The organism is uncultured Microscilla sp., assembly GCF_947493425.1.
Classification (GTDB): Bacteria; Bacteroidota; Bacteroidia; order Cytophagales; family Microscillaceae; genus Microscilla.
The window spans coordinates 1-57671 of sequence record NZ_CANLRP010000024.1 but is presented as its reverse complement, the minus strand read 5'-3'; the positions used below and the strand labels follow the sequence as shown (position 1 = coordinate 57671).

42 protein-coding genes (1 of these 42 running past the window's edge) are annotated in these 57671 nt (G+C 41.2%); 14 read left to right on the top strand and 28 right to left on the bottom strand.

What is annotated here, in order from left to right; translation table 11 throughout:
• Positions 1-1108, bottom strand: the start of a protein-coding gene (locus tag Q0954_RS09125; RefSeq protein WP_299456068.1) for an IPT/TIG domain-containing protein. The gene continues 3602 nt to the left of window position 1, outside the view; the window shows 1108 of its 4710 coding nt (coding positions 1-1108); it begins with the start codon at positions 1106-1108; its stop codon lies beyond the left edge, outside the window.
• A 921-nt stretch (positions 1109-2029) separates the two neighbouring features.
• Between Q0954_RS09125 and Q0954_RS09120 the strand changes: the two genes are divergently transcribed.
• From Q0954_RS09120 to Q0954_RS09110, 3 genes are all read left to right on the top strand, one after another.
• On the top strand, positions 2030-2905 hold the full coding sequence (locus Q0954_RS09120; RefSeq protein ID WP_299456066.1) for an MBL fold metallo-hydrolase: 876 nt from the start codon (positions 2030-2032) through the stop codon (positions 2903-2905).
• A 454-nt stretch (positions 2906-3359) separates the two neighbouring features.
• Positions 3360-3749, top strand: coding sequence for a carboxypeptidase-like regulatory domain-containing protein (locus tag Q0954_RS09115; RefSeq protein WP_299456064.1), 390 nt, complete (start codon positions 3360-3362; stop codon positions 3747-3749).
• 34 nt (positions 3750-3783) lie between these two features.
• Positions 3784-8424 carry an alpha-2-macroglobulin family protein gene (locus tag Q0954_RS09110; RefSeq protein WP_299456062.1) on the top strand — a complete coding sequence of 1547 codons (4641 nt, stop codon included), beginning with the start codon at positions 3784-3786 and terminating at the stop codon, positions 8422-8424.
• 193 nt (positions 8425-8617) lie between these two features.
• On the opposite strand, the gene Q0954_RS09105 is transcribed toward Q0954_RS09110, so the two are convergent.
• Positions 8618-9772 carry an FtsX-like permease family protein gene (locus tag Q0954_RS09105; protein WP_299456061.1) on the bottom strand — a complete coding sequence of 385 codons (1155 nt, stop codon included), beginning with the start codon at positions 9770-9772 and terminating at the stop codon, positions 8618-8620.
• A 326-nt stretch (positions 9773-10098) separates the two neighbouring features.
• Between Q0954_RS09105 and Q0954_RS09100 the strand changes: the two genes are divergently transcribed.
• Positions 10099-10578, top strand: a complete 480-nt coding sequence (locus Q0954_RS09100) for a hypothetical protein (RefSeq protein WP_299456059.1) — start codon at positions 10099-10101, stop codon at positions 10576-10578.
• 121 nt (positions 10579-10699) lie between these two features.
• On the top strand, positions 10700-13834 hold the full coding sequence (locus Q0954_RS09095; RefSeq protein ID WP_299456057.1) for a T9SS type A sorting domain-containing protein: 3135 nt from the start codon (positions 10700-10702) through the stop codon (positions 13832-13834).
• Between the two features lie 63 nt (positions 13835-13897).
• Here Q0954_RS09095 and Q0954_RS09090 read toward each other — a convergent pair whose 3' ends face one another.
• From Q0954_RS09090 to Q0954_RS09055, 8 genes are all read right to left on the bottom strand, one after another.
• Positions 13898-14830, bottom strand: coding sequence for a bifunctional riboflavin kinase/FAD synthetase (locus Q0954_RS09090; protein ID WP_299456055.1), 933 nt, complete (start codon positions 14828-14830; stop codon positions 13898-13900).
• A gap of 112 nt (positions 14831-14942) precedes the next feature.
• Positions 14943-15680: a tRNA pseudouridine(55) synthase TruB gene (gene truB, locus Q0954_RS09085; protein WP_299456053.1), complete on the bottom strand. Its 738-nt coding sequence runs from the start codon at positions 15678-15680 to the stop codon at positions 14943-14945.
• A gap of 49 nt (positions 15681-15729) precedes the next feature.
• Positions 15730-16524, bottom strand: coding sequence for an undecaprenyl-diphosphate phosphatase (locus Q0954_RS09080; RefSeq protein ID WP_299456051.1), 795 nt, complete (start codon positions 16522-16524; stop codon positions 15730-15732).
• A gap of 106 nt (positions 16525-16630) precedes the next feature.
• On the bottom strand, positions 16631-16900 hold the full coding sequence (locus tag Q0954_RS09075; protein WP_299456049.1) for a DUF3098 domain-containing protein: 270 nt from the start codon (positions 16898-16900) through the stop codon (positions 16631-16633).
• Positions 16901-17163: 263 nt separating this feature from the next.
• On the bottom strand, positions 17164-17607 hold the full coding sequence (locus Q0954_RS09070; protein WP_299456047.1) for a hypothetical protein: 444 nt from the start codon (positions 17605-17607) through the stop codon (positions 17164-17166).
• Between the two features lie 189 nt (positions 17608-17796).
• On the bottom strand, positions 17797-18705 hold the full coding sequence (locus Q0954_RS09065; RefSeq protein WP_299456078.1) for a permease-like cell division protein FtsX: 909 nt from the start codon (positions 18703-18705) through the stop codon (positions 17797-17799).
• 224 nt (positions 18706-18929) lie between these two features.
• Positions 18930-19772 (bottom strand): hypothetical protein, encoded by an 843-nt coding sequence (locus Q0954_RS09060; protein ID WP_299456045.1) that lies wholly within the window; start codon positions 19770-19772, stop codon positions 18930-18932.
• A 3-nt stretch (positions 19773-19775) separates the two neighbouring features.
• Positions 19776-20315, bottom strand: coding sequence for a sigma-70 family RNA polymerase sigma factor (locus tag Q0954_RS09055; protein WP_299456044.1), 540 nt, complete (start codon positions 20313-20315; stop codon positions 19776-19778).
• 362 nt (positions 20316-20677) lie between these two features.
• Here Q0954_RS09055 and Q0954_RS09050 point away from each other — a divergent pair, with 362 nt between their 5' ends.
• Together Q0954_RS09050 and Q0954_RS09045 are read left to right on the top strand one after the other, a co-directional pair.
• A complete protein-coding gene (locus Q0954_RS09050; protein WP_299456042.1) occupies positions 20678-21265 on the top strand; it encodes a phospholipid scramblase-related protein in 588 nt (195 codons plus the stop codon).
• Between the two features lie 125 nt (positions 21266-21390).
• Positions 21391-22008, top strand: coding sequence for a leucine-rich repeat domain-containing protein (locus tag Q0954_RS09045; RefSeq protein ID WP_299456041.1), 618 nt, complete (start codon positions 21391-21393; stop codon positions 22006-22008).
• A 301-nt stretch (positions 22009-22309) separates the two neighbouring features.
• On the opposite strand, the gene Q0954_RS09040 is transcribed toward Q0954_RS09045, so the two are convergent.
• Both Q0954_RS09040 and Q0954_RS09035 read right to left on the bottom strand, forming a co-directional pair.
• Entirely contained in the window at positions 22310-22696 is a 387-nt protein-coding gene (locus tag Q0954_RS09040; RefSeq protein WP_299456040.1) for a DUF1987 domain-containing protein, read from the bottom strand.
• 246 nt (positions 22697-22942) lie between these two features.
• The gene (locus tag Q0954_RS09035) at positions 22943-23566 is read right to left on the bottom strand and encodes a hypothetical protein (RefSeq protein WP_299456039.1); all 624 of its coding nucleotides are present in this window, start codon (positions 23564-23566) and stop codon (positions 22943-22945) included.
• Positions 23567-24027: 461 nt separating this feature from the next.
• Here Q0954_RS09035 and Q0954_RS09030 point away from each other — a divergent pair, with 461 nt between their 5' ends.
• The 4 genes from Q0954_RS09030 to Q0954_RS09015 all read left to right on the top strand — a co-directional run bounded on the left by Q0954_RS09030 (position 24028) and on the right by Q0954_RS09015 (position 26854).
• A complete protein-coding gene (locus Q0954_RS09030; protein ID WP_299456038.1) occupies positions 24028-24681 on the top strand; it encodes a hypothetical protein in 654 nt (217 codons plus the stop codon).
• A 236-nt stretch (positions 24682-24917) separates the two neighbouring features.
• Positions 24918-25850 carry a hypothetical protein gene (locus tag Q0954_RS09025; protein ID WP_299456037.1) on the top strand — a complete coding sequence of 311 codons (933 nt, stop codon included), beginning with the start codon at positions 24918-24920 and terminating at the stop codon, positions 25848-25850.
• Between the two features lie 7 nt (positions 25851-25857).
• Positions 25858-26199, top strand: coding sequence for a hypothetical protein (locus Q0954_RS09020; RefSeq protein WP_299456036.1), 342 nt, complete (start codon positions 25858-25860; stop codon positions 26197-26199).
• A gap of 115 nt (positions 26200-26314) precedes the next feature.
• Positions 26315-26854 (top strand): NUDIX hydrolase, encoded by a 540-nt coding sequence (locus Q0954_RS09015; protein ID WP_299456034.1) that lies wholly within the window; start codon positions 26315-26317, stop codon positions 26852-26854.
• A 51-nt stretch (positions 26855-26905) separates the two neighbouring features.
• Here Q0954_RS09015 and Q0954_RS09010 read toward each other — a convergent pair whose 3' ends face one another.
• The 5 genes from Q0954_RS09010 to Q0954_RS08990 form a co-directional block, all read right to left on the bottom strand.
• Positions 26906-28768, bottom strand: coding sequence for a T9SS type A sorting domain-containing protein (locus Q0954_RS09010; RefSeq protein WP_299456032.1), 1863 nt, complete (start codon positions 28766-28768; stop codon positions 26906-26908).
• Positions 28769-29114: 346 nt separating this feature from the next.
• Positions 29115-32090, bottom strand: a complete 2976-nt coding sequence (locus Q0954_RS09005) for a WD40 repeat domain-containing protein (RefSeq protein WP_299456030.1) — start codon at positions 32088-32090, stop codon at positions 29115-29117.
• 28 nt (positions 32091-32118) lie between these two features.
• Entirely contained in the window at positions 32119-33138 is a 1020-nt protein-coding gene (locus tag Q0954_RS09000; protein WP_299456028.1) for a hypothetical protein, read from the bottom strand.
• A gap of 261 nt (positions 33139-33399) precedes the next feature.
• Complete coding sequence (locus Q0954_RS08995; protein ID WP_299456026.1) at positions 33400-34068, bottom strand: hypothetical protein; 669 nt, start codon at positions 34066-34068, stop codon at positions 33400-33402.
• 445 nt (positions 34069-34513) lie between these two features.
• Positions 34514-35344 carry an acyl-CoA thioesterase II gene (locus Q0954_RS08990; RefSeq protein WP_299456025.1) on the bottom strand — a complete coding sequence of 277 codons (831 nt, stop codon included), beginning with the start codon at positions 35342-35344 and terminating at the stop codon, positions 34514-34516.
• A 245-nt stretch (positions 35345-35589) separates the two neighbouring features.
• Here Q0954_RS08990 and Q0954_RS08985 point away from each other — a divergent pair, with 245 nt between their 5' ends.
• From Q0954_RS08985 to Q0954_RS08975, 3 genes are all read left to right on the top strand, one after another.
• Positions 35590-38091: a COR domain-containing protein gene (locus tag Q0954_RS08985; protein ID WP_299456024.1), complete on the top strand. Its 2502-nt coding sequence runs from the start codon at positions 35590-35592 to the stop codon at positions 38089-38091.
• 828 nt (positions 38092-38919) lie between these two features.
• The gene (locus tag Q0954_RS08980; protein ID WP_299456023.1) at positions 38920-41259 is read left to right on the top strand and encodes a TonB-dependent receptor; all 2340 of its coding nucleotides are present in this window, start codon (positions 38920-38922) and stop codon (positions 41257-41259) included.
• Between the two features lie 21 nt (positions 41260-41280).
• Positions 41281-42759 carry a PepSY-associated TM helix domain-containing protein gene (locus Q0954_RS08975; RefSeq protein ID WP_299456022.1) on the top strand — a complete coding sequence of 493 codons (1479 nt, stop codon included), beginning with the start codon at positions 41281-41283 and terminating at the stop codon, positions 42757-42759.
• 590 nt (positions 42760-43349) lie between these two features.
• Here the strand turns inward: Q0954_RS08975 and Q0954_RS08970 are convergent.
• The 11 genes from Q0954_RS08970 to Q0954_RS08920 form a co-directional block, all read right to left on the bottom strand.
• Positions 43350-45857, bottom strand: a complete 2508-nt coding sequence (locus Q0954_RS08970; protein WP_299456021.1) for a TonB-dependent receptor plug domain-containing protein — start codon at positions 45855-45857, stop codon at positions 43350-43352.
• Positions 45858-46049: 192 nt separating this feature from the next.
• On the bottom strand, positions 46050-46940 hold the full coding sequence (locus Q0954_RS08965; RefSeq protein ID WP_299456019.1) for a FecR family protein: 891 nt from the start codon (positions 46938-46940) through the stop codon (positions 46050-46052).
• On the bottom strand, positions 46930-47436 hold the full coding sequence (locus Q0954_RS08960; RefSeq protein WP_299456017.1) for a sigma-70 family RNA polymerase sigma factor: 507 nt from the start codon (positions 47434-47436) through the stop codon (positions 46930-46932). Before Q0954_RS08960 ends, Q0954_RS08965 begins: the two co-directional genes overlap by 11 nt.
• A 303-nt stretch (positions 47437-47739) precedes the next feature.
• Entirely contained in the window at positions 47740-48615 is an 876-nt protein-coding gene (locus Q0954_RS08955; RefSeq protein WP_299456016.1) for a hypothetical protein, read from the bottom strand.
• 235 nt (positions 48616-48850) lie between these two features.
• Positions 48851-49207, bottom strand: a complete 357-nt coding sequence (locus tag Q0954_RS08950) for a hypothetical protein (RefSeq protein WP_299456015.1) — start codon at positions 49205-49207, stop codon at positions 48851-48853.
• 696 nt (positions 49208-49903) lie between these two features.
• Complete coding sequence (locus Q0954_RS08945; protein WP_299456013.1) at positions 49904-50449, bottom strand: hypothetical protein; 546 nt, start codon at positions 50447-50449, stop codon at positions 49904-49906.
• Between the two features lie 240 nt (positions 50450-50689).
• The gene (locus tag Q0954_RS08940) at positions 50690-51235 is read right to left on the bottom strand and encodes a hypothetical protein (protein WP_299456011.1); all 546 of its coding nucleotides are present in this window, start codon (positions 51233-51235) and stop codon (positions 50690-50692) included.
• A gap of 306 nt (positions 51236-51541) precedes the next feature.
• Positions 51542-53080 (bottom strand): acyl-CoA dehydrogenase family protein, encoded by a 1539-nt coding sequence (locus Q0954_RS08935; protein ID WP_299456009.1) that lies wholly within the window; start codon positions 53078-53080, stop codon positions 51542-51544.
• A gap of 201 nt (positions 53081-53281) precedes the next feature.
• Positions 53282-54460, bottom strand: a complete 1179-nt coding sequence (locus Q0954_RS08930; RefSeq protein ID WP_299456008.1) for an acyl-CoA dehydrogenase family protein — start codon at positions 54458-54460, stop codon at positions 53282-53284.
• A gap of 299 nt (positions 54461-54759) precedes the next feature.
• The gene (locus Q0954_RS08925; protein ID WP_299456007.1) at positions 54760-56436 is read right to left on the bottom strand and encodes an AMP-binding protein; all 1677 of its coding nucleotides are present in this window, start codon (positions 56434-56436) and stop codon (positions 54760-54762) included.
• A 341-nt stretch (positions 56437-56777) separates the two neighbouring features.
• Entirely contained in the window at positions 56778-57593 is an 816-nt protein-coding gene (locus Q0954_RS08920; RefSeq protein ID WP_299456005.1) for an SDR family oxidoreductase, read from the bottom strand.
• Positions 57594-57671: the final 78 nt, after the last annotated feature.

The following is a 57671-nucleotide window of genomic DNA, read 5'->3' as shown; positions in this document are numbered from 1 at the left end:
TTCCATCACCATTACCTACACCAGCAGTATAAGTATATTTAAAAAAGCTATGTCCGCTTACACCTGAACCAGGAGTAGCTGCAAAGAAATAAGCTACATCTGGGTTAGAAGGAGCAATATCTAATACTACACGTGCGTAAGAAACAGGCATATTGGCAGGAGTAATATCTGTCCAGTCGGTACCATTGGTAGAACGGTAAATACCTTTGAAAGTAGTAGTAGAAGAACTAGCAACTGTGGCATACATCAAGCCATTAGCAGCAATTTCTATATCAGTATATACTGCATTACCACCGTCTATTACTTTATTCCAGGTAGTACCACCATCAGTTGAGCGCCAGATAGCACCTGTACTTGTACTATAAGCACGTCCAGTAGCTAAATAAACATCACCAGTAGTAGGGTGTACTTTAATGTTCCAGGCAATACGGAAAGGGTTGTCATTTTCGGTTTCCAAAGAAGCGGTGCTTGCCAACTGAACCCAGGTCAAACCATTATCGGTAGACTTGTAAACTCCGCTACCTGCATAAATAGCAGAAAAAGAAGCACTGGCAGAGTTACCTCTACCCTCACCTGTAGCATAATACCAGGTATTAGGGTTCTGAGGGTCTTGGGCTACTGCTGTTACACTATGGTGTTGCGATGCACCTGTTACCTTTGTCCAGCTTGCGCCTCTGTCGTCTGAGCGCCACATACCGCCTGACACACCACCAGCCAAAATAAGGTTTTCGTTGTTGATGTCAATGGCTAAAGCACGTGTACGACCACCTACATTGTAAGGGCCGCGTTTTTGCCACTGTGCTGTACCAGGAAGCGCAGTAGCACTTTTTGCATATTTGTTACTGTTGTTGTTGTACTGTTGCTGTAATTTAGCCTTAGGAGAGTAAACATACTCTAGTTCCTTTCGGTGAATATCTTCAGGAATTCTACCCGTACGAGGGTCTTTCAACATATTTGTTTCGTACTTGAGTCTTCCGTTAGGATCATCTTTTACCTTCTGATAACCTTTTTTTCCAGGCTCTTGCTGGGCAGTAGCTAATTGAAAACTACCGATAAAAACAGCAAATGTTAGCAGAATTTTACCAATCGTAGTATATCGATTTCTCATATTTTGAATAATAGTGTAATAAATAATAAAAATAGTTGAATAATAACGCGGTATTGCTACCTAAGTAATGCAGTCAAAATAACTTCCCCATTTTAACTGTATATTTTAGTCACTATACATCGTTGAAAAATAGCCGAATAGCGCTGCTATTAGCCGATTTTTCGCCTTGTCTAGCGAAAAAATATTTACTTAAATTTGCTGACATTATTTCGGCAACATTACTAAGTAATACTTGGATTTATTGAGTGTAAAAAATTGAATTTATTTCAAAGTTTTCGCCGTTCCTGATTTCGCAACCGTAAACATTTAGACACCCTTTGCCGTTATGTATATGGCAGCTGTCAAATCTTAAAGTTTTGATAAAATAAATTTTTGATTGTATAAAAAGTGAGGCTTTACTTTAGCGATACTTTATTTTGATGGGGTATTGATAATGTTTCTATAGGTTTAACAATTGAGGTTTTGTGAAGACTTTGAAAATATGTTGCAAACCTACCTTAATATAAAAATATCGCCTAAAATTTGGGGTAAACAAAAAGTAAACAACCAATAAATGAGGGTGTCACTTTCCAATTATTTGGCTAAAAAAAGAAAACATAATTAAACCATATTTTCATAAAACACTCATTTTCAATCAATTATTTTTTTAAATAGGTAAACAAAAAAAACAATCAATATTAAAATAAATAACGAAACTATAGTAACGTAAAACTCGTTAAAGGTAGATATTTCTTATAACTATTTGAGTTTTGTCATATATTTTCGCCCCAACAATTAGAGGTTAGACAAAATAAACTTCTTCAACAAAGCAGTACACCATTTATAAACGACGCACATTCTCTACTCCAAGCTCTCCCATTATCTGCACACACAAACTACTTGAAGCAAATTTCTGAACTATCTGTATAAAAAAATAATCTAATGAATCTTACTATTACTGGATACTCTACTGCATTATTTGCTACTTGGTATTTTGTCGAAGAACTAGGCATTTTGTTTGACGCTGGTGAAGGCATTACTGCCAACCTATTGCAAAAGTCGAGAAAAATAAAACACGTTTTGATTTCTCATGCCGACCGTGACCACCTGACAGGGCTATTGCAATTTAACCAACTCAATGCCCGCTCAAGTTTACATATTCATTACCCCGCCGATTGTGGTTCTTTTCCAGCTTTGGCAGATTTTTGTCAGAAATTTGACCCACACATACAAGGCACTACTTGGCATCCTATTACTGACCAATCACGTATTGCCATCAAAGATGATTTTGTAGTAGAACCAGTGCAAAACGGACACGTAAAAGCGGTTGAAGGTGTAACCAAGAGTTTAAGCTATAAAGTAATGCAGATAAAGCGTAAGCTTAAACCTGAACTGGCAAACTTGAGTGGTTTGGAAATAAAAAAAATCAAAGAAGAAAAAGGCATCGAGGCAACCACCAATGAGATTCGTACCAATGTCATTAGCTATTCGGGCGATACTCCAGTAGAAGACTACGAACGGTTTAACCACTCCAAAATATTAATTCACGAAGCTACTTTTATAGACCAGGTAGCCAATAACAAAGAAAATCGTCATCCACATAGTTACCTTGAAGAAGTAATGGAGATGGTGGCAAGCATTGAGATAGAACAGTTAATTTTAGGGCATTTTTCATCTCGTTACTCCAGCGAACATATTGATACTGCCATTCGGGAATTACGCCACAAATACGCCATCAACATTCCGGTATACCGGGTATTACCAGGCCAGGTACACTGGGACATTTTACAAAACAAGGGGGTTAAAGTAAATAAATAACCCCTATTTATGCGCTAAGTTCAACCGAAAAATTGTGAGCTAAGCAGGTCTTATCAGATGCAAACATGCCCCTTAGACTCAAAACTCAAGGGGTTTGCTATAGTTTCCTTTCTCCCCTACTCCTTTATTTTTTTTCGTTTGTCTTCAAGTTACACTTGAACTTTTTTACTTGCTATTTATTACAAATAAGTGCGTAGGGGAAAACTACAATTTCGCTTAGGAATGGTGTAAAAATAAATTTCTATAGTTTAATAAAATATTTTGTTGCTAGACGCGGCACGGCAATATCCAGTGGATGTTGAGCGAGCTTGAGGGAAGGTTGGCTAATAGCAGCGCTATTCGGCTATTTTTTAACAAAGTATAGCCTCAAAAGATGAGGTTAAGAATGTAAATTTATTTTGGTACCATTCCTTATCTTTTACTTATGATTAACAATTGATTAATTAACATACCAATGAAAACAATATTACTTGTCATTGCTCTCTGTGGGCTGTTTTCTTTCCAGGCTTATACTCAAAACAACAAAACCATTTCAGGCAGAGTAACCGATACACAGGGCGATGGGCTCCCTGGTGTAAATGTATTGATCAAAGGGACTAACCGTGGAACTATTACCGATGTTGATGGCAAATATTCTCTTAGTGTTCCCAGTGGAGCCACACTTGTATTTTCTTTTATATCAATGAAAGCCAAGGAGTTAGAAGTAGATGGAATGATCCAGGTTAAAGACTTTGAACTCTATAGTGCGGGTAGTCACGAGCAAAAAGATGTGGTAAGAAAGTGGAAAAAAGTAAAACACAAATTATCACCAAAGGCAATAGGCATATTGAAGGATGACAATTAATTAAGAAAAAAACAAGAGTTAAAAACTAACTATAATGAAAACTAAACACTTTATTTTAAGCACAGCTTTGCTTTGTGTAACATTATTGGGCGCATTTGTTTTGCTTAATGATGACCAATTGCTAAAACAAATCAACTTTGAGGCAAAGGATGTAACCAAGCAAAAAGCAGCCCCCGAAAAGGTATACCTACACGCCGACAAAACGCTTTATTACCCTGGTGAAGAGGTCTGGTTTAGTGGCTACCTACAAGCAATGGGTAAGTCAGACAAGAGTAAGGTAAGTACAGTGGCGTATGTAGAACTGCTCAACCCCAAGGGCAGTGTGATAAAAAAACTCACTCGCCCAGTCCGAGGAGGAAAAATTGCCGGAAATTTTACTTTGAGTAAAAACTGGGCAGGTGGTGTATATACTTTACGAGCTTACACCCAATGGCTTCAAAACTTTGGCAAAGTGGCGTTCTATGAAAAGAAAATTCAACTGCAAAAAGTAATCAAACCACAGTTGCTGCTTCAGCTTGACTTTAAAAAAGAAGCATACGGGAGCAATGATGTCGTAGAAGCTACCTTAGAGGCCAAGGACTTGAAAGATAACTTTATTGCTTTTCAGACTATAGATTACCGAGTGCAGCTCTCAGGGCAAGCTTACCAAAAAGCCGAAGTGCTCACCAACGCCAAAGGCAAAGCATTGATAAAAATAAAATTACCTGCTTCGCTCAAAGACAACGATGGATTACTGAATGTAGTGGTAAGCCACGAAGGTAAAACAGAGTCTATCAGTCGCTCTATACCCATTGTACTGGGCAATATTGACGTGCAGTTTTTACCCGAAGGGGGCACTTGGGTTGGAGGTATTCCAGGCAAAATGGCTTTCAAGGCAATGAACGAATTTGGCAAACCTGCTGATATAGAGGGCATAATACTAGACAGCAAAGGCAATGAAGTACAGACATTTGCCAGTTTTCATCAAGGAATGGGAGCTTTTAAATTTACCCCCAAAGCCAAAGAAACCTACCAGGCACGCATTACCCGCCCTGCCGGAATAAAAACCACCTACTCTCTACCCGTTGCCACCCACAAAGGGGTAAGTATGCAAATAGAAAAAAATAAAAAAAATAGCCTCAAGGTGCATTACCAAAGCACTCGCCGCACTCCAGTTTTGCTGGTAGCCCAGAGCAATAGTCAAGTTTACTTTTCAAAAAAACTATTAGCAGAAACCAACGCTAATACCGAAATAATCAATACTGATAAAATGCCGGTAGGCATCAGCAAAATTATTCTGTATGACGCCAAGCAACAACCCATATGTGAGCGACTGTGGTTTGCCAACCCTGATAAAAATCTACGTGTGACGATTAAAACCCGTAAAAAAAGCTACCAACCCCGCGAAAAGGTAGTAGCAGACATTATTACAACCGACGAAAACGGTCAACCTGTGGTGGCTAACCTCTCGGTGGCAGTGGTAGATGACAAAATAATTAACCTGGCAGACGACAAACAAGACAACCTACTATCTTATATGCTGATGAGTGCCGAAATAAGCGGCAAAGTGTATGAGCCAAGTTTTTACTTCAATAGGCGTAAGCCCAAGGCAATTCCGGCGCTCGACTATGTAATGCTTACCCACGGCTGGCGCAGTTATGATTTGCCTGAAAAGAAATACAAAAAAGAACTGTACAATGTAATTACGGGTAAAATACTCGATGAAAAAACCCAACAAGCTACCAAAGCTCAAGTAAGCTTGTACGAATTGTCGGGCAAGCAACGCTCAGTAAAAGTAAGTACAGGTAAAGATGGACGCTTTATGTTTGCCAACATAGATCCTACTACTGAGGTACAGTTATTTGCCAAAGCCAATAATGGACAACCTGTAACTATCACGCTGGACAGCCGAAAGATTAAGAGAAATTCATACAATATAACACTAGAAGAAGCACCACAAATGTTACAAGAGGTAGTAGTTACCAGATACGCCACCAAAGTGAGTGCGAGAAGCGTTGGCTCAAGTGTGCAGGTGATTAAAAGAAACAATAACACCAGGGCTGCTGCCAGAAAAGCCAAACGTCGTCGCCGAAAGCAAAGGCGTAAGCAACAAAATAAAGTAAAAGTAGTCAATACAGTAAAAAAGAAAGCGCCTAAAAAACTACCTAAAATAAGTGCGGTTAACAATCAACAACCAATCTCTAGCAACAAGAACTTACCAGGTAGTAAAGACAGCATATTACCCAAGTATTACAAGGGCAATACACTAAGCTCTATGCATAATGCTACTTTGGTGATTAATGGAAAAATAATGAAAAACAAGGGGGTAATCAAAGCCATTGATCCGGACAATATTAAAACCCTCAAAACTGAAACAAACCAAATAGCACGGGCAAAATATGGTCACCACATAAGTCAAGGCAAAGTACTGGCGATTACCACCAAAAGACCATTACGCTGGTTGAAGCATGCTAATCAGGCAAATTATAAAATGAATCCTTATGTAGCCGTAATAGCAAGTACACATGTAAGTGCGGTTCAACTCAACTTTTCACGGGTAAAAAAGTATCAAGCCGTCAAGTATAACGCCCCAAAACCACGCAATGTGGTACGCACTGACTTCAGAAATACTATTTACTGGAACCCAGAGGTAATCACAGATAAAACAGGAAAAGCCACCCTTACTTTTTGGAACAATGACGCCATCACCTCTTTTAGAATAATAGCCGAAGGGGTAGGTGTGAACCAACAACTGGGGCGTGCCGAACATACTTATTTTACCAAATTACCTTTTGAGCTTACCGCAAAAATACCGATGTACTTTACCGTAAATGATGAAATCAGCATCCCGGTGTACCTCACCAATAATACTGACCGACCAATTGCGGGAAAAATAGTGGTGCAAACGCCCCAAGCTATCAGGTTTAGCAATGCTGGTATAACAACCGAAGTATTGCCCTACACTACTCGTACTGTGTATTTGTCTGGAGTAACAATGCGCACGCTTAAGACCAAAGAAAGCAATCAATTGCGTATTCGTTTTGCCAATGAACAATATCCAGAAAGTACCAGCGAAGCCATTGAGGTATTTGCCAAAGGCTTCCCTGTGGCTCAATCTTTTGGAGGAAATAGTCAAACCAATACTTTTAAGGTAAGCATTCCAGAGGTAGTCAATGGTACTTTTAAGGTAGAACTAAACGCGTATCCCAATGTATTAGGCGATTTGATGGATGGCGTGGCGAGCATCATACGTCGTCCTTATGGATGTTTTGAGCAAGTGTCTTCCAGCACTTACCCTAACATTATTGCGTTACAGTTGTTAGAACAAACCAATGGAACAGCTCCTGCACTGAAAGAAAAAGCCTTGAAATACATCGCTGATGGATACAAAAAACTTGCGGCTTATGAAACCAGTGAAAAAGGGTTTGATTGGTATGGCAAAACACCTCCCCACGAGGGTTTGACAGCTTATGGCTTGATGGAGTTTTTGGAAATGCAGAAAGTATATAACGGCGTAGACCCTGCCTTGATAAAAAGAACCAAGCAGTGGTTGTTATCGCGACGTGATGGCCAAGGTAATTTTAAACAAAACCGAGGTAAATATGGCTTTGCTGCCGCCAGTCAAACTGTAAACAATGCCTATGTAGTATACGCTTTGTCGTTTGCCGGGGTAACTAAAGAAATTGAAAAGGAGTACAGAAAAGCCTATAAAGAAGCCGTGAAAAATAAAGATGCCTACCGTATGGCACTGCTGGCACTTGCTTCAGTACAGTTAAACAAAACCCGTCAAACAACGCGTTTACAGCACTTGCTCAAGCAACAACTTGCCAACCAGGGGGTGGGCAAGCTCAACACTGAACAAACTATAGTACGGGCGGGAGGAATATCTCGCCAGATAGAAACCAGTGCTTTGATGATACTTGCCGAACTTCAGCAAAAATCGCCAGACTTGGGATATGTACAAAAGCTCAGCAACTTTATGCTCAGCAAACGAAGTGGAGGGTACTTTGGCTCTACTCAAGGAACTATACTTGCGCTCAAAGCTTTGACTACCTACGCAAAACACCAGCAGTCGGGGCAAGAAAATGGTAAGCTGATGGTGTATCGTGATAACCAACTGATTGGCAGTGCTACTTACACTAAAAAACAATTAGGAAAAATAAGTATCTCTGGTTTGGAAAAGTTCCTGCAAAAAGGAGCACAAAACCTTTCGGTAAAATTTGGGTCAAAACAACAGGTAATTCCATTTTCGCTCGATATCAAGTACCATGCTTATCAACCTGTATCTAACCCAGAATGTGCCCTTGCTCTAAAAACCACCCTGGCAACCAATACAGTAAATGTAAACGAAACTGTGCGACTCACCACTGTAGTAACCAACCAACGAACACAGGGAGTGCCTTCGCCCATGGCTTTGGTGGGCATACCTTCAGGCTTAAGTGCCCAACCTTGGCAACTGAAAAAACTTCAGGAAGAAGGCAAATTTGCTTACTATGAACTCAATAAAGGTTATGTGGTGTTTTATTTCAGAGGCATTGCTGCCAGGGCAAGTCGAAAAATACACCTTGACCTCAAGGCAGATGTGCCGGGAGTATACCGGGCGAAAGCAAGTAATGCCTACCTTTATTATACCAGTGAATACAAACACTGGCAACCTGGAGTACAGGTAGTGGTGAAAAATAAAGAGGTGAATTAACTGTAAAAATATGAGAGTTACGAGTCATTGCCTTTAACCATGTTTTTTTATAAGACACTGAAAATCAATACAATACAAAAGTGTAATTACTTGTAGAACAGGGTCTAGCTTGCGACTTGTCGCTTGAAGCTTGCCCCCTATGGGGGCTTTTAACAGCTCGTAATTCTCTTCTAAAATAACTAACCCACATCATTTAATCTTGCATTACCTCGGCAGGGTCGGTAATAGCCCCCCTCCAGGCAGGTACCAGGGTAGCAGTAAGGTATGGAATAACCGACAAGGAACATATTGCCAAAAAACTGCTCAGGTCAAATACTGGAAACAAATCATAAGAAGGGTACAACTCTGACCAACCAATAAGAAACGGCTTGAGCAAAGGTGCCTGAAATACAAATACATGTACATAGGCAATGATCATCCCACTCAGGGTGGCAGAAAGAGATATAATGACCCCTTCCCAGAACTTCATCCATAGCACATCTGATATTTGCCAACCTACCGCCTTTAGTACCCCCAACTCTTTGCGATCTTCGGCACTTAGCCCACTGGCACGCTCCCAGGCGAGAATCAAAAAGGCAAAAATTGCCAAAATAGTTCCATAAATAAAAATACCGCCTCTCCAGCTAAACAATGCCTCATAAGTAGCCCCCAGTTGATCTTTAGTAACTACTCGAATGCCCGAAAACCTTAGGTCGAGTTTTCTGCCAATATTTTCTATTTCGTTGCTGTTGCTAATGCTTAAACTTACGTCGGTTACCTCATTGGGCTGTAGCCCCAGTATTTCTTGGGCTGCCTTGGTAGGCAATACAATCAAGTCGCGGGTAAGTAAGTCAGATGCCGCCGTAAATGCCCCTACAATCTCAAAACTTTTTGCCTCTCCGGTATCATCGTATACAGTAAGTCTATCGCCTACTTTTAATTTTCTCAGTTCTAAAAAACCAGTGCCACACAAAGCCATCCCTGCCTGTAGTTTTCCTTGATGTGAGGTTTGCACCATAGAAAGCCCTTGCACCAACGAATCGGAGCCCACCACCGTAAATACAGCTCCAGTAGGCGAGTCATAGTTATACCCCCACACCCTGGGTATTACTGCTTGTACCCCACGAATATCTTGCAGTGAGTCTACAAAAGCTTTAGGCATGGGCACCAAACGCCCCCCAGCAAGTTTTTGCACCCACAGTTCAGGCACGTTTTTTAGTACTGCACGGGTTTCGTACTTGAGCGAAGTAGTAAAAAAAACAACCGAGGCATAAAAGGCTACTACCAAGGCATAAATAGCCACTAAAGCCACTTGTTTGCGCCAGCGCCGCAATAATGAATGTAAAGCGTAAGACAGTAAATTGAACATGATCAAGGTCAATGGTGCGAATAAGCGGACAAAGAAATGCTAATAAAGATTATGTTCAAAACCTATAGTGCGTTTTTTGTGAACACTCCCTGATATTATAAAAATAGCAGAAACATTTTGTATGCAAGGTTTAACCAAAAAAAACAAATTACGTTAGTAAGTATCATAATCAAACACCTGCGGCTCTACAAAAACCCATCTGCAATTTGGGTGATTTTTAAGGAACGTGATCGTAATAATTGTCCGATTTAGAACATGTTCCTAAACTAACTTTCAAAAAAGCATTTATTCGTCAATACAAACATAAATCACTTATTAAAGCAAATATGCATACATTAAAAAAACTAATTTTCGTGATGATAGTGATGAGTTGCTGGCAGTGTAAAACCAAAACGCCCACTACCAACACTACTACCAAAAATACCGAAACAACAGCTGTAGTTAGTCAAGAACGCCCAGTAGCAAGAGGCACCGTTAGAGTGATAGCCAAACTAATAAAGGTAAAACCCATCAACACATCAGACCGAAACACTGCTTGTAGCAAGAACCCTTGTGAGGCAACCATTACCGTAGAAAAAATAGTAGGCAAAGGTGCTTTTTTTGCGGGAGAAGTAAACCAAGGGCAGCAACTCGACACTTATTTTATAAAAACGCTAGGAGCAACCAAAGATGTGTTTCCTGAGCTCAAAAAGCATTTTCCTGGTTTAAAAAAGGGAGACCGCTTTGAAGCAGATATAATATACAGCCTCAAAGCAGCCAACAATCTTAATTATCAAGTAGTTTCTTATCAACCTCTTTCGAAATAACTTTTTATAATTATTTATTAGCAGCTATGCCAGAATCACCTATTCTTGCGAGTATTCATTCTCGCTCTTTCAGGACACATTATTTTTACAGTTACTTAGGCACAGTAAATATTTATATTTTATGAAAAAACATCGTATACTATTCAATACCCTGGTCATCTTCGTTGTTTTTGGGTGGGTTACTGCCCAGGCTCAACAGACAACCAAAGTCAAGAAGGTAAAAGAGAATCGCATAGAACGACTAAAGCACGAAACAATGATGTTGCGCGACCCTGCCACAGGTAAAATACCGCACAACATGAGAGAGAAAGAACTCAATTATGTATACAGTTCCAGAGCACGTTTATTGCCATCGCTCAACCCCAACGCCCGAACTACAGGTGGGGCTTTTAGTATCAGAGGGCCCTACAATGTAGGAGGACGTACCCGCGCCCTTGGGGTAGATACCCGTAATACAAACATTATAATGATAGGCGGAGCCTCAGGGGGACTTTACCGTTCTACCAATGGAGGTACCAGCTGGACAATGGTATCAAGCCCTAACACTAACCCATCTATTACCGACATAGCTCAAGACCCAATCAATCAAGATACTTGGTATTACACTACAGGTGAGTCTATAGGCACCGTGGCTACCAATATGGGTGGGGCTACTTATCTAGGTGATGGTGTATTCAAGTCCACTGATAACGGTGCCACCTGGTCGCAATTGTCAAGCACCAAACCTACCAACAGTGTTACCTTTGGGGGCGGCATCAGGGCAGAGTGGCAGTTTTGCCACGACATTGTAATAGACCCCATCAACAGTGCAGTATTGGTTGCTAATTTCAAAGGAATTTACCGCTCTACGGATGGGGGTACTTCATGGACTCAAGTATTAGACGCGACAGCTAGTTTTACCATAGATTTGACCCAAATGGACGTGCTCAAAACAGGAGCTTCTTCTAAGGTATACTATGCAGGCACCCACAGCTCAGGTACCAACAAAGGATTTTTTACATCTACTGATGGTATTACCTGGACTAAAATAAACTCTCCCGGCTCTATGCCCACTTCGTGGGAACGTATAGAGGTAGCCATTGCCCCTTCTAATTCCAACATAGTTTGGTTTTTTGTATCCAACCAAGCTAAAGCTTATAAGCTTTATAAATACGATGCAAGCGGTCCAAGTTGGACAGACCGTTCAGGAAACTTACCTGCTGTAGGAGGTAATGTGGGCAACCTCAATACCCAAGGATCTTATAACATGATCATGGCAGTAAAACCAGACAATGAAAACTATGTCTTTATTGGAGGTACCAGTCTTTATCGCTCTAGTGATGGTTTTGCCACTGCAGTAAACACCAACAATACGGGTAACTCTCGATGGATAGGTGGTTACTCCCCTGACAATAATATTAGCCGTTACCCCAACCACCACCCCGACATACACTCTTTTATATTTATGCCCAACAGTAATACTGAGGCATTGTGTGGACACGATGGAGGCGTAAGCAAAGGAGATATCACAGCCACTGATGGTACTCCTACCGGAAGAAACAAACCTCACCCTGTTACCTGGACAACCCTCAATAATGGATATTATACTACGCAGGCTTACTCTATAGCCATCGATCCTACTACCAGCGGCGACAACCGATTGATCATGGGCTTTCAAGACAACGGCAACTGGTCGGTAAACGCTACCGGAAGCACTTCTATATGGGGCGAAGAAGTAGGCGGGGGCGACGGATGCTATACTGCTATAGTTGCTGGAAAGAATATTCGTTACATCAGTACTCAGAATGGGTCGGTAGCACGTATCGAGGGAACCGATCCACAAAACCCCACCTCTAACAATCATGTACACCCTTCAAAAGAAAGTATTGCAAGTGGGGGCTACAATGTTTCAGGGCAGTTGTTTGTAAACCCTTTTATACTGGATAAAAATGATCAAAAAATCATGTATTATCCAGCGGGTACCGAGCTTTGGAGACATAAAGATGTAGAATCTATCAATACAGGATGGAATTTTAGCGGCACCAAAGCTACTGGCTGGGAAAAGCTCACATCTGCCACCATTGGCTCTGGAAAAATATCAGTGCTGGCAGTGTCTAAAAGTACTGCCAATGTATTGTATTATGGCACCACCGATGGGCAGTTATACAAACTAACCAATGCCAATACAGGCACTGCTCCTACCCGTACCAATATTTATACTGGTAAAGGGTTTCCATCTGGAGCACACGTGAGCTGTATAGCTGTAGACGAAGAGGATGCTAATAATGTGTTTGTAACTTTCTCAAACTACAAAGTAAAAAGTGTATTTCACTCTACCGATGGCGGCAGCAACTGGACAGATGTAAGTGGTAACCTGGAAGAAAATGCTGACGGAAGTGGTAATGGAGCCTCGGTACGTTGGCTTGCCATACATAAACCTGCTACCGGAAGTAAATTATACTATGCAGGTACCAGTACTGGGTTGTACTTTACCAAAGCGCTCAATGGTACCAGTACTTCGTGGACTCAGGTAAGCGCTGACGTAATAGGTAATGTACCCGTGTCTATGATCAAGACCAGGTCGGTAGATGGTTTGGTAGCAGTAGGCACGCACGGTAAAGGCGCTTTTAGTGCTACAGTGACCGATGGTGACAACACCAATGCTCCCATTGCCAACACTTTGTTGCCAGCAAATAATGGAACCAATATATCGGTGGCTACCAATCTGGTAATGACCTTCAACGAAAATGTAGTAAAAGGGACGGGCAACATTACTATCAAAAAAGACACAGACGATGCCGTAGTAGCTACCATTGATGTTACCAGCAGTCAGGTGAGTGTATCAAATGCTACAGTAACCATTAACCCTACCAACAACCTGGCTACCAGCACCAAGTTTTATGTTGAAGCAGCCCCAGGCACTTTCAAAAATGGAAGTGGAATCTCTTTTGCTGGAATCAGCGGCAAAAATAGCTGGGCTTTTACTACTTCCAGTTCTGCAGTAGGCATTAGTAGCGCATTACAACAACTGCTCAAAATATACCCTAATCCTACAAGTCGTCAGGTATCTATCCGTTTAGAAAAACTAAACGTCGAACTTGCCAAAGCCGAACTATACAATAGTAAAGGTAAATTGGTGGCTGAAAAATTACTCAGACAAGTACGCAGCAATGACTTAGAAGGCGGTTTAGATGTGAGCAAACTTCCCAAAGGCGCGTATGTGCTTAAGGTAATCACTCCTAAACAAATAATTTCACGCACTTTGATGGTGCAGTAATTGCGCTCATCAGTACAATATATAAAAAAGGGTAGCCATTGTGGTTACCCTTTTTTATATGTTTTATATTCCAAAAACTGCCCGTGATTTACGCTCATCGTCTTTCAGTTTAAGCTTAAGCGCTTCTAAGGAGTCCAATTTTTCGTCTCCCCTGATTTTAGCTACCAGGCAAAGCTTTAAAGACTCGTCGTATATGTCACGGTCAAAGTCAAATAGGTTTACTTCTATACGCCTCTGACTTCCCCCTGACAAAGTGGGACGATTGCCTATATACAACATGCCCTTAAGTTGCTCATTGCCCAATAGTGCCTCTACAGCATAAATGCCATCCGCCGGAATCAACTTAAAAGTTTCAGGAATATTCAGATTAGCCGTAGGAAAACCCATCGTTCGTCCAATCTTATCACCATGCATTACTTTACCTTCTATACTATAAGCATACCCCAGATATTGGTTGGCAATTTCAATATTTCCTTCTAAAAGCGCATTACGTATCTTGGTAGAGCTAATGACCACATCGTCTATGTCATGTCGCGAAATTTCTTCAATTTCAAAACCGTAGCTCGACGCGTGTTCTTTGAGGTAGTCAAACCCTCCTTCTCGGTTTTTGCCAAAACGATGGTCATAACCAATGACTAGTTTTTGAGTACCTACCCCCTGCACATATACCTGCTTGATAAAAGCATCAGGGCTCAGCTGAGAAAACTCTTTGGTAAAAGGTAATACTACCAAATGATCAATTCCATGCTTTTCAAGCAAGCGGGCTTTTTCGTTGATGGTAGATAGCAACTTAAGGTCGGTGTTGCCATCAGACAACACAATGCGGGGATGCGGCCAAAATGTAATAAGAACGGTTTCGCCGTTACTTTTGCTACTTATTTCTCTGATACGAGCAAGAATTTTCTGATGTCCTACATGCACACCATCAAAAGTACCACTGGTTACTATAGTATATTCTCCGGGAGTAAATGAGGCTAATCCCCTATGTATTTTCATATAAATTAAGATACGTCTTAAGGGTACTTTACACCCCTATTGGTTGCTTGTCAAAAAACTGCCACAAATATACATAATCTGACCATTAGTAAAAGTCGAGACCTGGACAGGTTTAGTTTTTGGCATCAGATGCTCCCTTTTCAGGGGTTTGCAAATGCTCAAATAAGGTCGCAAATTCCTCTACAGTATAGGCATTATTGACATCAAAATCGCCTATTTTGGTTCGTCTGAGTTCAGATAAATATGCTCCGGCATTCATTGCTTTACCAAAATCACGCGCCAGGCTTCTTATATATGTTCCTTTAGAACAAACTACCCGAAAGCGGAGTGTAGGCAAAGTAATATCAGTAATTTCAAATGCGTGAATGGTTATTTTTCGAGGATCTATTTCCACTACTTGTCCTTTGCGAGCGTGTTTGTACAGCCGTTTGCCGTCTACTTTTACTGCCGAAAACATAGGAGGAATCTGGTCAATATCTCCAACAAACCGCTGTACTGTTTCTTTTATCAGACTTTTGTCAATATGAGCAATATCAAAAGTTTGGTCTACTTCTGTCTCTGCATCAAACGAAGGGGTAGTAGCACCCAACGTAATTTCTCCAGTATACTCTTTTTGCTGGGCTTGATATGCCTCAATGGTTTTGGTTTTTTTGCCAGTACATAAAATCAACAAGCCAGTAGCAAGTGGGTCAAGCGTACCAGCGTGTCCAACCTTTACCTTTCCTTCTTTCTTGCGAATTAGATTTCTTACTTTTGCCACTACATCAAACGACGTCCACTCCAGAGGCTTGTCTAACAACAGCACCTCCCCTTCTTTGAAGAGCAACTCGTCAAGATTTGTTTTTTTCATGAACGAAATTCAATACTTAGAAATATACCATAATACCCAGGGGCATTTTTTATACCTGTAGCTTTACCCCCATTGCCCACATAATAAGAATAGCCAACCCTACTACAATACGGTAGTAACCAAATACTTTAAAACCGTACTTGGTCAAGAAACTAATAAAGAACTTGATAGCCAACATAGCGACTACAAAAGCCACCACATTGCCTATCACCAAGGCTTCTATATTTTCGGTAATGGCAGCAGGGCTTTCTTTGTAGGTTTTAAGCAGCTTATAACCCGCTGCGGCAAGCATAGTAGGCACCGCCAAAAAGAATGAAAACTCGGCTGCTTGCTTACGGTTAAGTTTTTGGGTCATGGCTCCTATAATAGTAGCCGCCGAACGAGAAGTGCCCGGAATCATAGCAATACATTGAAAAAAACCAATTTTAAGCGCCGTAGGATATTTTAACTCAACGTCGTGATCTTTGTCAGGATCATAAGTAAACCAACGGTCTACAAAGATCAGCAAAACACCTCCCAATACCAGCATTACCGCTACTACTATCACACTCTCAAGCAACATATCTATGTAGTCGTTTAAGAGTAAACCTATCACCGCGGCAGGCAGAAAAGCTACAAATAGTTTAAAGTAAAAATCCAGGCTTTGAAAAAACCGTCGCCAGTACAATACCACTACTGACAATATAGCTCCAAATTGGATAGAGACTTCATAAGTTTTTACAAAAGTGTTTTCATTAATTCCCATAACAGAAGATGCTATGATCATGTGCCCTGTGGAGGATACGGGCAAAAATTCGGTAATACCCTCAATAATTGCCAAAATGAGGTTTTGTACTATAGTCATATTATAGTATAAATCAGAAAAAAGTTTGTTGGAATAGAAGAAATGACTGACCTAAAACAAAGACAGTAAAAGTTGTTGTGTTTGATCAGGTTGCTAAAAATTGAGTCTAACGATTCGTTTTTTCTGCTTCTTTTTTCATTGCCATTTCGTCGCGCTGGTTTTTGCTCTTTTTCTTATTGAAAAATATAGCGACAAAAGGTGCCATAAACGCCAAAAAAACTAAAATAGGTCCAAAAGTAAGCCCCATAAAACCAAAGCCAAACTCTGTTTTATCAGCAGACATTACCAGGTAACCAATCACTAACAAAGCAATACCACCTAACATTAACAGATAGTTTTCGCGGGTAAACGGCATCTGATCTTTTTTCTCTCCCATAATCTCAATAAGCTAATTTATCGATACAATGTATATTTGTGTAAAAGGGTGTAAGACCCACCTTAAACCTGGTAGGTTTTGGTTTTTAAGCTTCCAACTCAAGTCTCACACCCAAAATTATCAATTGCAAATCTACTAAAAGAATTGAATTATGGCTTGTTAAAAAAACTTAAATTAAAAAAACAGTTAGACAAATATACAAAAAAGCCTGTGATCACTTATGGGTCACAGGCTTTTGTATAATTGATACAATACTATAAGTTTTATTTCAATCGGATATTTTGTACTACAAACACCTTACAGGAGAAAGATTCAGACTTTTTACCTGTGATGGGATTATAACTTACCGGACGTTGTGATATTTGATTGGGATCGGGTTTTATATTTTTGATTTTAATATATCCGTCAATTGCTACCTTTTTACCTGCAAAAGCAAGCATTTTCTTACCCTTGACATTTTTTCCATGTCCTTGCAACACGATCTCTTTACCCTTGTCAGTACGAATCACTAGATAGTCGGATTTGTGGGCGCAATAACTTTGGGTTGATTTTGTCCAATCTTTATGCAAAATCACGCCAGACATTTGTATCCGGGTGTGGCGCGACTGCTGTAGCTTTCGTTGCCCCAAGGTAGGTAATGCCATAAAAGAAACTAAGACTAATGTCAGGCTTAATTTCTGAGAAAAAACTGGGAATATTCGCTTCATAATATCTTAAAGGTTTGATGTCTTTAAACTCTCTGTCTGAATTATTAAACGCAAACCAGTCAATGATTGTTAAAGAAAACCAAGGCAACACAAACCATTGAACAAATATATAAGAGCAAACAATGTATCTTACTAAAACATTCAGCAATGATTCTTGATTTTTGCAGAATTTATTACAAAGCCTACTGATCAATACAATGCATCTAAAGGCATTTGCAAATACTTGTTGGTAGCCCGGTAAGTGCTCCAAACCCCTACCAATGCTCCCAAACTAATCAACCCCAGCGATAATACTACAAAGTGGCTCAAAGAATATAAACTTGCCAGCTCTTTGACCTGTAGTTGTAAGTATTGCAAAAATAACCACAAAAGTATACTTGCCAAGGCACCACTCACACCTCCTTGAACAGCAAACTGCTTAATGAAGGGCTGGCGAATAAAAGCATCGGTGGCTCCTACCAATTGCATACTTCTGATGACCAATCTTTGGGCAAACAATGAAATCTTGATAATATGATCAATCAACATAAACACTGTAAGCATAATAAACCCACCAAACACTAAAAAGAACAAGCCTATCTTGGCTACATTATCATTGATCTCTTTAATCATATTTTCTACAATGCTTACCTCGTACACTTCAGGGATACGCTCTAGCTCAGCCCTTATTTTTTTCAAGGCAGATTTTTCATACAACTCAGGCTTTATTTTTAGCAAAAAAGCATCATGCAATGGATTGTCATTGAGTAACTCCTGAAAATTTTCTTCTACTTTTTCAGTCAATTGTCGGGCAGCTTCTTCCTTTGACACAAAGGTAATGGCAGGTTGTTGATTATTTTTTGACACAAAACTTTTACTGGACAACTTCTCCTTTACTTGTTGTTGTTGAGCAGCGGTTGTACCTCTTTTCAAAAAAACCTGCACTTCCAGGTTTTCTTTGATCAAACGTCCCAATTGATGTGTCTGGAGCACCAATAGCCCACATAAGCCCAACATAAACAAAGCAGTAGTAATGCTTACTACTACATTGATAAGTTGTAGTCTGGAAGATTTATTTTTTGGTGGTTTTCGGTTATTTTTTTTGTTTTTGGCTGCCACTTTATCCAACTGTTTTTAAGGGTTAGTATACGAACTCATCTCATTTTTTGGTAAAACAACCAGAGGTTCTTTACTCAATTTAAAAACGTCAAGAAAGATGTTTATGAAGAGAGCCGCCAAAAATACATAAATATTATGCAATACAAAACAAAAAGCCTTTTGAGCTATTTCACTCAAAAGGCTTTATCGTTATATATAAATTTTAACTAAATGTGTGTGCGCTTTTAATCTCCACCAAAAAACATTTGTTTACGTTTTTTCACCTGATCAATAATTTTCTGGTCGGTTACTTGTTTTGGAGGAACAGGCTCTACCTGGTTAGGCTTTAATTCATATACCTTGCCCTGGTAATATAAATAGTGCTTGGTGATACCGTGTGACTCTAGAGGTATTTGATAGCCTTTAGACTCGCTATTGGTTAAAAATAAGCCGTCGTTGTAATACTGATAGAGCAACTCTTTGTTTTGAGGAACGGCAGCAGAACTCCCACTTGACTCTTCTTTTCGAGCTTCTATCTCACGTGGTGCATTTTTCTTTTTGAGTTGTTGTTCTTGTTTTATTTTTTTCAACAACGCATTTTGATAATTATTTTGAGGGGTTTGGGTGATTCGGGAAATAGAAGGTATAGTAGCAATGACTACTTTTTCTTTCTTGTGTTGTTCGGCTACTGGGGTATGCTTTAGTTTAATGTAAGGAACAAAGCTCAACTCATTGTAGTAGCTGGCAGGAGCTGCTTTTTCGGCGGAAATATCGCTTTTTGTTCCATAAAAAAGGGCAAATAAGGTAATGGTGGTGGCCACAATACTTACCAAAAGTACACTTTCGAGTAAATTGATGCGAGAAAGACTATAAGACACTGGTTCTACCTGAATATTATTCAAGCGATGTTTCAGCTGAGCCTTGCGTTGGTCTTGCAACGACTGAATCGTTTCTTGTTGCAGGTCGAGCTCATTTTTTAATACAGGGTCTTGCTCAATCAGTTCTTCGAAGGCAATTTTTTCACTTTCGGAAAGATTGCCTAAAATGTAGTTCTCTATCTTGTCTGAGTAAAAATATTTGTTCATCATTTGTCAGTCCAAAAAATCAGTAGCTTTGTATTTTGATTTTATCAATGCATCAAGTTCTTTTTTGCATTTGTATTTCTTGGTTTTGGCGGTGTCAGAGTTAGCAAAACCAAGTTTCTTTGCTATGTTACTCATTGACATACCATCAAAGTAATAGTACATCAATACCTTTCGGCAGGTGTCGCCCAAACTATTAATACATTTATGTATAATAAGTTCGCGTTCTTCCTTATCAAAAGTATTATATTCCTTGCCGTCTTTCACCTCATTGGAAAGCCTACTCTTGCGCTCTAATTCTTTGCGCCACAGGTTTTGGCAAATACTGTAAATAAAAGTACTTATTTTGGAAGTAAGCACAAAATCTTGTTTAGTGGCTTTTTGCCAAAAAATAATCACCGACTCCTGGTAAATATCCTTGGCTTCTTCCTCGGTTCCATTATTATTTAGAACCATGCGTGTCATCATCTTATAATTTTTCTTATAAAGATAATCTAAAGCACTTTCATCTCCCTGTTTAATCCTTTTTATTATTTCACTATCTCTCATTATGTAAAAGCAGCGCTTATGTTTAAATACTACGCGAGAAAAAATGGTAACCTGATATTGAGAAAAAAAATAAATAAATATTTTTATCAAATTTTCACGAAGCGACTTTTATTCTCATCAGGCACTATGTTGTGGTAAACTTATTAGAACTTCGCTCTACAGTAAACAAACGGCTACACAAGATAAAATGTTACTTTTTAAATAACAAGCCTTTAGACGGTTGAATAGTACATTATAGGCATACAAGTAATGATTTTGAGCAAAGTAAAGATTTATTTACTGGCATAAGACAGGCACAAAAGGGCTTGCTCTCGTCAAAATTATGTAATATTACCCCCTCAAAACAAAAGAAAGCCATAGAGATGCACGAAGTTTTAAATCAAAATTTGTTTTTTATTGAAGAGCAAGTGGGCTTGCTCAGAGCAGCCAATAATTATGATGTGTACAACCCCAGGACACAGGCGCTTATCCTGACCTGCCAGGAAGAAAACCTCAGTTTTTTGACTAAAATCACTCGTTTTACCCCCTTCAAAACCCGAAGTAGTTTTCACCTGAAAATAAACAACAACGCAGGAGAAACCTTGTTTTATATAAAACGCAAAGCCACTGTAAACCCTTATGTTACTCCCATTGAAGTATATAGTTCTGAAGATCAGTTGATTGGCAAGGTGCAGCCACAAAAAACACCGAAAAACAGCTTTGAGGTGCTGAACTCAGCCAATGAGGTAATCTATATGATTAACAAATCAAATGACCAGGAATTTGTGTTTTTAGAAGGCAGTCAAACCTTGGCAAACATTAGTAAAAAGTGGGCAGGAGCCAGCAAAGAGCTATTAACCAGTGCTGATAACTACCTGCTTCAGATAATGGTAACGGTGCCCCCTGATGCGCCAGTAAGGGTATTGATTCTTGCCGCAGTGTTATGCATAGATATGGTACTGTATGAATAGTAGCTAACAATAGCTAAACTAAACAAACCACAAAGTAAAAAAAACCAATTCAAACAGTTAGTATGCTATTTGTCGTTATAATGAAATATAATTTCATAGTAAGACATACAGGCACATATAAAATTATGATTTCTTTGAAAAACAATAGCAAAATATTGACTTTGCTAAAAAGTGATGCAAGCATAGAGCTTGCTTTTCAATTAATTTTAACTCAAAAAATAGGCTTTAACAAGGAGATAAGCCAGGAATTAAGAAAACATCCTTACTTATGCATAAAATATGGGCTGGAAACAGCTTATATCAGTCAGTTAAAAAAGTTATACCTTACCCGCCTTCAACTCAATAAATTTCCTTCCGAAATACTCCCTATTCAAGGTTTAACCCAGCTTAACCTGGCACACAATCAACTAGAAAAGCTCCCCCCTGATATTGCTCATTTTACGCAACTAGAGGTGCTTAATTTATCTGCTAATCAGTTTAGTGTGTTCCCAATGGAGGTACTCAAACTAAGTAAGCTAAAGGTACTGTACCTAGGTAATAACCAACTACAGTGCTTGCCTGCCGAAATTAAGCAATTGAGCAACTTGATAGCACTAGACTTGTCGCACAACCCTTTGGGTGGAATGCCCAAACTTGAGAGTTTACCTAAATTAAAAGAATTGGTATATCAAGGTAATTTGATGTCTAAGGGGGCGTTAGCAATGATTCGCCAATACTTGCCCAACTGTGAGGTATATACTTAGTAACGTGCTCAAAATAAGTTTTTGGTTTTTAGGACAAATACGCACGACTAACTGAGGCATTTAGCCTTTGGCAGCGCTATGGGCAATAAAAACTTACAGTCCCGGCGGAACTGCCGGGGTAACGAAAGACAGTAAAGCGAACCGCAGAACGAAGTTCAAGCTCTGCGAATCTAATTTATTCTGAATCGGACAGCTTCAGATTTCTTATCGGGGTTATTGTTGAGGGCTACGCCCGAAATCCCGTTTACGGGGCGAACACGTTACTTAACAGAAGGGTCATGAGTTATCAGGGTGTATGCTTTTACTCCCTGATAAACTTTATATTTATAGGAATAGTCTCAAAATATTCCTGAAAATCTTCTCCAATGGTCATTATATCAGCATCGTCAGTATGCACAAACCAATTCACCTCTGTCCACACTTTAGAGGATTTATAGTAGTCTTCCAATATACTAATGATCATCACAAACCTTTTAGAAGTACCAGTATTGAGATAGTTCATGCAAAAATTAAACTCAATAGGCTGGGTGTTTTTGGTCAAAAACTCTTGCAACCACTCCATGATTGGCTCAAAAAAAGCCACCGTATCATCACTGTATGACTCTCCTGATATTTCAAAAATATTAGTTTCTGTATCCAGCCATACCTTAGGGGTATAAGGAGTTGACTCGATGAATAAACTTTTCATAACACAAATATTATTAATAATCTTGCCCAATTAACCTAATTTATGAAGGGTTGTTGTATGTATACTTCTTCAACAGGAGTATTTTTTTTGCAAGATTACTTAAAAAATAATTGCCTTAAAAGTCAATCTTAAAAGTAAATGTAAGTTATCGCCAAACACAAAGCCCACTTAGGCTGTATGATATTAGTCAGGCTACGTTGCGGTAGCAAAACTACCCCAAGGCAACAAAGACTATTTAAGTTCACTTTATGCCCCTACTTTCTCAAATACCCAAAAAGGGTGGTCAGGATGACTTACCTGAATAAAACCTTCATGTGCAGGCTTAAGGTATTGCTCGTTGGGCTGGTACGCAACATCGACATAAGGTATCAGGTTTTCGGTTTGAGGCGGAATTTCGGTAGCAATTGGCAATACTTTGAAGAGAGTATCGGCTGTGACCCACTTTTTCCAGGCACCTTGTGCTACATAAAAGGCTTTAAACTCGTGACTAAACACAATGACATCCATTTTTTCCAGAAAATCGCGTTTAACCAAGTCTTGATCAAATTGGGTAATGATATTGACTGATGCGTGGTTGCGGTGGTATAAGTATTTCAAACCATGCTCTACCAAGTTATCATTTACTGCTATTATTTCTATAGGATATTGGTTAGTAGTTTGCGTACGAATGTTTTCAAAACTGGTCTCCTGGCATACTACTACGTCTATCTTGATGCCCCACTGAAGTACTTGATCAAGGGCTTGCTCTACCACTACCAGGGTGGGGCTCCACTCTAGCAACTGTTGGATAAACTCCAGATTGCTGGCTTCGGGCTCTATGATAAACAAGGCTGGCTCTTGCTCATCTCTCACTACATGATGGGAGGACATAATTTTATAGGGTTTGGTTTTTCAATCACTACAAAATAACAAAAAAGAAATGGTTATCCAACTACAAGTGAGCCCCCTTCTAGACAAAACAAGTGAAACAACAACAATAACATGGGTTTACGAACCAATTGCTCGCTTCGCTGGTGTTGGGCAAAAAATCAACTCACCACAAGCTCACAAAGGCCCCTACTCGCTTCGGTTAAAAAGCTGGCTTTTTTGAGCCATCTGCTTACCCATCAACGTATACACCATAAGGCAAATAAAACACCTGTTTTGTGTTGCCTTTCCCTCCTCTAAATCCTTTCGTATTGATCTACATAAAGCGGTAGGTTGTATATAGATGGGGTATGAATGTATAAGAAGATAAACCGTATACTGAAGGGAGCGTTGTTAGTAGTAAAAATCACATAACCGATTAAATCATTATGAAAAAATTAGCGCATCTATTCTCTATAATCTTTATGATGTCTTTGATAGCTTTTACGCATGAAGGACAAGCTCAGCGAGTGAAAAAACGTGAAGTGAAGGCCGGAAAAATGGCTCGAAGAGAGGCTCGTAAATTTAAAAAAGAAGGTTGGAGAGTTCTCCCAGGATCATTGCCTATGCAAAAACTGCTGGATCGCTCGTGGAGAAAACAACTAAGTGAAGATGATTACGGTAAAGCAAAATATATTTGGGCGGCAGGTAACGGGGTAGCAGGCTCACAGGCAGCTGCCAATATGCAAGCAATGGAGGTAGCCAAACTTCAACTTGCCGGACAACTGGAAAGTAACTTAACTGCTATTGCAAAAACGTCTATAGCCAATAACCAACGCACCAAAGCTAAAGCAGAAACTGTGACTAAAGTAGTAACTGCTGCCAAGAATACAATTATTACCCGTTTGCGTAATGTAGAACCTACTTACAAGATTTACCGTGAGGTAACCGAAATTGTCCGTCGTAAGAAAAGAAGACGCGGTATTAAAGTAGAAAACGGAAATATTGAAGTACAAGTAATGTTGTTTTACAACAAAAAAGAAGCCGCAGCGATTGTAGAAGAAGAGGTAAAGAAGGCTTTGAAGGAAGAAGTAGAAGATATTCATAAAGAAGTAAATGACTTGAAAAAGAAGAACTAAATAGATGGTTGGAATAGTTAAATGGTTTTATTGTGATAAGCTATTTAACTTACAGGGGACATTCCCCTTATACACTGGAAAACCAAGCCCATTTTATAAAAAAATAATGCAAATTTGAACCAACAATACACTTTTACACTATATTTTCACTAAATATTGAGGTTAGATACTTTTATAGATCTAACCTTTTTTTATTGGGTAATAAACAAGTTCATCATTAAAACAACTTACATACAATGAAAAACGATCACTTACATACTGCTTTTTTTACCCTGATACTGCTCACACTAGCCAGCAGTTTGCAGGCGCAACGCGTCATTGCGGTGGGCGGTAAATCACAAATCTTACTCAATGACTCTTACTGTATAGGCGAGGTAAAACGAATGGCGGTTGACCAAGCAAAAATAAACGCCCTTGAGAAAGCCTACGGGCGGGTAATTGTGCAAGGAACAAGTACCTATGTAGAAAATATTATCACAGGTGAAAAGGTAAAAACCAATACCAAAATGAACACCATTGCCAACTCTATGGTAAAGGGTGAATGGGTAAAAACAAAAAAAACAACCATGGAATGGGTAGTAAGAGAAAAACCCAAAGGAGGGCAAGAGCTGTGGCTAATGTGTGAAATAAAAGGAAGTGCCCGTGAGATTAAAGACAGTAAGGTTGACTTTGAGGTGTTTACAATGAATTGTAATAACAACCCTGACAAATGTAAAACCGAGCAGTTTAAAAACCGTGAGGAACTGTACATGCACTTTAAAACAGCCTCTAAAGGGTATTTAAGCGTATTTATGGAAGAGTCGGGCACGGTATATCGCTTACTGCCCTACCCCAACATGCACGAGTCTTACGAAAACGCTGTGCCTGTAAAAGCTGATCAGGCATATACCCTGTTTTCGGAGAAACATTACGACTATTTCAAAAACTCTACTCCCGATGAGATTATGGAGTATATAATGACTACCGGGGGCAAATCTCAATTGTTTAATCGTATATTTGTTGTGTTTTCTAAAAAGGCATTCAAGAAGCCCCTGTTATCTAACCATGCTACTGGGCTTAAAGTAACGACACCAGAGAAGTTTCAAAAATGGCTGGGTACCAACCGGGCTGTAGACCCTTTGTTTCAAGTAAAAACCCTGGATATAACAGTTACTCAATTTAAAAAATAAACATACGATGCGCTACAACTTAGACAATAAAAGATTTGTAACTACACACAATGAGTCGGGCTTATCGTCTGCTCACACTATTTTCCATTACTTTCAAGAGGGTGACACCATTCGCGGAAGCTATAAAGGTGGTGAGGTAAAAACAGGCGTATTGGTAGGCAAACAAACCGCTCCTAATCAAATAGTGTTGCGGTTTCAATGCATTACGCAGGCAGGCATACTAATGAGTGGGCAATCGGAGGGTACTATTGGACAAAATGGCGCAGGTTTGCTTACGCTGGAGTTTAGCTGGCGCTGGCTCGATGGTGACCAATCGGGGGGTATATCGCATTATATAGAGATTGTTTAATGTGTTGGCTTTTGATGGTCAATCAACCCTGTTTATTGCTGAGATACTCTGGAGGGCCGCCTGTTTTTTTCGCGGGGTTGGCGAAACGATAAACGCCTACTTTAAATTATACACTATGAACTTTTGCAGTAAATGTGGTTCAGATGATGTCCACCTTCGTTTAGAACAAGAAAGCTTTGTACGCTATGCTTGCCAAGCCTGTGATGCCATTCATTACCAAAATCCACTGCTGGTAGTAGGTTGTGTGCCGGTTTACCAACAACAGGTATTACTTTGTAAAAGAGGCATAGAACCACGCAAGGGCTACTGGAACTTGCCTGCGGGTTTTATGGAGCTCAACGAAAGTGTGACCGCTGGCGCTTTGCGTGAGCTTACAGAAGAAACGGGGCTAAGTGGTCAAATAATACGCCTGCATTCGGTGTATACTGCCCGGCAAAAAAACCAGGTCATGTTACATTTTTTAACACGCCTCGAAAATATTGATTTTAGTTTAAACGAAGAAAGTGTAGCAATTCAACTATTTGAGTTAAACGATATTCCTTGGGGCAAACTTGCTTTTAAGTCTAATGTGTTTGCCTTGAAAAGCTACCTCAAAACCCTTGAAAGTCCTACTAATGAGGTGTTTATCAGCGAAAGCGATGACAAAAACGGATAGGTAATATTTCCCCTGCAAAACGATTAAAGCCTACAAGGGAAAAAGGCGAGCTTACCTTGACAGTACTAACCTTTGCTGTATCACTTGCTTTTGGGAAATTATTCGACAAAGATACACGCCGTTTTTCCATTGGCTTAACCCACTGTTGAGCTGTTGGTTCAACGCCAACAAATCACCTTGGGCACTAAGCAATGCTACCCCATGTAGATTGTATACCATGAGTTTAAAACTTTTCCCTGGGAGGTTTACCCGTAGGCTTACCTTGCCTTGACAAGGGTTGGGCGATAACTGCATAATATAGGCGTAAGGAGTAGCAGTAAGCGTTTGCCATTGAGATACCTGCCCCCCTCCTTGTTGACTCATTTGTCTAATGCGGTAATACTTTCCTCTGGAAGTGGGTAATTGATACTGATAATAAGGCTGTCCATCCTGGCGAATAGGTACAAAACCTACTGCGTCGAAACTATGTCCATCATAGCTGGCTTCTATCATAAAACCCTTCAGGTAATGAGCAGCAGTCACTATCCAGCTTAGCGACACCATTTGTGCATTTGTTTGTTGTACTTTGAACGAGTGAAACGAAGTAGCTAAAGCCGGGTTCATCAATCTATACACCAGTAATGCTCCATTATTGAGCCCTATGTCATCGCTAAATGGTACCCCGGTAGTTACTATAGTGCCATCTGCCGACACTGCCACCGAATTGCCTAAAAAGTCTCCTGCGGTATCGCCATCAATATCGCCCGCTAGTTGCACCCAACCAGCCACGGTGTTGCTCCACTCATACACCCGCACTTGCCCGCTATCTTCTCCACTGCCATCGTTTTCGGGAGCACCCACAACCACCGTTAAGCCATTGGCCGATAAAGCCACTGCTGCTCCAGCATTGTCACGGGCAGCTTCTCCGGTAATAGGGCTGCCCAAAAGCTTCCATAAAGCACCGTTCCACTTGTAGATACGAGTATGCCCACTGTTGCTTCCTTGGTCATCGTTGGCAGGCGAACCAATGGCTACCACTGTTCCATCTGCCGAAAGGTCTACCGCATAGCCCGATAAATCGCCCCTGGCTGCACCATCTACGTCAGCACCCAATTGTCGCCAGTTGCTACTTGTTTTGTCCCATTCAAAAATACGGGTATGTCCACTATTGGTACCACCACCATCGTTGGCACTTACACCTATAGCCACCCTTTGCCCGTTGGCCGACAAGGCTATAGCATAATCAGATACGCCATCGCTTGCCGCTTCTCCGTCTATAGCAGTGCCAAGTAGTTGCCAGTTTTCCTTTGTTTCGTTCCATTCAAACAACCTGGTATGCCCACTATTGCTCCCGTTTTTGCCATTGTGGAGCCTTGCTGCCACTGCCACTACATTGCCATTGGCAGCTATGTCTACCGAATAGCCAGCTCTGTCGCCAAAGCGTATGCCTTCTATAGCAGCACCTAATTGTTGCCAGGCTTGCGTCAAATCATCCCATTGATACACCCTGGCGTGTCCGCTGCTCTCTCCATTGCCATCATTGCCTGGTGCTCCTACAATCAACCGTGTACCATTGCCCGATATAGCCAAGGTTCGCCCAGCCTGGTCTACTCTAGCCTCGCCAATGATAGGTTTGCCTTTTTGCTGCCAGTCGTTTTTACCCTTACTCCAGGCATACACCACTACCCTTCCCCGGTCATTGCCTTTTTGGTCGTAGTCGGGCGACCCCATGACTACAGTTAAACCATCGGCAGACATAGCCACCGTTTTGCCCGCATTTTCATTGCCTAGGCTTCCTTTAATTTTGTTGCCTAGCTTTTGCCAACCAATAGGGTTTTGTGCTACACCTAACGCTTGGGTAATCAGTAAAATACTTGCAATTAATTTTGTGGTGATGATGTAATCGATTCTTAAGTAAATAAAATGTAACTTCATTTAGTAATTATATTTTGTAACGTTAGCAGTAATATCAGTATAACTACCTATTTATCAAATATTTATAAAAAAATAGCCGGCAAATATAACAGAAGATTATTAAAAAACAATTGAACTTTTAAGGGTATTGAGTCAGATTGGATGTAAGCAAGAATAAGAATGAAAAATGCCAATGGTATAGTGCTATTTTAGGTATGAGAAGCCAAAATGTGGGCAATAAAAAAAACGGGCAGAAAGTCTGAAAGCTTCTGCCCGTTTTTGGTGAAGTGCTTGTTTAAAATGTATTCAAACAAGTACTCATTAAAATAGTATGGATTATATATAGTTTTAGTAAAAGTTTACAAATTTAGTTAAGCACAAAGTCCAGGTCTTGCTTAGACTGTATAGGACGTGGGTGCAATTTAAAAGTATAACTGCCTGCCTGATCTACCTTGTCGACATCTATATTGGCAAACTCCCTTTTTTCGATCACTGCCAGGCGGTCATTGGGTAATATAGCAATCAATTTATTTGCCATATTTGGATCAAACTGAAAACGATGCCAACTTCTTTGGGTATAAGGCACTACTGCTGTCCCTTGCTCACCTGTAATCAGGTATACTTTGATGTTTTCGTCTTGATGGTCTACCCCAGGCCCAAAGTCAAACTCGGCTTTACAAATGATGTTTTCTTCCATTTTGAACACTCGGTGGACACCATACACGCCAAATCGCCTGACTGTAAAGCGCCTCAACACTTTAGCCCTTACTTTAGGTTTTTTTGCCTTTAATTCGCGTTGTTTGTTGGCTTTTTGTTTGACGGCTTGCTCATACTTGGCAATCATATCTGACAAGTCTTTGTTTTGGGTAAATGACTTATGTACCAATCCTTTGGTTTGAAGTTCCTCAGGAATTTCGTCTGAAGTAGCTTTTCTTACAATAGTTACAAAGTTTTTACCCCTTATTTCTACCTTTCGGCCGTTGGTTTCTACTACCCTTCTTTCTTTGATCAATTCTAATTCGTAAATGTCTTTTTGAGAAGTCTCTACCCAAAGTTTTACGGTGTTGTCTGCCGAAGCAGTCGCTATATGCAAGCCATTGGGCGAAAACGTAGCGTGGTTTACCTTATTGGTATGCCCCCTTAGGTTGTAGCGAAAGTTACCACTTCCATCCCAAATTTTTGCCAGGTAATCGTCAGACGCTGTAACAATGGCATGCTGACTAGGTGAAAACTGAATATTATTGATCTTTTGCAGATGCCCTTTGCCTTTATAGCTTCCTCCCATGTTTTTAATCAACACGGTACGCACTCCTTTCTGATAAATAGAAAACAAGTGCGCAGTACGATGGGCAATGGTAATAAGATGGGTGCCATCGTTTGAAAATATAGCTTGATTAGCCGACCCTTTGATGCTATGTAATAGTTCTCCATTGCTTGACCAAACCCCTGAACCTGTCTCTGATATTACAGAAGTGGTTACTAAATATTTGCTATCTTTAGACACCCCTACAGAGTTATGATCTCCTTCTAATGTATGTAGCAGTTTGCCATCTATGTACCAAATCTTGACTGGGCCTTTTTTAGACACGCTCAGCACATTTTTGCTATTAGGTGTAAACCGGGCTTCTTTGAGCGCATATTTATGCTGCATTGTATGCAACAAACGCCCCTGGTTGTTCCATAATTTGATGGTATTGTCAGCTGCTGCGGTTAAAATCAGCTTGCCATTTGCCGAAAAGTCAATACTCAAGACTTTGCCTTTGTGCCCGCTGAGATTTGCCAGCAAACTGCCTTGTTTATTCCAAAGCTTTGCCGTAAAATCGTCGGAAGCAGTCAACACTTTTTGTCCATCTGGAGAAAACAACGCCTTAGTAACAGCTTTGCTATGCCCTATAAGGGTTTGCACAAGCATTCCTTGATTGTCCCATATTTTTGCAGTAGCATCGGCCGAAGCGGATACTACATACCTGCTATCAGGCGAGAAATTTACCGAAAACACCGCTGCTTTGTGCCCTGTAAGTGACACCGGAAGGTACTTAAGACTTGTCAATTTAATATCGTCCCATTTTTCGTTGAATACCCAACTGTTGCGTTTGGTAGGGCTTTGTTCTTTGTTTTCTCCTATGTATTGCCAAACTACATCTTTGAAAAACTCCAGGTGGGGGTTTTTTTCTATGTTAAAATCTAACTGGAAATAGTCTGCTTTTGCCTTCCATACTTGCGCTAAGTCTTTCTTTTGTTGTGCCAACAGTTTTTCAATGTATGCTATCGAGTCGGTATGGTGTTGCGACTTCATTTGAGCAATTACTTCTTTCAGAGAATCTATGCGTTGCTTGTCGGCTTTTTTATAAGTTTTTGCCTCTTGTATACGTTTTTCTACAATTATTTTGGAGGTAATTGCTGAGGCTCCAATCCATTGCCACTGGGGCGATACTCTGGCAGTGCTGCTTTGGGCAAAAGCCCCTGGAATAATGCCTGCCTGATTGGTACGCAAATAATTAAGGGTCAATGGTTGAGTACCATCTTCGAGGTAATAATGATTGAAGCCATCACCGTCGTGACGAGACGCAAACTGAATATCAATGTTTTTGCCTTGAGCTATGTATACAGACTCTTTGCCTTTTTTGCCTCTAATCTCAAACATTCCAGCAGTCTCAAGGTTGTTGGTAACCCCAAGACTATCTTGCTCTAGCGGTATACCACTGGCTATAATGTCTGCAGTATTGTGTAACTCCCTGTACTCAATTTTCACTTTACCCTTGATGGGTTTCCCTTTTTTATCGACAAAGCTATAGGCTGGAATATTTATAATGGTACCATCTTCTAGCTTAATGGTTTTAGCTTCTTCATTGCTTACCTCTAGTTCGTCAAACTGCACGTTGATTGATTGGTTGACAAAAGGCGTCTCTATTTTTGAAATCATCGATTGGTCAGCCTTTGACGGATTTTGTAACATGAACCAACCTATAGTTCCTAAAACTACTACAGCAGCAGCCATGTTTCTGATCCGTTTGCCTAACCCCCTACTTACCATGCTTGCAGGTTTAAGCGACTGTTTGTACTCATCAAGAAAAGCATGCACCGAAGAGTTACTCACCTCTTCGTCTTGCATAAATTGGTAAAACTCATATACTTCACGCTGACAAGCCGCACAATGAGCTACATGGTCTTGCATTACCTGTGGCAAATCTGAGCGACGATCAATAAGCATAGCCTCCACATACAGCGTGGTTCCGGCATCGTTGAGATGCTCACCATCAAAAAACTCCTCCTTGAGCTCTTTGTCAAGGGCTACAGGGTCGGGCTTTTTTGGTTTTTTATTTATGGCTAAATTGCGTTTCATTTTCAATGTTTTTGCTTTTTTCAATTAATCAGCTAATACCTATTCTTAATGCAGCAAGCGAAAATTTTCGTCCTATGATTTGCCGTTTTGCCGAAGCGCTTGTTCTGGGCTTGAGGGCAATCACCTTAGGCTCAGGTTCTTCTTCGACCGTATTGGCAGCTTGTGTCGAATGATCGCTAGAGGTACTAAAGTATTCATATAAAAAATCAGCAAAAAGTTTTTTATCGTTGATTCTAAACACCTGTTCACCATCTTTGATCTCCAGGTCATCTATTATTCCCTTTTTATACTTATCACCGCTTATGTGTTGGTTTACCCACCGTTGAATCGCCTGAGGCGACCCTTTTTCCTGGCGGTATTTCTGAAAATAAGGATGAATGATGTGAAACAAATCACGGTCTTCTTTGTGTCGGTAGTCGGTATCTTCACCCAAGGCTTCCTGCAACTTTTTCATGTCCTGACTTTTCATTCCAGGGAAGCAGTTCAACAAGTCAAATTCGGTAATGATAGCCCTTGCCTGAAGCTTTAACAGTAAAATAAGTTTGTAGCCAATTTTAGGAAAGGTTGCCAAAAATGAAGTAAGGAAGTCTCCAAACATTGTTTTAAGTTGTCCCAATAAATCTTGTGATTCGGTTTGGTTCTTATAACTTTTGTCGGGCATCAGGTTGTGGCTCCGGTCGTTGCGTTCTTCTTCTTCGCTTCCAAACAGGTTGTTAACTGAAACAATTTTTTCGCGTTTGTTTTTTTCCTGCGCCAATAGTGTATTGAGCTTGTTACGAACAGATTTTGCCAGATAAAACTTAAAGGAGATGCCTTTTTTACAGGCTTTTAAAAATGAAGGGCTGGGCAAAGAGCTGGAGTACAAATGTAGGTATACTTCCTGAAAAAAGTCATCCTTGAATTGATTATAATAAGGAAACCCCCTTAGGTAAGCTTCTACTTTCTCTCTGATGTAACCCTGATATTCCCTCAGTATTGCATCGTATTGCTTGCTTTCCAGCAGCTCTACGCAATATTCGTCAGAAATGGGTTCACTAAACTTACTCATAAATACACCTTATTAGTTTACTTGTTTGATTAGCTATACAAAGGTGGTGGTTTGCACTGGAGTATTTTTTACAATTTATTTTTCAACGTTCCCAAATATGAGTCTTAAATGCTTTAAAATGAGTGAATTAAATATACAAAAGTTTTTTCTAAAAAAATAAATTTACTTGATAGTTTTAAAGTTGATAGCTTCTATCGTTGTCCGTTGACAGTGGACAATGAATAGCTCCAAAACCCAGTTCCCAGAACTTGGCAACTCAACCTACATTTTTTTCACCTGTTGAATCAAGCTTTCGTATTGTGTCCAAAACTCTTCGGAGTCGTTCTTAGGCTCAGCATTTTTCCATAATTGATTGGCTTTTTTCTCAATAGAGTTCAAGGTGGGTTGCTTGGGTGGGGCTGCCCGTATAGTGGCTTTTCTTTTTAAAAAAAAGTTGAAATTGAAGTTGAACTTTAACAAGTATAAGGCACTGAAAATAAATATCAATATCGATACTATTGATATAGTATCGGTAGTATTCCAAAATGAATCAAGTAGTACAAGGGCAAGCCAGCCAATGCCTATAGCCAAAGCTAACCAAAAGAGCATTTTGGAAAAAACTTTGACAGATTGCACCAGTGTAGATACTGTGCTTGCCCAAACGTTGGCAAGACTCAATTTGCTCTGCTTGAACAAATACGCTACGCTGACAATTACAATAATGGCTATACTCACCATCAATGCATTGCCTGGTACCTGAGATAGTAGCCAAAGTAATCCCATTCCTCCTCCAACAAACATTGTTAGGGCAATTGGCAAGGAAATAATAAGCACTAAAATGCCTCCTCCATCTTCTAAGGATTTGAAGGCATTTAAAATAAAATAGATGCTTATCGCCACAGCCGCAATGCTGGACACCAATACAATGATTAAATTAAAAATATCTGCCATAAGTTTGATTGCTTATTTATTATTAGGAGTGTACGAAGTTTTTAAAATCCTTGATATACAAATATTTACATATAAATCAAGGTGTTAATTGTAGGGGCTACCCTTGTGGTCGCCCTAGCAAAGAGCAAAAATGAGCGTATAAAACACCTTTTAAAAGTGAAAACAACCTTGTTTTTGTTCGCTTTAACCTTGCAAAATACTTATTATCAGATGATTACAAGACTTCGTACACTCCTAATTTATTATCAATACTCCACAGTAATTTTAGTCAAAGTTCTTGAGGTTGTAGAAGCGATCGAGTGAATGCTGCGGGCTATTGTATTATAAAAGAAAACGAAAAAAAAGAGGGAAAGGTTAGTGTTGTAGGAGAGGTAGTTTTTATGAGCTTTAGGAAGATTGGCATAGCAAGGTGCCAACTCTAGAGTTTGGCACCTTGCAAAACATATTACTCCATTACCCGCATGAGGTTTTCTTGAGTAAGCGAAGCTACCAAAGTACCATCTTGGGCATAGATATGTCCTTGGTTGAATCCTCTTGCGCCATACGCATTGTGGCTTTCGTGGCTAAACAAAAGCCATTCGTCTACCCGAAAAGGGCGATGCAACCAAACCGAATGGTCAATGGTGGCAAGGCGAAACTTAAGCTTGGGGTTTTGCTTAAGGTGAGGCTCTAGCGAAGAACTCAAAAAAGTATAGTCAGAGGCGCACGCCAATACTGTTTGATGCAACAACAAATCGTCGCCTAAGGCTTGATCTGCCTTAAACCATACGTGTTTTTTTATTGGAAACTGTTCACGGTCGATGGGTTGTACAATTCTAAAATCAAGTGGACGAATTTGTTGGGTAATATAATTGACCCAAAAACGGGCAGGAGAGTCATCTTTAGCAGCCAGTTCGTAAGTAGGTCGAAAGTTTTCGGGAGTGGGCACTTCTGGTTTGCTCACTTGGTGGCTTAGGCCTTCTTCTTTGATTTGAAACGATGCCGATAGGTTAAAAATAGGTCTGCCGTGCTGAATGGCTACCACCCGACGCGTAGTAAAGCTCCTACCATCACGGATACGGTCAATATCGTATACTATAGGAGCGGTCGCATCGCCCGGTAAAATAAAGTAGGAATGGAGCGAGTGCAACGAACGGTCTTCGGGCACGGTCATTCCGCAGGCATACAAGGCTTGCGCCAAAGCAAAACCACCAAAAACGGTTCCTTTTTCTGTGCCAAAAGCTGCCCCTCTATAAATATTTTGTTCGATCTTTTCAGGCTTCAGTTTATCTATCATATTTCTTTATTTTTTACAGGCGATATACGGTCACTACTTGCCTGGCTATAATATTACCAAGGGCGTAAAAGTAAGCTAAAGTTAGGCTTTTTCATACCCTAATGGGTGTAAACTGGTTTGTCTACCCCAAAAGTGTCTGCCACACCCATTGCCTACTATCTTTTCCTGGTATTTTTTTTACCGAACTTGTTTAAGGTTTATATTGCCTCTCTAAATGCTTGAACCAATTGAATAAAACCACGTTTATGGGCACACTTGCTGAGCAACTCATCCTTGAAAGTATCGAACTTAAAAAACCAGTGCTTGACTTGGGCAACTGTGGGCTGAGGGGTAACGAGCCTGAACTAAAGTTGTTGGCAAAATGTATCCATACAAGGGTATTGAATTTTTCGAGCAATTGGATAAATGATGTTGTAGAAGAAAGGTTGCCCTTGGTTTTTTCCAGCAATACTCAAGCCCCCAATCACCTTACCCAACTACCTGCTTATTTACCTCCTCACTTGCATACATTCATTGCTCAAGGCAACAGCGAAGCTCCCTGGAGCATCAAAAGCCTACAACCTTTGTTGCAACTGAAAGCGCTCAAACGCCTGGATATAGGGCACAACCAACTTATGAGTCTTAAGGCATTAGAAAACCTGCCCCAGCTCACCTACTTGTTTGCAAGCCACAATCAAATTACTGAAATAGAACCCATTGCCGCCCTTACTCAACTAGAGGAGTTGTTTTTAGACACCAACCAGCTCAACAATGTAGAAGCTCTGACGGGGCTGCACCAGCTTAAGCGACTAAGTATCATGAACAATAAAATTGCTCAGGCATTTGTCCTTCCCAAGTGCCATCGTTTGCGTACAATTTGGCTCTCTTACAATCAAATCACTGAAATAATACCCAATAGTACAGCAGAACAACTCACTTACCTAGATCTTAGGTTCAACCAAATCGAGCAGGTTTCTTTGCCCTGGCTGAAGGCTTTGCCTGCTTTAAAAACCTTGAACCTGGGTGGCAATATGCTTAACAATATACCCGCTGAAATACTTAAGCAAGGCTTAGAAGGTATAAAAAACTACTTGGTGTCGGTGAACAAAAAAATCAAACAACGTGAACTCAATGAAGCCAAGCTTATTTTTGTGGGAGTAGGCGAAGTAGGCAAAACCGAACTTGCTGAAGCGCTCAGCCAACCCAACTATGAATTTCGGGAAGGCAGAGAAAGCACCAAGGGCATCCAAATCAAGCATTGGAAGCTGCCCAACGCAAAACGTGAAGACAAGGCAGTAGATTTTGTGGCAAATATTTGGGATTTTGCCGGGCAGGAGATCAACTATGGCACCCACCAATTTTTTCTGACCAAAAACTCGGTGTATGTGTTCGTATGGGACGCCCGCAAAGACGAAGCCCAATCTAAATTTAATTATTGGCTCCATATTGTTACGCTGTTATCAGACAAAGCGCCCATTATTGTAGTGCAAAATAAGATAGATGAGTACCGCACTGACATTAACCGCCAAAACTGGCGCAAAGCTTTTCCTAACATTATAGATTTTGTCAAAACCTCGTGTAAAACAGGGGAAGGCATCGATACTTTGCGTCAAATGGTGATAGATGAACTGCTTAAATTGCCCAACACCCGTGAAATATGGAACAAAGATCGTTTTGCGGTACGCGAAACCCTGGAAAACCACCCAGATGATTACATAGGGCATAAAGACTATATGCGCGTTTGCTACGAACAAGGGCTGAGCCGCGAAGATGCGCGTTTTTTAGCGCAGCAACTCCACGACATTGGAGTAATTTTACACTTCAAAAACGCTCCCGAACTCAAAGATACAGTGGTGCTTAAGCCCGAATGGGCTACTAAAGCCGCTTATCAACTGCTTGACCACTATTTGGTTCTCGAACAGGGCAAGTTTACTGACAAGCGATTAGACGAGGTTTGGAACGAGGCTTGTTTCGACGATAAACATCATTTTTTGTTAGGCATTATGGAGCGGTTCGAGCTGGTCTTTCGCCTGAACAACACCAATGAATACATTGTGCCTGAACGCCTTCCGGTATTGGCGCCTGCCCCCGTTGTGTTGCCCGACAACACCCCACCTTTGTCAAAGGTTTTGCGGTTTGAATACCATTATGAGTTTATGCCTAAAGGTATATTCAGTCGGTTTATTTGCCGAATACATTACCTGATCAAAGAAGAACTTTTTTGGAAAAATGGGGTCATACTCAAGGCTGATCAAAGTCAGGCTTTGATCAGCTTAAACGATGTGCCTGCCATTAAAACCATTCAGATAGCTATTTGGGGCAAGCAAACCAGCGAACTATTGAGCACTGTTCGTCATCATTTTGATTACCTCCACCAACAATTGCATTTGGGCAAAGACTTGCTACATGAGAAGATTCCCTGCTCTTGTGAAGTTTGTACTACAGGCAAAACGGACAACTTTGACTACCAACACCTGCAAAACTGTTTGCAAGACGGCGACACGCACATTCGTTGCCTCAATCGTACCCACATGGCTATTGCCGATCTGCTACATGGTATAGCAAGCCAACCTGCTTCGCTCAAGCACTTATTGTATTTGATTGACACAGGTCAAATTTCTGAATTTTTTGCCGCAGCAGATCAATTGGGCAAACAAGACCGCGATTTGAATGCACTCCGTAATCAATTCATCCACGAAGGAACAAGGGACTACCAATATACCGATCGGCTCAAGGTTTGGGTAAGCAGGGTTTATGGGGGGGACTAGTACCTTAAACATTAAGTAAATGCGCTATTATTTGGGATGAGTTTTGTTTTCTGACGAACTTCAAAAATCGCGCATAGCCTTAGCTACGCAAGTTTTTTTAAGTAAAGTCAGTGGGCAAAAATCGCCGAAATAATGGGTTAGGTATTTAGTATTTAAGGTACTAGGGACTGAACTTTAAATCACTTCATCTGTTTAGGTCTTTTTGATAAAATCGACCATCCATATCTACTAGAAAAGCACAATACTGCTACCTTTTCACACCAAATAAATGATGGCAAACTAAATATCATTAAAAATGCAACAATATTGTATATACAACACTGTTGCATTTAGTATATTATTTAGCTAGTTTTGCATCCTGAAAAATGCTACAAACATATATTTCAGGCTTGGTGAATTGCAGCTAAAGCAATGTTTTAGCACACTACTGCTACTCTCTGCCCTGGCTTCATTACACAAGAAGAGTAAGTACCCAATGTCAAATTGAAAATACCGTGAGGCTATTTGCTTTTGGGCGATTAAGAGCTTGTTTAAAATTAGCCAAAAGGCAGAGCTCGCCTTCGGCTCGGTTCATTGATTAGGTCTTTTACGCGACTTTTATAATTATATATTGTCAAATTTAGCCGTTGGCAGAGCCCCGAAACAAGTTCGGGATTTATAAACTCGGCACAGCATAGCTCTAGCCATCGGTTCTTCAAAATTTGACGCACCTAATCCAAAAATTCATCATAAAACCTCCTGTAAACGACCGCTTTAAACAAGCTCTAACTGATGAATAATACTATCAAAATGCAAACATATTTTATACAACATAAACATATAACTCAAATGATGAATAGCCTGCGCTACCTTTTGATTTTAATTCTTTTAACCTCATTTTCCGCTTATTCCCAGCAAAATACAGGAACCATTTCGGGCACCGTTAAGACGAAAGAAGGCAACAACCTTCACTATGTGAGTTTGCTTCTGGAGGGTGCCAACCTGGGCAGCACTACCAATAGTTTAGGAGTGTTTACTATTGACAATGTTCCAACGGGTACTTACAAGCTGATTGTTTCCAGAATTGGCTACCAAACCATTAAGCAAGAAGTCACAGTCACCGCTGGAGCTACAAGTGAAGTAAACTTGAACCTGAGCGAAAAAAACACGCGCTTGAATGAAATACAAGTACGTGGTAAACGAGAGTGGGTAAGTGAAAGCCTTAACAAAATAGATGTTCCGCTCAAATATTTGCCAATTACAGCCAATACTGTGTCTAAGCAACTGATGGTACAACGTGGAGTAGATGATTTGGGCGAAGCGGTCAAAAGTACTCCTGGAGTTCGCCCAATCAATCGCTATGGGGGCTTTCAGACTTTTCACATCCGTGGATTCAACAATTTTGTCTTACTTACTGATGGGGTAAGGGATGAACGACATAATATATCTACAAGTGCCCCCAGTACCAACCTGGCTAATGTAGAACGTATAGAAGTATTGAAAGGTCCGGCCTCTGTACTTTTCGGACATTCGGCCTTGGGAGGAGTCATCAACATCGTAAGAAATCAGCCTAGTCCTGTGTTTACAGCCGATTTCTCAGCTGCTTATGGTAGCTTCAATACCCGAAGGTTACAAGCTGGGGCGGGAGGTCCCATTAATTCTAAGTGGTCATATCGTGTTGATTTTGGGCTTTCAGAGTCGGATGGTTTTCGCGACTATGGCACCAATACTAATAATTTTTATGCCGCTGTCCAATACCGCCCTCGCGATGGTGAAATATTAGACATCAGAATGGGTTTAAATAAAGATACCTATGATACTGATACTGGTTTGCCTGTATTGGAAAATGGCTCACTGGTGCCTGGTATGAACATTAATAATCGATATAATGACCCACAGGATTTCCTTAATCATACCCGTTATGATTTTCAAGTACGTTATGTAAAGCAATTGTCTAAAAGCACCAAAATTTCTAACCAACTTTCATACTATTGGGATGACATAGATTACTTCTCTACCGAGGAACTCACTTTCAATGCCACCCAGGATTCGCTTACGCGTTCTTTCCCATTTTATTTCAATCACCGCACCAAGCCACTACAAAACCAATTGGAGCTTACCCATGATTTTAGTATTGGTAACATAGAGCAGAAGCTATTGGTAGGTTATTCAATTAGCCTCATGGATCGAAAAACGTACCGAGGTGATATATTTGGTGAAGGTAAATTTACCACAGTTGCCGTACAAAATCCGATATTGAATCAGGGCTATATTGATCATCGAGATACCCGCTACCAGGCAAAGTTAGAAAACGTACATGGAATTTACGTGCAAGATTGGCTCAACATCGGTAATCACCTGAAAGCATTGATTGGTTTAAGGTATGACATTTTTAACGGGACTTACTTTGATGATGAGGTAGATGTCAGCCGCAATGTAATTTCTGAGGGTGAAAAAACCAACATTCCTTCACAAGCACTTACGTATCGTGCAGGGTTGGTTTATGAGCCCATTGAACAATTTTCCATATTCAGCGGATACTCTACTTATTTTAAGCCTTCCCGTAGAATCACTGGCGATGGGCAGGTCTTTGATCCTGAGACAGGTTTTCAGGCCGAAATAGGGAGCCGTTACTACCTCAGTACTTACCTTACAATGACCCTTTCGGGCTTTTACCTGCGTAAAAACAATATTGTAGAAAATCTGGGGGGTGGTGTGTTTCGCCAGGTAGGTTCAGCTGATTCTAAAGGAGTAGAAATAGAAGTGAATGCTTCTCCTCTGGATGGTTTTACCATTAATGCAGGGTATGCCTATACTGATATTAGTATCAGGGAGTTTGAAGGAGATGCAACGAATCCTTTGGCAGGCAATCGCATTGCTTATGCTCCAGATCACTTGGCCAATTTCTGGGCAAACTACGAGATACCCAAGGGTTTACTACGAGGATTTGGGATAAGCGCAGGGCTTTACCATACGGGTAAAAACTTCACCGCTGCCAACAACACTTATGCACTACCTGCTTATACCATATTGGATGGTAGCATCTTTTATAATTTTGGGAAAGGAGAAATAAGGTTAAATATAAACAATATTACCGACCAAATCTATTTCCGAGATGCTATTTATGGTAATCAGTTTTTCCCAGGGCTTACCAGAAATTATTTACTGACCATCCGATACAGACTATAAGTGGTGATGGCTAAAAACAGGATGAAAAAACTGACCAAAAAAATACTCTGGGTACACCGCTATACTGGTTTTGCCCTGAGCTTATTGTTTCTTTTTTGGTTTCTTTCGGGCTTTGTAATGATGTATAAGGGTTTTCCTTATCTCAACAAAACAGAAGCTTTAGCACGCGCCGAAGGCATCGCACCATCAAAGGACTGGGTGACTCCTCAGGAGTTATACCTGAAACACAACCTCGTAAACCATAGCTGGGAGTCTATCAGCGTAGTCTCGATAGGAGGCAGACCAATTTATAGATTGCAGGATAAGCAAGGGAAGTTTTACTGCTTCTTTGCCAATACAGGTAAAAAAGTGCCAGCTTTTAGCAAAAACGAGGCGAAAAACATTGTCAGTCGCTTTATGGGGAATAAAGTCAAGATAGCTCATGTTGAAAAAATGACTACATTAGATCAGTGGACACCCCGTACCCGTTTTTTACCTTATCTACCTGCTTATCGGGTGTATTTAGACGATGATAAAGGTACTGTATGTTATGTGTCTTCTATTACTGGGCAACTTTTTCAAAAACTCAACACTGCTGATAAAATATGGGCTTGGCTTGGCCCTATTCCGCATTGGATTTATTTCAAAAGCTTACGAATTCATGCCCAATTGTGGCGTGATGTGATAGTGGCTCTTAGTCTTGTGGGTGTGGTGATGTGTTTGACAGGGTTGTACATGGGTATTATCCGAGTAAGACGAAAAAAGGGGAATAAGTGGGCGTTTAGTCCTTACAAAAAGGTTTGGTTTAAGTGGCATCATTATACTGGATTTGTGTTTGGCTTGTTTACCTTTACCTGGATATTGAGCGGTCTTTTTTCTATGAACCCCTGGAAATGGAGTCCATCGAATAGCCTGAGTAGTGAAGCAAAGGAAGTGTGGCAAGGTGGGAAACTGAGCCCTGAACTGTTTAGCGTAAGCCCAAATAAGGCTATAGCCAACATAGAGGAAAAGGTCAGTGAGTTAACACTGACCTGTTTTGCCGGAAAGCCTTACTATCAGCTAAAGATGGCAGATGGCACGAGCAAATTACTGCCTTGTGATGGCACGTATACACTGCTTGAACATTTAGATAATCGGTCTTACGTCCAGCAAGTACAAGCCCTTCATCCTAAAGTAAAAATCTTGCGAGTTCGAGAGTTGACTGATTATGATGCTTACTATTATAACAAGCAGCGCACTAAGCCTCTGCCAGTGCTAAAAGTAGACCTTGCTGATCGCTCTAATACTACTTACTATATCAACCCTAAAACTGCGAAGGTGGCCATGAAATATGAAAATACCAGCCGCATAAATCGGTGGGTATATCATGGATTACATAGCCTGGATTTTCCTTCCTTGTTTTTTAGGAGGCCTCTTTGGGACATTGTCATGATGATACTGCTATTAGGTGGAACTAGTTTAAGCATTACTGGGTTGGCGCTTACCTGGAAGTGGTTCAAAAGAAAGGTTAATTTTAGGTAGGGACAGTTTTAGAGCTTGTTTTAAGTTAGACGTTGGCAGAGCCTTAACTTTTCACTTGAAGGCTTTAAATTACTTACTGGTAAATAACACCTATTGATCTTGATGTTTTAGGAACACACGCGAGGACGCGTGCGCCAGCCGTTGAAAAAATAACACTCAGCAAAATATGCTTATAAAAAGCAATGATTCGAGTATCTATGAGCCGTTACTTCCCCGAATCAAGTTCGGGATCATGGATTTTCTATAGGTAAAAAAGTAACCAAAAACCCCACAGCTGTAGTTTGTTTCGCCTAAATCTGTTGCACTACGCCGAAACAGCTCAAACTCGCCTGCGGCTCAAACAGTGATCTGTTTAGCCGAAAAGGCAGAGCTCGGCGCAGCAAAGCTGCAGCCTCGGTTTTACGGCTTCGTTTCACAGATTCTTAACGGCAACAAACTAAGGCTGAATCTAGCTGACGCATTCATAAACCAACATTGTAATTCTTGTCAATTAAAACAAAAAAATCACTGCGAAAGGTCAGATTTTAGGTAGGGACAGTTTTTGGCTCAATGATGCCAACAAATGTATTGTACCTAAACGTTTACTTCTCTTAAAACTTTGCATTCAAATACACTGTGGGCGTAAAGGGTATGCCTACGGTATTGACAATGGTGTTGTCGTTGGGCACATTGACCGATTGGTTGAGACGGACGTTGATTTGATTGAAAAAATTAAGTATTGAACAACCTGCCTCAAAGTAGGTATGCTGCCATTGAAAACGGTATTGAAAGGCTATGTCGGTGCGGTGGTACGGCTGAAATACTGATTGGGCACGTTCCAGGGGGCTATTAGAAAAACCCGAACCGTTGACATTGGTCAATGATAAATAAAAGGGGCTGAAGTTGAGCACCACTGCTGCCTTCAATTCGTGTTGCTGGCTTTGAGGGGCAAGCCTGTAGTCAGACGTTTGACCACCTCTATTGAAGCGTTCTTCTACCCGCGCCCACGAATAAGCAAGCCATAGCTCGTGCCGTCGAAAACGTTTTTTAATGTATACATCCAGCCCCAGGCTGCGTGCCTCCAGGGGAAGTTGGGTGGGCGACGCGTTGCGCCGAATCACAAAACGCCTAAAGCCTGAAGACGTTTTGTAGTATCCCTCCAGGCTTGCCTCAAAACCCTTGGTAAGGTAAGCGCCCCCCAGCACATGGTGCACTGCCTCGGTAACAGGTGCATTGACTCCATCGCTTACTTGCCAAATATCGGTTTGGTTGCCAAAAGCATCTATGATGGTGTTTTTTGCCACAAACTGGTAGTATTTGCCCCAACCAAAATGAATATTATAGTGTGCCCCCAGGTCATACCGGGCATTGATGCGCGGCTGCCAATATACCTGGTTGCCAGTAAGTGGCACATCGGCTTTGATGCCTAACTGTAGGTGTAGCCGGGTACTCAGCCGTAGTTGGTCGTGGGCATAAAAAGTAAGGCGAGTTTGCAAGGCACTGGTGTCTTGCAATACCTTGTCTTGATTTTGAGACTTAAGCACTGTTTCGTTGGCTACTACTCCGGCATTGAGCTCTAGCTGATGGATACGCCCCAATGCCCATTGATGGGTGAGCCTGCCCGAATATTCGGCGACTTGGTTGCTCCAGGTAAATGACTTGACTACTTTGGGCTCGGTAGAAAGGTTGGTTTGTAAACTGTGGTTAGAGGTAAGCTCAGGGCTATAGTTGCTTTGCGCAAGTACCAATGTAGAAACGCCCCCTCCCTTGCCCCAATTTTTAATGTACTTGAGCGAGCTACCTATTTGTTCAGAGTGAACATTTACGTCTTCTACCAGGTCTTTTCTTGCCGCCAGGTTGCTTTTAAAAATTCCTTCGGAGTTGTCGCGGCTGGCAATCAAACTGATCTCTAGTTGGTCTTGGTTGGCAAACGATGAGGAAAACTTTAGATGAAGATCGCTATAATCATAATTTGGAATAATGACTTCTTTGTTTTCTACGGGGCTCACCGACAAATCGAGCAATTGGTAGTAAGATTTACGCCCGGCAATTTGTAGAGAGGCGCTGTGGTTGAACAAGGGCACGCTGAGGTAAAGGTTTGCCAGGCGATTGTTGAGGCTAATGTCAGCTGTGGCTTTGTCGCGGTTGCCTGCTTTGGTGTTGATCAGGACTACCCCACCTACCCTATCGCCGTAAGGCACATTATAGCCTCCTTTGTATACCTCTAGGTTTTTTATCATAAAGGGGTTTACTCTGCCAATGTCGTCGTTTACGCCCCAACTGTTAAACATGGTGATGCCATCGTACAACACGTGGTTTTGCCCTGGGTAGGCGCCCCAAATCACAAAATCGCTGGTAGATTCGCCCGAAGCCATAATGCCAGGATAAAGTCTTAAATTGTTGAAAATAAGATCGTTGCTTGCCCCTGGCACCAGCGAATTGCTTAAATCGTTGAACTTGATGCGCCCTGCGTTTTTACCCAAACGTGCCACACATGTTTCGCTGGTGCTGTGGATGGTTACCTCTTGCAAAAGGTCTATTTGGGGCTTAAGCACCAATCGAAGTCGTCCTCCTGGTAACAATAGGGTATCAGCGACTTTATAGCCCAGGTGTTGGCATTTCACGGCTTGGGTTTGCTGGAGGGTTTTGAATGAGAAACGACCGTTTTGGTCGGCTACTACATAGCCTTTATTTAATTGTACAACGCTAAAGGGCAGAGGTTCGAGCGATGTTTGCTCCACCACCTGCCCTTGGTACATGTATTTTTTGGGAGGGTGTTTTTTCTTTGCTATGTGCTTTTTTTGGGGAGGAGGTTTTACCTCGGTTTTGTCTTTTCTGAAAGTATAAACGTCGCTTATTTTGATGAGTTTAAGCCTGCACTTTTTAGCCAATTGCCGCAAAGCTGCCTCCATCGTAGGGAAGCTTTGCTTGATGCTGATGACACAGTTTGCCGAAAGGTGAGCGTTGATAGAAACTTGTACTTTGTAACGGTCGTTGAGGTCGAGCAATACCTCGTTGAGGGGTTGTTGGCTGTAGTTAAGTACCACTGTCTGACCTTGGGCTTTGGCGGCAGCCCATAAAAAAAGCCAACAAATCGGGACGACGATCCTTTTTCTCATATTTGCAAATTAGGCAAGAGCCTTTACCAGGTTCTAGGCTCTAGGTACTAGTTTTTGGGGTTTTACACCTTGCTCTACAAGCAGTTACGGCTTATAAACTTGTTAGTTATTGGTAGTATAGAGTGTAGCATCGGTATCTAAGGACTTACGACTTGTCGCACTAATATGTATCAGTATCCAAGGACTTGCCCCTTACTCCCTATCAAAAACTACATACTCTCCTTTGGATTGCTTTTTAAAGTTTAGCTCAAAGCTATAACATATAATTTGTAGGGCCTCGTCAATGGTTACACTGCGTTTAAAAAGCCCAGTATAATGATATTCATTTACTTTGGCGAATTTGAGGGCAATTTTCACCTTATAATGTCGCTCCAGATCTTCAAATACTTTTGCTAATGGGGTGGTATTGTACACAAATTTTTTGAGACGCCAGGCAAACATTGCTTCTTGCGACTTGGCGTCGTTGGCTTTTTTCAAACCACTGGTTTGCAGCTTGGTATATTCGCCGGGGGTTAATATTACTTGGTTATTCTGGCGATTGCTCACTCTTACTTTGCCGGTTTTGCACAATACCTCATAGGCATTGCCTCGTGCCAATATATTAAAACTGGTGCCTAATACCTGGGTAGTGCCCAAACGGGAGTGTACACTGAATTTTTTTCCTTTTTGCACTTCAAAAAATGCTTCGCCTTCCAGGTTTACTTTACGGCCAAACCGCCACCAATAAGGGGCATACGCTATAGTAGACGCGGCGTTGAGGTGTATTATCGAGCCATCGGGCAAGGTGTGGCTCACAAACTCACCTGCTGCTACCGATACCTGGGTAGTATAAAAGCGGGCGAATAAGCCTAACCCTAATACAAGCAACAAAGATGCTGCTGCACTCAAATATACTAATCGCTGACGCTTGCCTATGCTTCTATTTTTGACAGGTTGGATTGTAGAGGGTGGTTGGGCGTCTATTTTGTCTTGCAGGGCATCCCACACATCGCTTTTAGACCTTGAATAGGACAGTTCTAAGTTAGAAAAAAGTTCTTTTTCCTGCTCTGGAGTCAAATTATGTTCGTTGTTCTTATCTGTCATGATTCAAAATTTTTCTAAGGTCTTTTAATGCCAGATTCATCCGTTTCTCTACAGCTTTGGCACTTACCTCCAGGCGTTGGGCAATCTCTTTGTAGGTAAGGTTTTCCATTCGACTTAGTAAAAAAACTACCCTTTGCTTTTCGGGCAATTGACTCACTGCTTGTTCGTACTTTGTTTTTAGCTCTTCGTAATACATCTGGTCTTCAGTATCGTTTCGCTGACTGGCGCTTACATTTACTTTCAACGAAAACGAGAGTTTGTATTTCTTCTCCGACTTTGATTTTCGGTATTGCGAAATCCACAGCTCGTTGGCTATTTTGTACAGCAAGCCTTTGGTTTGGTTTTGCTGAAAAGCCACTCCCTTTTCCCATACTTTCATAAAAGCTTCCTGGGCAATGTCGGTGGCAAGTTCTCCGTCGCAACACCGGTAGGTAATGTAGTTGCGGACTTCGTCGAACCAACGGTCAAAACAAATTTTAAATTCTTCTTTTGTCAAAGTTAGGAAAGTTTTTAGTTGGGAGCTTATATAGCTTTAAGGAACAAGCAACAAGTTGACGCTGATCTTCCAGTTTCTAAGGTTTTATATCACCCTGATTTTTAGCAGTTTATTAAACCAATAAATGGTAGTTGGTGGTTGAAAGTGTTTAATTCTCTTTTTTTGCATATATGATAGTTTTTGACTGGAGGTTGAAAATTTTTAGTTTAAAAAAGCAAGTCTGGGCATACACCCAGACAAGCTTTGAGGAATTTAGGAATTTTCAAACTATATCACACTATTTGAACTGACTAAATTCGCCACTTATTTGCACGATTGTTTGGCAGCACGCAGTTCTTCTTCATTGTTGATGGTAGCTGTAGTACCGTCGGTGTAGGTAATGTTTACTGGAAAAACCAATGTACCACGTCCTTCAACATCAGGGTTTGCTTCGTGCCAGGCTTTGATCAAGCTGCGATCGCCTTTGCTATTGAGGGTAATGGTAGAGTTGTCGGGCATGGTCACATTTACTGGAAAACTAAATTCAAAACATTTGGTGATTCCACCGCCACAAGTAGCTTTGGCGGCTTGCATTTCGTCTTGGTTGCTAATGGTTTGGGTGGTACCATCTTCAAAGGCAATGTCTACAGGAAACACCAATGTACCACGTTCTTTTAGGTCAGGATTTGCCTCGTGCCAAGCCTTAACCGCGCTCCATCCTTCTTTGTCGGCTACTGTAATATTGCTACCGTCGGGCATAGTAAACGACACTGGGTATACCAATTCAAAGCAGTCTTTGCTACGTGGTTTTTTTCTTCCTTTTTTACCCTTTTTTCCCATTTTGCCTGTCGTTCCGTTCCCTGCTTCCAGTCTTCTTCCGTTGAGGTCAAAATAAGCTTCCGACTCTTCGCCCGCATCGGCTCCTCTTGAGCGTCGCATAGTTACCTGGTAACCCAAATCAGGCGCCAATTGAGCCGTGGCTACGTAACTCTCGCTCTGAGAACAATCGTGGCTTACTTCTGATTGCGAACTGGTGGGCAGTGCCTCGGTGCTGATGGTTTGTTTGTCTACAGCCAATTGGATAGAGCTAATCAACTCATCATCGCCTGAAGTATTAGGGGTCACACTGTCTTGCTGTTTACAAGAATAAAAAAAGCTTACGACTAATAAGAAAGTAAATACTGATTTTAATGTCTTCATGTTTTTTCTTTATTGATTTTCAATGTTTACTTCTACACCGCATAAACCTTCCGACACCCTACTTTTTTTTCAAAAAAACTTTTACTTTTTCATTAAAACAGCTTTTACAAAAACATAACTCACTGAAAAACAACACATTATCAATCAATTTTTTTTACAAAAAAATCGGCAACGTAGTCACGTTGCCGATGATAAAATCATTGTGGGCTGGCTAGGTACACCCTACCAACCAATACTAACGCACAATAATGGTTTTGGTAATAAAAGCGCCCCCAGCAAAAAAACGTATGGTATACGTTCCCGAATCGGGTGGAGTAAACTCATATATTTTGTCAAGGGGGGTAATCACTTGGGTACAAACAGTATTGGGGTCTGATGGGTAACGCACGTATACTTTTACATCTAAAGTAGTTTTGTTTTCGCTCCAGGTCTCTTCAAATCGGCTAAATTCGCCACAACCATTATTTGCCACAAAACGCAGCTTTACCGATGCTTTATCGCCTTGGTTGATTGTACTAAACGCTACTTGGGCTGATTGTACTCCAGAAATTTTTTCAATATAACTGTCTTCCTCTTTTTTCTTACAACTCATGCATGAGATCGTTACTAAAAGTAGAATTATTAAGGGTTTGAACATCATTTGTTTGTGTTTGGTTAAGGTTCACTAAGTATTTGACAGCCCCTACGCATACTCACCCTAGGTTTGTGACATTGTTTTTGTAGCAAAGGAATTGAAAAAAATCATCAAAAATTGTATAAAAATGGAGACAGAAAGGCACTTTTTATTCGTACTGAAAACAAGCCATTTCCAACGGTTTCTTCTTGATTTTGCATTGGCAAAATCAAGAAGAAATTATGTACAAGTGATGATCAATTGATGATGAATTAAGACAGGATACCACGCCTAAAAATTGTACTTTGATAAGAAACAATTTTAGCTCATTTTTTTAGTATTTTTTGTATCGGGGATGGGTAAGCATTCTAAGTAGGATTGTAAAGTTGGGCGAAACACTTTTTTTATACCATAATCCACGAGGTTTTGTGTTTTATCTAGCAGTTGCTCATACTCTCTCCAAAACTCATCACTGCTACTTGGTAAGTATGTTTTCCATCACCGATTGGCTTGTTGTTCTTGTGAGGTAAGTGGTTCCATTTGATCTTTATTAATTTGGTTTAAACAACAATAAATATTTTAAAGAGGAGGTATACGCTATAAAGGAGTCAGCCGAAGAAAAACCTACCTTAGCCCACAGCTGCTCAGCTGGTGGTTGTTCGTGCACAAGTTCTTTTAATTTTTATAACGGGAATGGCTGTTATTGTTTACTATCAACGGAATAGCCTGTTGATCCAACCAAGTAGAAAGATGTTGATGGGCTCGTTTTGAAATGCTATAGCTTATATCATAATTTTTATGATCCAGGGTTTTTACTACTAATAGATGACTCCCCAAACCATCATATTTTCTAATGCTTACCGAAACCACCTTACTCCAAGCTATATAATGAGTGGTTGCCAAAAAGGATTTGCTTAAATAAACGCCTGAAGGTTTGAGCGAAAATATAGGCAGCCTAAACAACAAGCTTATTGGCAAAAACACAAATAAAAAAATACCACATACAAGCATTACCTGATAGCCCAATTGGTCGGCATTGGGAGCAGGCTTTTCCAGTATACTAAAAACGAGGGTAAAAATGCCCCCCAGTATAACGAAAAGTATTCTAAATAAATGAATCTCTAAACGAGGGTAAAAGTTGTATGCTTTTTTATTAATGCCAGCATTGGAGACTTTTTTCGCTGTTTTAGCAAGGGTCTTGTTTGCATTGTTTTTTACCAAGGCAACGGGTTGTTACAACAACGCCTCATACTTTGCCCAAAAATTCTCTTCGTTTGCCTTGCCCGGTTGGTAGCTTGCCCATAGCTGCTCAGCTGATGGTTTTTGAGGGGTAGCATTCTTCATATTTATACAGTGTTTTAAATATACACTCCACCACCCATAAACAATAGGTTAAATTGGTATTTGATGGTCGTTCGTGCACAAGTGCTTTCTTGGTACAATCAGTCGAATCAATTATTTCTATTCTTTTGGCGCATTCTTATTCATACATTGCTTTATGTCTTTCCACAAATGGGTGCGTTGGGTTCGCGACAAAGCAGCCCTGATATTTGCCCTTCCTTGATCAGTGACCACTCTCAAATAATAGCCTTTTCCTTCCTCCGATAACTCTATTGATTGTATGGCTGTCCAAGCAATTTTCTGATACGCTACTTTTGCTTTGTATACCATTATCCCTTCATCATCAAGTTGAAAAACATGGTCGTTCCAACGTACGTATAGCCAAGCCCAAAACAGGTATGTCACCAATAACAACAGCCCTGTAAGTGTGAGCAAAGAAACCAGGCATATAATAGACAATACTAAAAAAAATCCTAAAACCCTGGGAAACCATAAAAGTTTTAAAGAGGAGGTGTACAGCCTGAAGGGGCGAGTCGTGTTCTTTGCTTTTTGGTTTGCCAACAATTGCTCATATTTTAGCCAAAACTTCTGGGAGTGCTTGTGCGAATAAGTGCTCCAGAGTTGTTGGGCTTCTTTTTCTATCAAAGGTGGGGGTAAGTTTTGCATACAATGGGTATGTTAGAGGGTAAAACATTAGGGGTATTTGTCCAATATTTGAAAGGTAGGCTATTTTCATCTTATTTTATTATTTGATCACTACTGGTTTGTATACGGTATTTTGCCCCAAAAAGTGACAGTCTACAAATACTTTTGGCTTGTAACAACAGGAGGGGCTTTGCTCACCCTCATTCATCGGGTTGCTTGAATATTTATTTTTTATAAAAACAAAAAACCGCTGCCTCAAAAAAGGCAACGGCTCATATCATCAATTAGCTTTGCTAACCATAAAACCATTAAGCAATTATTAATTCCCTACCCAAACAAAGACTGCAGCTTCATTGCCACACCCATGTCTCCATCTATTTGCATTTGCCCGCTCATGACGGCATTCATTGGGTTGAGCTTGCCCTGCATCAACGCCTGAAAATCGGCAAAAGACACACTCACGGTACAATCTGCATCGCTGTCGTCTGTTGATACGGTATTAGCAGCCCCAGTGCCGTCAATAAATAATTGTTCGGCACCAAAGTTAAATTTGACCGTGTTGCCCAACGCCGACACTTTTTCTACTTGGCTCTGAATCACTGGCAGCATCTCGGCAGCAGAGCCTACGCTCTCTTCTTTGGCAGGAGCAGCTGGTGCACTGCCATTGCTTGCTTTTTTGGCTTTGGGTGGGGCATAATCGGTTTGTGCCGACTTGTAGCCCACGCTGTCTATCACTATTTTGGCAATGATCTCACGCATAATTTCTGACGAACCACCTCCAATGGTGCCCACGCGTACGTCGCGGTACATACGCGCCAAGGGATAGTCTTCCATAAAACCATACCCACCAAAAAACTGCAAACACTTGGTAGCCACTTCTTCTGCCTTTTCGGTCACCAATAGTTTAGCCATCGAACACTGTTTTACGTCGTACACCCCATCGGCATATAGCTGGCAACAGTAGTAACTAAAGGCTTTTAGTGCGGTTACTTCTGCCGACATTTGGGCAATGCGGTGGCGTAATACCTGAAACTTGTTGATGGGGCGGCCAAATGCCTGACGCTCTGACATATACTGCAGTGATACTTCTATGGCGTTTTCCATGGCCGAAACCGCCGCAGGCACTGCACACAAACGCTCAAGCTGCAGCCCATTCATCAGATAATAAAAACCTTGTCCTTCTTGCCCAATCAGGTTGCTGGCGGGCACTTTTACATCGGCAAAGCTCAACTCGGCAGTATCGGAACAATGCCAGCCTAGTTTTTTGAGTTTGGTAGCGGTTACTCCTTCAGCGTTGCGGTCTATGACCAACATGCTCACCCCGGCAGAGCCAGCTTCGGGGTTAGTTTTTACCACAGTAACAAGAAAATCGCCGTATACTCCGTTGGTAATAAAGGTTTTAGACCCATTGACAATGTAATGGTCACCTTCACGCACGGCACGGGTTTGAATGTTGGCGGCATCAGACCCTGCTCCTGGTTCGGAGATAGCAATGCAAGACACCAAGTCGCCAGAGATAATGCCAGGCAAGTATTTTTTCTTGAGTTCATCGGAGCCATACTTGAGTATATAGGGTGACGACATATATTGGGTTACCTGTTGGGTAATGGCAAAGCCGCCCGAATTGAGCCTGCCTATTTCTTCGTTGAAAACCACATCATAGAAAAAGTCTAGCCCTGAACCTCCGTATTCTTCGGGGTAACCCAAGCCCAGGTAGCCTTGTTCGCCCATTTTTTTCCAGATGTCGCGTGGAGTACGCCGTTCTTCTTCCCACTGATCTATATAAGGGCGTGCTTCTTTATCTAAAAATGCCCGGAGGCTTTCGCGAAACATTTCGTGTTCTTCGGTAAAGTGATTTGATTTCATATTTCTATTTTTTTTAGCAACAAGAAGCAAGCAACAAGCTTCAAGTTCTTATTGCGATTGATTTTAATTTATATATTATTAGGATTAGGAAACAACCAGTCATAGGCTATCCCTTGATCACTAATTGCGTTTTTATAGCATCTGCGTTAAAGATTTGCTACTACTTATTCAGGCAAAATCAGCATACTTGTAGCCTGTAGCTCATACCTTGAGACTAGTTGCCTTCTCATAAGCCTTGTCATCTATCATCATTTTAGAGATAATTTCGCACATAATTTCAGAGGTACCTCCACCTATAGTACCCAGGCGGCTATCGCGGTACATACGCGCCAGTGGGTAGTCTTCCATAAAACCATAGCCCCCAAACATTTGCAAGCAATCGTATACCACCCGGTCGCTTAGTTGAGTACCCAACAGTTTTGCCATTGCCGCCTCTTTTACTACATAGTCGCCCTGTTGGTAGCGGTCAGCAATGGCGTATATAAACATCCGGTTCATTTCTATCTCGCTTGCCATTTGAGCAACACGATGACGCAACGCTTGAAAACGGTTAATTTTTCGCCCAAAAGCTTCACGCTCGTTCATATACTGAAGGGTAACCTCTAGAGCATAGTCTGCGGTAGCCATTCCACCAATAGCCAACATCAATCGCTCCAAGGCAAAGTGCTGCATAATGTAGTAAAAGCCTTGGTTTTCGCCCCCCAACAAATTGGTCACAGGCACTTTTACATCACTAAACGCAATCTCGCCGGTGTCAGATGCTCTCCAGCCCAGTTTGTTGAGCTTGGTGGCGGTTACGCCTGGCGTATCGCGGTCTATTACCATCATGCTAATGCCCCCCGATTTTGCGTCAGGATTGGTTTTTACTGCTGCTACAATAAAGTCGCTGCTTACCCCATTTGTTATAAAAGTTTTAGAGCCATTGATGATATAATGGTCACCTTCACGCACCGCAGTAGTACGCATGCCTGCCACATCCGACCCTCCAAAAGGTTCGCTAATGGCTAGACAACCAATCAGTTCACCTTTGATGCCAGGCTCCAGGTACTTTTGCTTTTGGGCTTCGTTGCCTTCAGCGTTCATGTGTACCAGGGCAAGCGAGGCGTGGGCGCCTATAGCTGCCCCAAAGCCGCCTGAGTTTATCCGTGCCATTTCTTCGTTAAAAACGATCGAATAAAAATAATCAAGGTCGGTGCCCCCGTGGGCTTCAGGCAAGGCTATGCCCAGGTAGCCCATATCGCCAAAGCGTTTAAATATTTCGCGTGGTATTTCGCCTTTAGCTTCCCATTCATCTATATGAGGGGTTACTTCTTTTGCCAAAAAATCGCGCAGGCTTTGGCGAAACATGTTGTGTTCTTCTGTAAAATAATATGATTTCATTGTTTTTTTTCTTTAGTTATTTCGTTAGTAGTCCTTATTAGGAACTAGGTCTTGGGTACTGGGTACTGGGTTTTACACCTTGCTTCACAAGTAGCTACTACAACTCAGTGTCATAAGTGATTAGTCTGTAGACCTTCAAGCGACAAGCTTGGTCACCATTTTCCGGCTTCTAACTAAAAGTTTATAATCTATTGAAAGTGAGTATACTATGAATTCATTAGATACCTATAGAGCAAGGAGTACCTAGCACCTTATACCTAGTCCCTAGCACCTTGTCGAGGCTAAAAACTACCCCCAACTTACTCCCACACAATCATCTTGCGTCCGTTGAACCATTGTTCATACTTTGTGGCATACCTTTCGTCAATTGCACTTCGACGTATTTTCATCGTAGGCGTCAGTAAATTATTGGCTTCGCTCCAGGTTTCTTGAGTAATCACCAAAGTTGCCAGTTTCTGAAAACCCGGCAAACTTTCGTTTATTTTACTCAAATCTTCCCTTAGCCTTGTTTCTACCTTCTCTTTTTCAATTGCCTGCCCTACTTCCGACAAATTGACCAACACTATAGGGTTGGGCAGTCCTAGTCCAGCTACACACACTTGTTCTATTACATCATTGTTGGCAAGGGCTTCTTCATAAGGGTTAGGCACAATGTATTTACCTTTAGAGGTTTTAAAAGCGTCTTTTACCCTGCCCACTATGTGCAAAAAACCATCTTCATCCATTACCCCCTTATCGCCACTGCTTAGCCACTCGCCCTGGAGCACTTCAGCAGTTTTTTCGGGTTCGTTGTAGTAGCCTGTCATCATGTGAGGCGATTTCATGAGTACTTCGCCGGTGTCGGGGTGTATTTTAATCTCGGCACGTGGAATTACCTTGCCTACGCTACCGGGTCGGTTGCTGTCTTTGGGGGTGTTGGTAATAGAGCCACACACTTCGGTCATTCCATAGGCTTCGCGCAAACGAATCCCTAGTTTTAAAAACCATTGTTTGAGATGTTCGGGAGTAATGGCGGCACCTGTTGCTACTACTTCGACACTGCCCATCCCCAGGGCTTTTCTTATTTTCTTTTTGACAAAACCCGATACAATCGGAATTTTAAGCAGTAAATCCAACCTTTCCTGTGGCATTTTGCTCAATACCCCCATTTGAAACTTAGTCCAGATACGAGGCACCGCAAAAAACACTGTGGGTTGGGTTTGCTGTAGGTTGTGGGCAAAAGTATCTATCGATTCGCCAAACGACATGGTACCACCTACATATAGACAAGAGCCTTCTATGCCTACTCGCTCGCCTACGTGATTGAGCGGCAAAAACGAGAAAAACCGCTGGGCTTTGAGCTTGGCTATGCCTATCCAATTGGTGTCAAACTCAGCTTGAAACACCCGCGCCAGGTTACCATAAGTATGCATCACACCTTTGGGCTGCCCGGTAGTGCCCGAAGTAAATAGTATGGTCCACAAATCGTCTGGGTCAGGTAAAGGATCGCCCTGCATTGGCTCATGATTGTCCACCAAATCAGTCCAGGCTTCTCCCTCTTCAATGCGGGCATTACCCTCATAATGTGGGTACCTGATCACTTTAAGTTCGGATGGCAACACCAAGGATTTATCTTCGTCCCACTCTTCCAGCTTGCCCAAAAACAATGCTTTGATATGGCTTTTTTCTACTACTACCTTGAGTTGATCAGCGGGCAAACTGGCATAAAATGGCACTGAGACAAATCCTCCCATCATGAGCGCCAAATCGGTCAATATCCAGTGGTAACAGTTTTTAGACAATATGCCTACATGGTCGCCTTTTTGCAAACCCATTGCTTGCAAAGCACTGACCATGCGACGAGCTTCTTGCCCTGCTTCAGCATAAGTCAGGGTTTTCCACTGTTTGCCGTAAGGCTGCCGCAAAAAGGGTTGCTGGGCTTTTTGTTTTTCCCAGCGGTAAAAGGCTTCTATGTGGGTTTCAAGGTGATTTTTCATAACTTTTAGTTTTTTTAGTTGTTAGTTGTTAGTTGGGAGTCGGGAGTCGGGAGTTGGGAGTCGGGAGTTCTTGTAGGTTGCAAAGTCCTTGGTACGCTTTAATCGATGGTCGATAGCCTTTCTCATAATTGAAAATTGATAAAGCCGTTTCGCGCTAACTCCTGACTACTAACTCCTGACTACTAACTACTGACTCCCGACTACTAACTCCCGAATAATCGCTTCACGCTAACTCCTGACTACTAACTACCGACTCCCGACTAATCGCTTCACACTAACTCCTGACTACTAACTCCTGACTACTAACTCCCGACTCCCGACTACTAACTCCCGACTAACAACTACCGACTTTTAGTAAACGCCCTCATCAAACGGGTCAGCTTCATGGGGTCACCACCATTGAGGTGTTGGGCACCATCTACATACAAGCTTACCCCACTGATATAGCTTGCCAATGGGCTTGCCAAAAAACAAGTGGTGTGGGCTATTTCGGTGACTGTACCAAACCGCTTGAGGGGCACTGCTGCTCTGGCTTCGCCCAAAATATCCTGCACAGGCTTGGGGTAAGTGTCTAACCCTGAAGATTCTATAGTACCAGGGGCAATGGCATTTACCCTGATGTTATAATCGCCCCATTCTACCGCCAAAGTTTTGGTCATATTTTCTACCCCGGCACGTGCGGCTCCAGTGTGCACCATAGAAGGGAACCCTCTATAAATATTGGCAATGATGTTGATGATACAGCCTTCTTTTTGCGGAATAAAAAAGTGGCGTGCCATCAAACTACTCATGTGAAAGGTGCCGTTTAAATTATTATTAATCACCGCATCCCAACCATTTTCGCTAATGGTTTCGGCAGGTGCCGGAAACTGCCCTCCCGCATTGTTTACCAATATATCGAGCCTGCCATTATCTGCCTTTATTTTTTCCATCAGTGCAGTGCGTTGGTCGCTTTCGCGGATGTCGCAAGCCAGGTAACTACATTCACCATATTGGCTCAGTTCTTCGGCAGCTTGCTTTAGTAAATCTTCTTTGCGTGAAGCAATGACTACCTTGGCGCCTAGCTCTAGCATCATCTGACTAATGGCATAGCCTATGCCGCTACGCCCGCCTGTCACCAATGCTACTTTATCTTTAAATAATTCTTTTTGAAACATTGTTTTAGTTTTTTAGTTGGGAGTCCGTAGTCGGGAGCTTCTACAGGCTGCCATAGGTTTTAGTTTTTTAGTTGGGAG

Excerpts from the sequence above, each read along its gene's own strand:
- Q0954_RS09120 (WP_299456066.1), top strand. The coding sequence starts at position 2,030 with ATGAATCTTACTATTACTGGATACTCTACTGCATTATTTGCTACTTGG.
- Q0954_RS09115 (WP_299456064.1), top strand. The coding sequence starts at position 3,360 with ATGAAAACAATATTACTTGTCATTGCTCTCTGTGGGCTGTTTTCTTTC.
- Q0954_RS09110 (WP_299456062.1), top strand. The coding sequence starts at position 3,784 with ATGAAAACTAAACACTTTATTTTAAGCACAGCTTTGCTTTGTGTAACA.
- Q0954_RS09105 (WP_299456061.1), bottom strand. The coding sequence starts at position 9,772 with ATGTTCAATTTACTGTCTTACGCTTTACATTCATTATTGCGGCGCTGG.
- Q0954_RS09100 (WP_299456059.1), top strand. The coding sequence starts at position 10,099 with ATGCATACATTAAAAAAACTAATTTTCGTGATGATAGTGATGAGTTGC.
- Q0954_RS09095 (WP_299456057.1), top strand. The coding sequence starts at position 10,700 with ATGAAAAAACATCGTATACTATTCAATACCCTGGTCATCTTCGTTGTT.
- Q0954_RS09090 (WP_299456055.1), bottom strand. The coding sequence starts at position 14,830 with ATGAAAATACATAGGGGATTAGCCTCATTTACTCCCGGAGAATATACT.
- truB (WP_299456053.1), bottom strand. The coding sequence starts at position 15,680 with ATGAAAAAAACAAATCTTGACGAGTTGCTCTTCAAAGAAGGGGAGGTG.
- Q0954_RS09080 (WP_299456051.1), bottom strand. The coding sequence starts at position 16,524 with ATGACTATAGTACAAAACCTCATTTTGGCAATTATTGAGGGTATTACC.
- Q0954_RS09075 (WP_299456049.1), bottom strand. The coding sequence starts at position 16,900 with ATGGGAGAGAAAAAAGATCAGATGCCGTTTACCCGCGAAAACTATCTG.
- Q0954_RS09070 (WP_299456047.1), bottom strand. The coding sequence starts at position 17,607 with ATGAAGCGAATATTCCCAGTTTTTTCTCAGAAATTAAGCCTGACATTA.
- Q0954_RS09060 (WP_299456045.1), bottom strand. The coding sequence starts at position 19,772 with ATGATGAACAAATATTTTTACTCAGACAAGATAGAGAACTACATTTTA.
- Q0954_RS09055 (WP_299456044.1), bottom strand. The coding sequence starts at position 20,315 with ATGAGAGATAGTGAAATAATAAAAAGGATTAAACAGGGAGATGAAAGT.
- Q0954_RS09050 (WP_299456042.1), top strand. The coding sequence starts at position 20,678 with ATGCACGAAGTTTTAAATCAAAATTTGTTTTTTATTGAAGAGCAAGTG.
- Q0954_RS09045 (WP_299456041.1), top strand. The coding sequence starts at position 21,391 with ATGATTTCTTTGAAAAACAATAGCAAAATATTGACTTTGCTAAAAAGT.
- Q0954_RS09040 (WP_299456040.1), bottom strand. The coding sequence starts at position 22,696 with ATGAAAAGTTTATTCATCGAGTCAACTCCTTATACCCCTAAGGTATGG.
- Q0954_RS09035 (WP_299456039.1), bottom strand. The coding sequence starts at position 23,566 with ATGTCCTCCCATCATGTAGTGAGAGATGAGCAAGAGCCAGCCTTGTTT.
- Q0954_RS09030 (WP_299456038.1), top strand. The coding sequence starts at position 24,028 with ATGATGTCTTTGATAGCTTTTACGCATGAAGGACAAGCTCAGCGAGTG.
- Q0954_RS09025 (WP_299456037.1), top strand. The coding sequence starts at position 24,918 with ATGAAAAACGATCACTTACATACTGCTTTTTTTACCCTGATACTGCTC.
- Q0954_RS09020 (WP_299456036.1), top strand. The coding sequence starts at position 25,858 with ATGCGCTACAACTTAGACAATAAAAGATTTGTAACTACACACAATGAG.
- Q0954_RS09015 (WP_299456034.1), top strand. The coding sequence starts at position 26,315 with ATGAACTTTTGCAGTAAATGTGGTTCAGATGATGTCCACCTTCGTTTA.
- Q0954_RS09010 (WP_299456032.1), bottom strand. The coding sequence starts at position 28,768 with ATGAAGTTACATTTTATTTACTTAAGAATCGATTACATCATCACCACA.
- Q0954_RS09005 (WP_299456030.1), bottom strand. The coding sequence starts at position 32,090 with ATGAAACGCAATTTAGCCATAAATAAAAAACCAAAAAAGCCCGACCCT.
- Q0954_RS09000 (WP_299456028.1), bottom strand. The coding sequence starts at position 33,138 with ATGAGTAAGTTTAGTGAACCCATTTCTGACGAATATTGCGTAGAGCTG.
- Q0954_RS08995 (WP_299456026.1), bottom strand. The coding sequence starts at position 34,068 with ATGGCAGATATTTTTAATTTAATCATTGTATTGGTGTCCAGCATTGCG.
- Q0954_RS08990 (WP_299456025.1), bottom strand. The coding sequence starts at position 35,344 with ATGATAGATAAACTGAAGCCTGAAAAGATCGAACAAAATATTTATAGA.
- Q0954_RS08985 (WP_299456024.1), top strand. The coding sequence starts at position 35,590 with ATGGGCACACTTGCTGAGCAACTCATCCTTGAAAGTATCGAACTTAAA.
- Q0954_RS08980 (WP_299456023.1), top strand. The coding sequence starts at position 38,920 with ATGATGAATAGCCTGCGCTACCTTTTGATTTTAATTCTTTTAACCTCA.
- Q0954_RS08975 (WP_299456022.1), top strand. The coding sequence starts at position 41,281 with ATGAAAAAACTGACCAAAAAAATACTCTGGGTACACCGCTATACTGGT.
- Q0954_RS08970 (WP_299456021.1), bottom strand. The coding sequence starts at position 45,857 with ATGAGAAAAAGGATCGTCGTCCCGATTTGTTGGCTTTTTTTATGGGCT.
- Q0954_RS08965 (WP_299456019.1), bottom strand. The coding sequence starts at position 46,940 with ATGACAGATAAGAACAACGAACATAATTTGACTCCAGAGCAGGAAAAA.
- Q0954_RS08955 (WP_299456016.1), bottom strand. The coding sequence starts at position 48,615 with ATGAAGACATTAAAATCAGTATTTACTTTCTTATTAGTCGTAAGCTTT.
- Q0954_RS08950 (WP_299456015.1), bottom strand. The coding sequence starts at position 49,207 with ATGAGTTGTAAGAAAAAAGAGGAAGACAGTTATATTGAAAAAATTTCT.
- Q0954_RS08940 (WP_299456011.1), bottom strand. The coding sequence starts at position 51,235 with ATGCAAAACTTACCCCCACCTTTGATAGAAAAAGAAGCCCAACAACTC.
- Q0954_RS08935 (WP_299456009.1), bottom strand. The coding sequence starts at position 53,080 with ATGAAATCAAATCACTTTACCGAAGAACACGAAATGTTTCGCGAAAGC.
- Q0954_RS08930 (WP_299456008.1), bottom strand. The coding sequence starts at position 54,460 with ATGAAATCATATTATTTTACAGAAGAACACAACATGTTTCGCCAAAGC.
- Q0954_RS08925 (WP_299456007.1), bottom strand. The coding sequence starts at position 56,436 with ATGAAAAATCACCTTGAAACCCACATAGAAGCCTTTTACCGCTGGGAA.
- Q0954_RS08920 (WP_299456005.1), bottom strand. The coding sequence starts at position 57,593 with ATGTTTCAAAAAGAATTATTTAAAGATAAAGTAGCATTGGTGACAGGC.